56 protein-coding genes and 1 tRNA gene (1 of these 57 cut by a window edge) are annotated in these 56,803 nt (G+C 68.7%); 25 read left to right on the forward strand and 32 right to left on the reverse strand.

The features are described 5' to 3' along the window. Positions 1-480: 480 nt before the first annotated feature. From D457_RS0127205 to acs, 6 genes are all read right to left on the reverse strand, one after another. On the reverse strand, positions 481-972 hold the full coding sequence (locus D457_RS0127205; RefSeq protein WP_017583841.1) for a SixA phosphatase family protein: 492 nt from the start codon (positions 970-972) through the stop codon (positions 481-483). A gap of 341 nt (positions 973-1,313) precedes the next feature. Next, positions 1,314-3,752 (reverse strand): sodium-translocating pyrophosphatase, encoded by a 2,439-nt coding sequence (locus D457_RS0127215; protein ID WP_017583843.1) that lies wholly within the window; start codon positions 3,750-3,752, stop codon positions 1,314-1,316. 737 nt (positions 3,753-4,489) lie between these two features. Next, on the reverse strand, positions 4,490-4,999 hold the full coding sequence (locus D457_RS0127220; protein WP_026117079.1) for a DUF309 domain-containing protein: 510 nt from the start codon (positions 4,997-4,999) through the stop codon (positions 4,490-4,492). Between the two features lie 61 nt (positions 5,000-5,060). Beyond that, complete coding sequence (locus D457_RS0127225) at positions 5,061-5,993, reverse strand: alpha/beta fold hydrolase (protein WP_017583845.1); 933 nt, start codon at positions 5,991-5,993, stop codon at positions 5,061-5,063. Positions 5,994-5,999: 6 nt separating this feature from the next. Beyond that, positions 6,000-6,488 carry a phage holin family protein gene (locus tag D457_RS0127230; RefSeq protein ID WP_017583846.1) on the reverse strand — a complete coding sequence of 163 codons (489 nt, stop codon included), beginning with the start codon at positions 6,486-6,488 and terminating at the stop codon, positions 6,000-6,002. A 218-nt stretch (positions 6,489-6,706) separates the two neighbouring features. After that, positions 6,707-8,677, reverse strand: a complete 1,971-nt coding sequence (gene acs / locus D457_RS0127235; protein WP_017583847.1) for an acetate--CoA ligase — start codon at positions 8,675-8,677, stop codon at positions 6,707-6,709. 206 nt (positions 8,678-8,883) lie between these two features. Here acs and D457_RS0127240 point away from each other — a divergent pair, with 206 nt between their 5' ends. From D457_RS0127240 to D457_RS0127260, 5 genes are all read left to right on the forward strand, one after another. Next, positions 8,884-9,696 (forward strand): Fic family protein, encoded by an 813-nt coding sequence (locus tag D457_RS0127240; protein WP_026117080.1) that lies wholly within the window; start codon positions 8,884-8,886, stop codon positions 9,694-9,696. An 892-nt stretch (positions 9,697-10,588) separates the two neighbouring features. Further along, positions 10,589-11,761: a septum site-determining protein Ssd gene (gene ssd, locus D457_RS0127245; protein WP_017583849.1), complete on the forward strand. Its 1,173-nt coding sequence runs from the start codon at positions 10,589-10,591 to the stop codon at positions 11,759-11,761. A 131-nt stretch (positions 11,762-11,892) separates the two neighbouring features. After that, positions 11,893-13,035: a TadA family conjugal transfer-associated ATPase gene (locus D457_RS0127250; RefSeq protein ID WP_017583850.1), complete on the forward strand. Its 1,143-nt coding sequence runs from the start codon at positions 11,893-11,895 to the stop codon at positions 13,033-13,035. After that, entirely contained in the window at positions 13,023-13,724 is a 702-nt protein-coding gene (locus tag D457_RS0127255) for a type II secretion system F family protein (RefSeq protein WP_026117081.1), read from the forward strand. Before D457_RS0127250 ends, D457_RS0127255 begins: the two co-directional genes overlap by 13 nt. Before the next feature lie 9 nt (positions 13,725-13,733). After that, the gene (locus D457_RS0127260; RefSeq protein WP_017583852.1) at positions 13,734-14,465 is read left to right on the forward strand and encodes a type II secretion system F family protein; all 732 of its coding nucleotides are present in this window, start codon (positions 13,734-13,736) and stop codon (positions 14,463-14,465) included. Here D457_RS0127260 and D457_RS0127265 read toward each other — a convergent pair. From D457_RS0127265 to D457_RS0127285, 5 genes are all read right to left on the reverse strand, one after another. Continuing rightward, positions 14,462-14,683, reverse strand: a complete 222-nt coding sequence (locus tag D457_RS0127265) for a hypothetical protein (protein WP_017583853.1) — start codon at positions 14,681-14,683, stop codon at positions 14,462-14,464. The two genes, D457_RS0127260 and D457_RS0127265, sit on opposite strands and share 4 nt — an antisense overlap. Positions 14,684-15,141: 458 nt before the next feature. Further along, the gene (locus D457_RS33560) at positions 15,142-15,576 is read right to left on the reverse strand and encodes an Rv3654c family TadE-like protein (protein ID WP_017583854.1); all 435 of its coding nucleotides are present in this window, start codon (positions 15,574-15,576) and stop codon (positions 15,142-15,144) included. After that, positions 15,573-15,929 (reverse strand): TadE family type IV pilus minor pilin, encoded by a 357-nt coding sequence (locus D457_RS0127275; protein ID WP_017583855.1) that lies wholly within the window; start codon positions 15,927-15,929, stop codon positions 15,573-15,575. Before D457_RS0127275 ends, D457_RS33560 begins: the two co-directional genes overlap by 4 nt. Continuing rightward, positions 15,907-16,095 (reverse strand): DUF4244 domain-containing protein, encoded by a 189-nt coding sequence (locus D457_RS0127280; RefSeq protein WP_017583856.1) that lies wholly within the window; start codon positions 16,093-16,095, stop codon positions 15,907-15,909. The genes D457_RS0127275 and D457_RS0127280 overlap by 23 nt, the downstream gene beginning before the upstream one ends. Before the next feature lie 151 nt (positions 16,096-16,246). Next, on the reverse strand, positions 16,247-18,628 hold the full coding sequence (locus D457_RS0127285) for a DEAD/DEAH box helicase (protein ID WP_017583857.1): 2,382 nt from the start codon (positions 18,626-18,628) through the stop codon (positions 16,247-16,249). A 232-nt stretch (positions 18,629-18,860) separates the two neighbouring features. Here D457_RS0127285 and D457_RS0127290 point away from each other — a divergent pair, with 232 nt between their 5' ends. Both D457_RS0127290 and D457_RS0127295 read left to right on the forward strand, forming a co-directional pair. Beyond that, a complete protein-coding gene (locus D457_RS0127290; protein WP_026117083.1) occupies positions 18,861-19,208 on the forward strand; it encodes an STAS domain-containing protein in 348 nt (115 codons plus the stop codon). A gap of 13 nt (positions 19,209-19,221) precedes the next feature. Beyond that, positions 19,222-19,776, forward strand: a complete 555-nt coding sequence (locus D457_RS0127295) for an ATP-binding protein (RefSeq protein WP_017583858.1) — start codon at positions 19,222-19,224, stop codon at positions 19,774-19,776. A 128-nt stretch (positions 19,777-19,904) separates the two neighbouring features. Here D457_RS0127295 and D457_RS0127300 read toward each other — a convergent pair whose 3' ends face one another. From D457_RS0127300 to nth, 3 genes are all read right to left on the reverse strand, one after another. After that, the gene (locus D457_RS0127300; protein WP_017583859.1) at positions 19,905-21,083 is read right to left on the reverse strand and encodes a MarP family serine protease; all 1,179 of its coding nucleotides are present in this window, start codon (positions 21,081-21,083) and stop codon (positions 19,905-19,907) included. A 23-nt stretch (positions 21,084-21,106) separates the two neighbouring features. Continuing rightward, on the reverse strand, positions 21,107-21,760 hold the full coding sequence (locus D457_RS0127305; protein ID WP_017583860.1) for an NUDIX hydrolase: 654 nt from the start codon (positions 21,758-21,760) through the stop codon (positions 21,107-21,109). Between the two features lie 231 nt (positions 21,761-21,991). Beyond that, entirely contained in the window at positions 21,992-22,780 is a 789-nt protein-coding gene (gene nth / locus D457_RS0127310; RefSeq protein WP_394297051.1) for an endonuclease III, read from the reverse strand. 278 nt (positions 22,781-23,058) lie between these two features. Between nth and D457_RS0127315 the strand changes: the two genes are divergently transcribed. Continuing rightward, the gene (locus D457_RS0127315; RefSeq protein WP_017583862.1) at positions 23,059-23,742 is read left to right on the forward strand and encodes a Crp/Fnr family transcriptional regulator; all 684 of its coding nucleotides are present in this window, start codon (positions 23,059-23,061) and stop codon (positions 23,740-23,742) included. Positions 23,743-23,938: 196 nt separating this feature from the next. Here D457_RS0127315 and D457_RS0127320 read toward each other — a convergent pair whose 3' ends face one another. The 4 genes from D457_RS0127320 to D457_RS35120 all read right to left on the reverse strand — a co-directional run bounded on the left by D457_RS0127320 (position 23,939) and on the right by D457_RS35120 (position 26,466). Further along, entirely contained in the window at positions 23,939-24,745 is an 807-nt protein-coding gene (locus D457_RS0127320; protein ID WP_026117084.1) for an MBL fold metallo-hydrolase, read from the reverse strand. 108 nt (positions 24,746-24,853) lie between these two features. Continuing rightward, on the reverse strand, positions 24,854-25,771 hold the full coding sequence (locus tag D457_RS0127325) for an NUDIX hydrolase (protein WP_017583864.1): 918 nt from the start codon (positions 25,769-25,771) through the stop codon (positions 24,854-24,856). Positions 25,772-25,830: 59 nt separating this feature from the next. Next, on the reverse strand, positions 25,831-26,292 hold the full coding sequence (locus D457_RS0127330) for a RidA family protein (RefSeq protein WP_017583865.1): 462 nt from the start codon (positions 26,290-26,292) through the stop codon (positions 25,831-25,833). Then, entirely contained in the window at positions 26,293-26,466 is a 174-nt protein-coding gene (locus D457_RS35120; protein ID WP_017546677.1) for a DUF4177 domain-containing protein, read from the reverse strand. Positions 26,467-26,728: 262 nt separating this feature from the next. Here D457_RS35120 and D457_RS0127340 point away from each other — a divergent pair, with 262 nt between their 5' ends. Then, the gene (locus D457_RS0127340) at positions 26,729-27,796 is read left to right on the forward strand and encodes an ArsA-related P-loop ATPase (protein ID WP_017583866.1); all 1,068 of its coding nucleotides are present in this window, start codon (positions 26,729-26,731) and stop codon (positions 27,794-27,796) included. Between the two features lie 50 nt (positions 27,797-27,846). Next, complete coding sequence (locus D457_RS33565) at positions 27,847-29,052, forward strand: ArsA family ATPase (protein ID WP_051073050.1); 1,206 nt, start codon at positions 27,847-27,849, stop codon at positions 29,050-29,052. Between the two features lie 12 nt (positions 29,053-29,064). Here D457_RS33565 and D457_RS0127350 read toward each other — a convergent pair whose 3' ends face one another. After that, positions 29,065-29,382, reverse strand: coding sequence for a WhiB family transcriptional regulator (locus D457_RS0127350; RefSeq protein WP_017583868.1), 318 nt, complete (start codon positions 29,380-29,382; stop codon positions 29,065-29,067). Positions 29,383-29,819: 437 nt separating this feature from the next. On the opposite strand from D457_RS0127350, the gene D457_RS0127355 reads away from it, so the two are divergent. Then, positions 29,820-32,216 carry a penicillin-binding protein gene (locus D457_RS0127355; RefSeq protein ID WP_026117085.1) on the forward strand — a complete coding sequence of 799 codons (2,397 nt, stop codon included), beginning with the start codon at positions 29,820-29,822 and terminating at the stop codon, positions 32,214-32,216. A gap of 209 nt (positions 32,217-32,425) precedes the next feature. Here the strand turns inward: D457_RS0127355 and D457_RS0127360 are convergent, their stop codons facing one another. Further along, on the reverse strand, positions 32,426-32,878 hold the full coding sequence (locus D457_RS0127360; protein ID WP_017583870.1) for a GatB/YqeY domain-containing protein: 453 nt from the start codon (positions 32,876-32,878) through the stop codon (positions 32,426-32,428). Positions 32,879-32,977: 99 nt separating this feature from the next. Here D457_RS0127360 and D457_RS0127365 point away from each other — a divergent pair, with 99 nt between their 5' ends. Beyond that, positions 32,978-33,898, forward strand: coding sequence for a metallophosphoesterase (locus D457_RS0127365; protein ID WP_017583871.1), 921 nt, complete (start codon positions 32,978-32,980; stop codon positions 33,896-33,898). Between the two features lie 74 nt (positions 33,899-33,972). Further along, a tRNA-Pro gene (locus D457_RS0127370) sits at positions 33,973-34,049 on the forward strand. A 729-nt stretch (positions 34,050-34,778) separates the two neighbouring features. On the opposite strand, the gene D457_RS0127375 is transcribed toward D457_RS0127370, so the two are convergent. From D457_RS0127375 to D457_RS0127400, 6 genes are all read right to left on the reverse strand, one after another. Further along, a complete protein-coding gene (locus D457_RS0127375) occupies positions 34,779-35,933 on the reverse strand; it encodes a site-specific integrase (RefSeq protein ID WP_017583872.1) in 1,155 nt (384 codons plus the stop codon). Between the two features lie 73 nt (positions 35,934-36,006). Beyond that, positions 36,007-36,207: a MerR family transcriptional regulator gene (locus D457_RS0127380; protein WP_017583873.1), complete on the reverse strand. Its 201-nt coding sequence runs from the start codon at positions 36,205-36,207 to the stop codon at positions 36,007-36,009. 87 nt (positions 36,208-36,294) lie between these two features. Beyond that, positions 36,295-36,543: a hypothetical protein gene (locus tag D457_RS0127385; protein WP_017583874.1), complete on the reverse strand. Its 249-nt coding sequence runs from the start codon at positions 36,541-36,543 to the stop codon at positions 36,295-36,297. A gap of 136 nt (positions 36,544-36,679) precedes the next feature. Then, positions 36,680-38,137, reverse strand: coding sequence for a DUF3631 domain-containing protein (locus tag D457_RS33570; RefSeq protein WP_017583875.1), 1,458 nt, complete (start codon positions 38,135-38,137; stop codon positions 36,680-36,682). Then, a complete protein-coding gene (locus tag D457_RS0127395) occupies positions 38,137-38,514 on the reverse strand; it encodes a hypothetical protein (RefSeq protein WP_017583876.1) in 378 nt (125 codons plus the stop codon). The genes D457_RS33570 and D457_RS0127395 overlap by 1 nt, the downstream gene beginning before the upstream one ends. A 40-nt stretch (positions 38,515-38,554) precedes the next feature. After that, entirely contained in the window at positions 38,555-38,941 is a 387-nt protein-coding gene (locus tag D457_RS0127400) for a hypothetical protein (RefSeq protein ID WP_017583877.1), read from the reverse strand. A 217-nt stretch (positions 38,942-39,158) separates the two neighbouring features. Between D457_RS0127400 and D457_RS0127405 the strand changes: the two genes are divergently transcribed. From D457_RS0127405 to D457_RS33575, 3 genes are all read left to right on the forward strand, one after another. Next, positions 39,159-40,001 (forward strand): GntR family transcriptional regulator, encoded by an 843-nt coding sequence (locus D457_RS0127405; protein ID WP_017583878.1) that lies wholly within the window; start codon positions 39,159-39,161, stop codon positions 39,999-40,001. After that, positions 39,998-40,693, forward strand: coding sequence for an HAD family hydrolase (locus D457_RS0127410; RefSeq protein WP_017583879.1), 696 nt, complete (start codon positions 39,998-40,000; stop codon positions 40,691-40,693). Before D457_RS0127405 ends, D457_RS0127410 begins: the two co-directional genes overlap by 4 nt. Before the next feature lie 612 nt (positions 40,694-41,305). Further along, positions 41,306-41,659, forward strand: coding sequence for a hypothetical protein (locus D457_RS33575; RefSeq protein WP_017583880.1), 354 nt, complete (start codon positions 41,306-41,308; stop codon positions 41,657-41,659). A gap of 247 nt (positions 41,660-41,906) precedes the next feature. On the opposite strand, the gene D457_RS0127425 is transcribed toward D457_RS33575, so the two are convergent. Together D457_RS0127425 and D457_RS0127430 are read right to left on the reverse strand one after the other, a co-directional pair. Further along, positions 41,907-42,632, reverse strand: a complete 726-nt coding sequence (locus D457_RS0127425) for a hypothetical protein (RefSeq protein ID WP_017583882.1) — start codon at positions 42,630-42,632, stop codon at positions 41,907-41,909. 74 nt (positions 42,633-42,706) lie between these two features. After that, positions 42,707-43,486, reverse strand: a complete 780-nt coding sequence (locus D457_RS0127430; protein ID WP_017583883.1) for a hypothetical protein — start codon at positions 43,484-43,486, stop codon at positions 42,707-42,709. 9 nt (positions 43,487-43,495) lie between these two features. Between D457_RS0127430 and D457_RS37335 the strand changes: the two genes are divergently transcribed. Then, entirely contained in the window at positions 43,496-43,645 is a 150-nt protein-coding gene (locus D457_RS37335; RefSeq protein ID WP_239646244.1) for a hypothetical protein, read from the forward strand. Between the two features lie 256 nt (positions 43,646-43,901). Here the strand turns inward: D457_RS37335 and D457_RS0127440 are convergent, their stop codons facing one another. Then, on the reverse strand, positions 43,902-44,426 hold the full coding sequence (locus tag D457_RS0127440) for a lytic polysaccharide monooxygenase auxiliary activity family 9 protein (RefSeq protein ID WP_017583885.1): 525 nt from the start codon (positions 44,424-44,426) through the stop codon (positions 43,902-43,904). A 974-nt stretch (positions 44,427-45,400) separates the two neighbouring features. Between D457_RS0127440 and D457_RS33580 the strand changes: the two genes are divergently transcribed. Beyond that, the gene (locus D457_RS33580; protein WP_017583886.1) at positions 45,401-46,141 is read left to right on the forward strand and encodes a DUF4037 domain-containing protein; all 741 of its coding nucleotides are present in this window, start codon (positions 45,401-45,403) and stop codon (positions 46,139-46,141) included. A 119-nt stretch (positions 46,142-46,260) separates the two neighbouring features. Then, positions 46,261-47,064 (forward strand): oxygenase MpaB family protein, encoded by an 804-nt coding sequence (locus tag D457_RS0127450; protein ID WP_017583887.1) that lies wholly within the window; start codon positions 46,261-46,263, stop codon positions 47,062-47,064. A 24-nt stretch (positions 47,065-47,088) separates the two neighbouring features. Here D457_RS0127450 and D457_RS0127455 read toward each other — a convergent pair whose 3' ends face one another. Then, complete coding sequence (locus D457_RS0127455) at positions 47,089-49,956, reverse strand: AfsR/SARP family transcriptional regulator (RefSeq protein WP_239646245.1); 2,868 nt, start codon at positions 49,954-49,956, stop codon at positions 47,089-47,091. A 247-nt stretch (positions 49,957-50,203) separates the two neighbouring features. Then, entirely contained in the window at positions 50,204-50,344 is a 141-nt protein-coding gene (locus D457_RS36555) for a hypothetical protein (protein WP_169542752.1), read from the reverse strand. 674 nt (positions 50,345-51,018) lie between these two features. Between D457_RS36555 and D457_RS0127465 the strand changes: the two genes are divergently transcribed. The 3 genes from D457_RS0127465 to D457_RS0127475 all read left to right on the forward strand — a co-directional run bounded on the left by D457_RS0127465 (position 51,019) and on the right by D457_RS0127475 (position 53,222). Beyond that, positions 51,019-51,624, forward strand: coding sequence for a hypothetical protein (locus tag D457_RS0127465; protein ID WP_017583890.1), 606 nt, complete (start codon positions 51,019-51,021; stop codon positions 51,622-51,624). A 1-nt stretch (position 51,625) separates the two neighbouring features. Then, positions 51,626-52,240, forward strand: coding sequence for a hypothetical protein (locus D457_RS0127470; RefSeq protein WP_017583891.1), 615 nt, complete (start codon positions 51,626-51,628; stop codon positions 52,238-52,240). Between the two features lie 502 nt (positions 52,241-52,742). Further along, complete coding sequence (locus tag D457_RS0127475; protein ID WP_017583892.1) at positions 52,743-53,222, forward strand: hypothetical protein; 480 nt, start codon at positions 52,743-52,745, stop codon at positions 53,220-53,222. Between the two features lie 18 nt (positions 53,223-53,240). Here the strand turns inward: D457_RS0127475 and D457_RS0127480 are convergent, their stop codons facing one another. Then, on the reverse strand, positions 53,241-54,539 hold the full coding sequence (locus D457_RS0127480) for a hypothetical protein (RefSeq protein WP_017583893.1): 1,299 nt from the start codon (positions 54,537-54,539) through the stop codon (positions 53,241-53,243). Between the two features lie 121 nt (positions 54,540-54,660). On the opposite strand from D457_RS0127480, the gene D457_RS0127485 reads away from it, so the two are divergent. From D457_RS0127485 to D457_RS0127495, 3 genes are all read left to right on the forward strand, one after another. After that, positions 54,661-55,152 carry an NUDIX hydrolase gene (locus D457_RS0127485; RefSeq protein ID WP_026117086.1) on the forward strand — a complete coding sequence of 164 codons (492 nt, stop codon included), beginning with the start codon at positions 54,661-54,663 and terminating at the stop codon, positions 55,150-55,152. A gap of 293 nt (positions 55,153-55,445) precedes the next feature. Then, positions 55,446-55,883 (forward strand): membrane protein, encoded by a 438-nt coding sequence (locus D457_RS0127490; protein ID WP_026117087.1) that lies wholly within the window; start codon positions 55,446-55,448, stop codon positions 55,881-55,883. 147 nt (positions 55,884-56,030) lie between these two features. Beyond that, a protein-coding gene (locus D457_RS0127495; protein ID WP_026117088.1) for a DUF2786 domain-containing protein crosses the window boundary here: on the forward strand, positions 56,031-56,803 show its 5' portion. It continues 40 nt past the right edge of the window; the window shows 773 of its 813 coding nt (coding positions 1-773); it begins with the start codon at positions 56,031-56,033; its stop codon lies off the right edge, out of view.

Below are 56,803 nucleotides of genomic sequence, written 5' to 3' on the forward strand. Positions count from 1 at the left end.
ACCAGCTGGTTCCGTCTGCTCTTCCGTGGAAGGCTTTTTTCTTCTGCTTCCCGGTTGCTTTCGCGTCCGTTCTGCTTCGTTGTGTCTTTACTTTATCAGGTGTTCCGCGCCCCGCCAAATCGGCGGTTTGTGTGAACCAGATCGGGGTAAAGCCCGTTGTGCTTTTCCCAGTCTAGCGTTTCCTCGGCGGTGTTTTTACCGCGTTGTTTTCGCTGGGCTGTTTGAAGCAACTCTCTGAGTTTACATGGCCCGAGGAGTGCTCGAACCGCTGTGTTTCGGAGAGTGTCTGACTCGAAGATCCGATCACGCCCACGGAGAACCCGTGTTCGCTTCGACCGAGAAGATCGTGCTCCCCTAGCGGCCTTGGGCCGGTCGGAGGCGACTCGGAGAACATTACCCCCCACCCCGGGACGATGCAAACGATCGAGGACGTGTCCTGGGTCACATCCTGGGTCACATCCTGGATCACGCCCCGTTCGTTCAGTTGAGGATGCTGCCGGCACCGGTCCCGGGTGCGGCGTACAGCCACTCGACCTCGAGGTCCACGGCGGCCACGGTCGCCGGGGAGTAGGCCACCAGGGCTTCACTGCCCACGAAGGAAGCGGCCACCTGGGCGATGGTCGGGTTGTGGCCGACCACCAGGACCGTGCTCACGTCAGCGTCGACCAGGTTGACCAGTCCCAGGAGTTCGTCCGCTCCCGCGAGGTAGGCGGCCTCGGCGTAGTCGGTCTCCGGCCGGGAGGAGAGTCCCCCGGAGAGTTCCATGGCGCCCAGGACCCCGTCCAGGGTCTGGCGGGTCCGCTTGGCCGCAGAGCAGATCACGTGGTCCGGGGTGTACCCCCGCTCGGCGAGCAGCTGGCCGACGCGTTCGGCCTGGCCCCACCCCTTCGTGGTGAGGGCGCGGTCGTAGTCCGTGACCTCATAACTGTCCTCGGCCTTGGCGTGGCGCATCAGCAGGAGCGTCCGGTTCATGACGACAACACCGTCGCGACCACGGCGAGGAGGGCCATGAAGCCCACCATCGCCCCCACGATGACCAACAAACCCTTGAACCCCGACAACGCCACTCCCTTGACCATGTGGTCGGTCCGCCGTGACCTGCGCGGTCACGCTCACCCAGGTTAGGTGTGTCCTCACCACCCTGGACGGCGCCCCTCCCTTGGTGTCCCCTTCTCTCTCCCTGTCCGCTCTCTTGCTGACCGCACGCGGCGCGGCCGCCCGGGGGTCCCGGACGGCCGCGTGCTCAGACAGTCTTCAGAAGACACTGTTCAGACAGAATCACTGTCCAGACAGAAGAAGAGGAGTGGGAGGGGTTAGCCCTTGCCGGCATCCCCCGCGCGGGCTTCCTCCCTACGGTCGCCGTCCTTGTTCTCCGGACCGGTCTCGGTGCCGTCCCCGGAGACCTCGGTGTCGTCCCCTTCGGTGACGGCGCCACCGTCACCCGATTCGGGGGCGTCCTTGGGCGCGGAGGCACCACTGATCTCGGCGAGGTCGGTCTCGGTACCCGCGCCACGGTTCTTGGACCAGAGGATGGCGCCGACCAGCACACCGACCGCGACCACGGTCACGCCAACCCGCAGAGCGGTGTTGTCCGCGTAGAGCACCACGCTGGGCGCGACGATCAGGGCCACGAGGTTCATCACCTTGAGCAGCGGGTTGATGGCCGGGCCCGCGGTGTCCTTGAAGGGGTCGCCAACGGTGTCGCCGATGATCGTGGCCTCGTGGGCGGCGGAACCCTTGCCGCCGTGGTGACCGTCCTCCACAAGCTTCTTGGCGTTGTCCCAGGCGCCGCCGGAGTTGGACAGGAACACCGCCATGAGCACACCGGCGGCAATGGCACCGCCGAGGAACGCACCGAGCGGGGCGTACCCGAAGGCGAACCCGACCGCGATGGGGGCCAGGACCGCGAGGAGACCGGGGGTGACCAGCTCGCGCAGCGAATCCTTGGTGCAGATGTCGACCACCCGCGCGTACTCCGGCTTCTCCGTGCCGTCCATGATCCCCGGGCGGGTGCGGAATTGGTTGCGCACCTCCAGGACCACGCGCTGGGCGGCGCGGCCCACCGCCATGATCGCCAGGCCGGAGAAGAAGAACACGACGCTGGCACCGATGATGACGCCGACGAGCACGTCGGGCTGGTCCAGGGAAAGGGAGAAGGAGTCGGGGTCGAGCCCGGCGAGGCTGAGCTGTTCCTGTACCGAGGTACGGAACGCGCCGAACAGGGCGGTGGCGGCCAGGACCGCGGTGGCGATCGCGATGCCCTTGGTGATCGCCTTGGTGGTGTTGCCGACGGCGTCGAGACCGGTGAGGATCTCGGCTCCCTTGCCCTCGACGTCCCCGGACATCTCGGCGATGCCCTGGGCGTTGTCGGAGACCGGACCGAAGGTGTCCATCGCGACGATGATGCCGACGGTGGTGAGCAGGCCGGTTCCGGCGAGGGCCACAGCGAACAGGCTGAGGGTGATGGATCCGCCGCCCAGGAGGAACGCCGCGTACACGGCGCCCGCGATGAGCAGGGCCGAGTAGACCGCCGACTCCAGGCCGACGGAGATGCCGGACAGGATGACGGTGGCCGCGCCGGTCTGGGAGCTCTCGCCGATGTCCTTGACCGGGCGCTTGTCGGTCTCGGTGAAGTAGCCAGTGAGCAGCTGGATGGCGGCGGCGAGCACCAGACCGATGAGGACCGCGGCGACCGCGATGAACCTCGGGTCGGGGTTGGTGCCCGCTTCGGCGATCTCGGCCATGACGCTCTCGCTGACCCCGTTCATCTCCTCGAAGCTGCTGGGCAGGTACCAGAAGGCGGTGGCGGTGACCAGGACGGCGGAGATCGCGGCGGAGATGAAGAAGCCGCGGTTGATCGCGGTCATCGCGGTCTTGTCCTTGGCCTTAGGCGCCACGATGAAGATGCCGATGATGGCGGTGATGACACCAATCATCGGGACTAGCAGCGGGAAGACCAGGCCCTCGGTGCCGAACGCGACCCGGCCGAGGATGAGCGAGGCGACGAGGACCACGGCGTAGGACTCGAAGAGGTCGGCGGCCATGCCCGCGCAGTCGCCGACGTTGTCGCCGACGTTGTCCGCGATGGTGGCGGCGTTGCGCGGGTCGTCCTCGGGGATGCCCTGTTCGACCTTGCCGACGAGGTCGGCGCCGACGTCGGCGGCCTTGGTGAAGATGCCACCGCCCACACGCATGAACATCGCCAGGAGCGCGGCGCCGAAGCCGAAGCCCTCGAGGACGATGGGGGCATCGCCCCGGTAGAGGACGACGACGAGCGCGGCACCGAACAGGCCGAGGCCGACGGTGATCATGCCCGCGACTCCACCGGTGCGGAAGGCGATCCGCATGGCGCGGTGGTTGTCGCTCTCACCGCCGCCCCTCGCGGCCGCGGCGACCCGGACGTTGCCGCGGACCGCGAGCCACATGCCGATGAACCCGGTCGCCGCGGAGAGCAGCGCGCCGAGGGCGAAGAAGAGCGACCGCCCGATGGCGATCGCCCAGCTGTCCGCGGGCAGCAGGAGTAGTAGAAGGGGGATGGCGACGACGAACACCGCGAGGGTTCGGAACTGCCGTTTCAGGTAGGCCGCGGCTCCTTCCTGGACCGCGACCGCGATGTTGCGCATTCGCTCGGTGCCCTGACCGGCGGCGAGAACCTCACGAACCAGCATCCCCGCGACGGCGAGCGCGAGCAGCGCGACCACCATCACGACGATGACGAGGGTGAGGTCCTTCCCCTCCAGCGCTAGAGCCATGCCACTTCCAGTGGCGAGGTTGAGCCCAGACAATCCGTCCTCCTTGAGACGGGCACGTCCTTTTCGGCCCCTCCGCGAAGGCGTGCGGAACGTCGGCCTCGTGGGCTTCGGTGCCGCGCACCGCCGTGGACGTACCGCTGTCCGAAAGGCATCTGAACTGGCTCAACGGCACGCTTGTCGGGGTCGAAGCGGTGCCACCTTTCTGTGTGGTGCACGCCGTCCGCAGTTACTCACGCGCGGACGGTGATCCGGGGATTCTACGCACGGAAAGAAATAAATCAGAGAGCTGATTCGGCATTTGCCCAAGAGAGATTAAAGATGTGATCTCACGGTGATCTTGGGAATCGGATAAAGTGATTTATCGACCTGATTGATCGCGCATAGCTCCGCATAACGTGTTAACTCGATGTTAACGTTAAAGCACGCAGAAGCCCATGAAAGGGAAGATTGCCGCTTAGGGATCAGAAGCCACAGGGGCCTCGGGCGCACCGGACACACCAGGGAGAAGCGGGATTCCAGGCGGCTCCACGGCGATCGTCTGACAGTCGCCGGAAAACACTCGCCGTCCCTGCACCGCTTCTTGACATCCCCTGGGACGGGGTGTGATTTCGGCCTGGACGGAATCACGCTCCGGGCAACCGTATCCCGAAAAGGCCGCTGTCGCCCGGAAAACGAAAGACTCCGTCCCCTCGCCGCCCTCTCTATGGTCCCGCTCACCGGGCGAGACAGATCTACACCTAGCGCAAGCGCATCCCCGAGGGGTCGATACCGTCGCCGGAGGTCGCGCGGCCGGAATCAAGGTCGTCGGCCAGGGCCCGGGCGAACGCCGCCACGGCGGCCACGTCCACCCCGTGCGGAGCATCGGGGCCGAAGGGCTCCACCCGGTCCGCACCGCGCCGAAGCAGGCGGGCCGCACCGACCCGGTTGCCGCGCTGGGCGTGTGTGACACCCACGGCGGTCTGTGCGAGCCCCCGCCACAGTTCACGTTCCGGCTCTTCCACGGACTTCCACACCGCTTCGAGCACTTCGTGGGCGGTGAAGGCGAACCCGCTGTCGAGCAGGCGTTGCGCCTCGGCGATGCCCTCCTCCACGGTGAACACGGCGTCGTCGGGAACCCGCTCCACCTCGCCGACGCTGCCGTGCGGCATCGGGCGACCGTAACGGTCCCGCGGTCGCTGGTTCTGTGCCTGCCCGGTCTCGTTACGATCGCGGACTTCGTCCGCCCCGGGTCGAGGTCCCGTGCTCATGCGTGCCTCACCGCCGTTCGCCGCTGCATACCGCTGGTTACCGCTGTTCACCGCCGGACGTTCACCGCTGTCGGCTGTCGTCCGCTGTCGGTCGTTCGCCGTCGATCTCCCGCAACCACCCTACGAGAGCCCGCTCCACCTCGCGCGGGCGCTCCTCGTGGGGAAAGTGCCCGGCACCCGGCACCCGCACCCAAACGAAGGGGCCGAGAACATGCTTGCGGGAGGAGCGCGCGGTATCCGGCGGACACACGGGGTCCAGGGCCCCGTGCAGTTGGAGGACGGGGACCCGGACGGGGAGCCGCATCCGGTTGACGTACCTGAGCCCGTCCGTGCGCCACCGCGACCGGAAGATCCAGCGGTGGTACTCCAGGGAGCAGTGCGAGACCTTGGGGATCGAGAATGCGAGCCGGTAGCGCTCCTGCGCCTCCCGGTCCGGCCAACCCGGGGCGGACCACTCGTCGAGGAGCTCGCCCACGCGCACGCAGCCGTCGGCGAGGAGGCGGTGTTCGGGCAGGATCGGCAGCTGGGCGCGGAGCATGTGCCGGGTGCCCGGCCCACCGGAGAACAGGACGCGCGCCGCGCGCCGGGGATGGGGGGCCGAGATCGCGGCCAGGGCGCGGACCGCACCGGGGTGGTAGGCAGTCATGGTCCATCCGACGAGCCCACCGACTCCGTGGCCAACCACGGCGGCGTCGGCCGCGCCGAGCGCGCGGACCAGGCTCGCCATGTCCTGGGCCAGCCCCACGAGGTCGTAGCCGCGCGGAGTCTTGTCGCTGGCCCCGTAGCCGCGCAGGTCGACCGCAACAGCCCGGTACCCGGCCTCGGCCAGTGCGGGCAGCTGGTCGCGCCAGGCCCACCAGAACTGGGGGAACCCGTGCAGGAGGAGGACGAGTGGGCCCTCGCCGAGTTCGGCCACGTGGAACCGGGCCCCGGCTGCGCTGACCGTTCGGTGGGTCCAGGGACCGTCGACGTAGGCGGCAGAGTCGTCCAGCACCGTCGGCTAACGGCCGGCGGGAGCGGGGGTCTCGCTGTCCGCGGCGGTCTCGACGTCAGCGCTGCGGGGCGGTCGGATCTCACCGCGCAGGATCCCCATGAGGCGCGAGGTGGTGACCGCGGTGCGGGCCAGGCCCTGGCGGCGTTTCAGGTTGATCACCGCGACCAGGATGAGGAGGGCGGCGATCAGCAGGTAGAAGCCGGTGACGGTCAGGAAGGAGAGCCAGAAGGCCCACCCTGCCACTTCGGCGAGGAAGAGGCCCACGGTGACCGAGAACAGGATCAGGACCAGGTGGAGGACGAAGGCTGCGGCCCCGAACTCCCCGAGGCTCTTGCCGATCTTGACCGCGTCGGCCTTGGCTTCGAGCTTGGCGAGCTTGATCTCGAGCCGCACGATGCGGGAGAGATTGTCGGTGGCGTCGGAGACCAACTCACCGATGGAGCGGTCGGAATCGCTGGCAGCGCCAGGTTGGCCGGCACCCGGCTTGTCCACCATCGTGGGGGTTCCCTTCTCTCGGTGCGAACACGCGGATGATCCTCCGCATCCTCGCACATGCCCTCCCTCCCATGTCTCTCACGGCACGCAAAACCGGGGGCTTCGGTTTCGTCACGTGAGTGAGCGGGAACGGCGCCCCGCCCCTTCGTAAGGAAGGAACGGGGCGCCGGGGTCCCCCGGCTGGACGGTGGCCAGGAGACGGTGTGGCTGGGAGAGGGTCAGTCACCCTGCTTGGCGGAGGGCAGCTGCTTGGCGATCACGTCCATGATCGAGGAGTCGGTGAGGGTCGAGGTGTCACCGATGTCCCGGTTCTCGGCGATATCGCGCAGCAGTCGGCGCATGATCTTGCCGGAGCGGGTCTTGGGCAGCTCGGGAACGGCGAGGAGCCGGGCGGGCTTGGCGATCGGGCCGAGCGAGGTGCCGACGTGGTTGCGCAGTTCCTGGACCAGGTCCTCGGGGACCTCCTCCAGGCCGCCGCGCAGGATGACGAAGGCGACGATGGCCTGACCGGTCACCTTGTCGGCGGCGCCCACGACCGCGGCCTCGGCGACCTTCGGGTGGGAGACCAGCGCGGACTCCACCTCGGTGGTGGAGATGTTGTGGCCGGAGACAAGCATGACGTCGTCCACGCGGCCGAGCAGCCACAGGTCGCCGTCCTCGTCTTTCTTGGCGCCGTCGCCCGGAAAGTAGAGGCCCTCGAAACGCGACCAGTAGGTGTCCTTGTAGCGCTGGTCGTCGCCCCAGATGCCGCGGAGCATGGACGGCCACGGCTCGCGGATGACGATGAAGCCACCATCGCCGTCGGGGACGGAGTTGCCTTCCTCGTCCACCACGTCGGCGGCCACCCCCGGGATGGCGCGCATCGCGGCGCCCGGCTTGCCCGAGGTAACGCCCGGCAGGGGGCTGACCATGATCGCGCCGGTCTCGGTCTGCCACCAGGTGTCCACGACCGGTGTGTTCCCACCGCCGATGTTCTCCCGGTACCACATGTAGGCCTCGGGGTTGATCGGCTCACCGACCGAGCCGATGACGCGCAGGCTCGAGAGGTCGTACTTGGCGGGGATCTCGTCGCCCCACTTCATGAAGGTGCGGATCGCCGTGGGCGCCATGTAGGCGATGGTGACCTTGTACTTCTCGATGAGCTCCCAGAAGCGGCCCTTGTGCGGGGTGTCCGGGGTGCCCTCGTACATGACGACGGTCGCCGCGTTGGAGAGCGGGCCGTAGACGATGTAGGAGTGGCCGGTCACCCAGCCGATGTCGGCGGCGCACCAGTAGACGTCGGTCTCAGGCTTGAGGTCGAAGACCGCCCAGTGGGTGTAGGAGGCCTGCGTGAGGTAGCCGCCAGTGGTGTGCAGGATGCCCTTGGGCTTGGCCGTGGTGCCGCTGGTGTACATGATGTACAGCGGGTCCTCGGCGTCGTGGGCCTCGGGGGTGTGCTCGGTACTGGCGGAGTCGACGACGTCGTGCCACCACACGTCGCGCTCGTTCCACTCGACGTCCTGGCCGGTGCGGCGGACGACGAGGACGTTCTCGACCGCGGGGCGGCCCGCGACGGCGCCGTCGACGGCGGGCTTGAGGGCGCTGGGCTTGCCGCGCCGGTAGCCGCCGTCCGCGGTGATAACGAGCTTGGCCTGGCTGTCGTCCAGGCGCTGGCCGAGGGCGTCTACGGAGAAGCCGCCGAAGACGACCATGTGCACGGCGCCGATGCGAGCGCAGGCAAGCATGGCGACGACGGTCTCGGGGATCATCGGCATGTAGATGGCGACGCGGTCGCCCTTGGCCACGCCCAGCGAGGTGAGGGCGTTGGCCGCCTGGGAGACCTGGTCCTTGAGCTCGGCGTAGGTGATGGCGCGGCTGTCGCCGGGCTCTCCCTCCCACTGGAGGGCGACGCGGTCGCCGATGCCCGCTTCGACGTGCCGGTCCACGCAGTTGACGGAGGCGTTCAGCTTGCCGCCGACGAACCATTTGGCGTAGGGCGGGTTCCAGTCCAGGACCGTGTCCCAGGGCTGCTCCCACTGGAGCCTCCGGGCCTGCTCCTCCCAGAAACCGAGGCGGTCCTGCGCCGCGGTGTCATAGGCATCCGCCTTGACGTTGGCGTTCGCTGCGAGGTCCGCGGGAGGCGGGAAGCTGCGGGTCTCGTGGAGAAGGTTGGACAGTGTCTCCTGGCTCGGGGGAGTGCTGTCGGCCACTGTGATTCTCCTTACGTTGGCGGTTAACACCCAATTAATCATGTGGTCCATACCGCGTGAACAGCTGGGGCGCCATCCAGCGGCAGCGGGGGCCGGGCACGCGACGAACGGTCGGTGAACGGTCACCGGTCCGCGACGAGCGGTTCCGTGGTGCCCGGTCCGGGAGTGGGAGCACACGGTGTTACCGCCGCGTAGTGTTGTTTTTCGTGAGCGAATCGACTTCTGCCTCCGTGCCCGACCCGCTGTCCCGAATCGCCGAACTGCCGGGGGTGAGCGACGCGGTCGAAGAGACGCGGACCCTGGTCGACCGGCTGCTGGGACACCGCATCCTGCGCCGCCGGAGCAGCGACGTGTCCATGGAGTCCTCCCTGCGCGGCGCGTGTGCGTCGGCCGCGCTGGAGGGCGCCGAGGTCTCGATGGACGAGATCCGGGACGGCCACGTGTACGACACCCGGATCAAGGGTGCACTGCGGATCGGCGGTGAGCTGGGCACCCTGGTGGAGACCTGGCCCCAGGCGCCCCGCCAGGCGTTGGCGCGGCTGCACACGCTGGCCGCGGCCGACGCCGTGTCCGAGGACGCGCTGGGCCGCCCCCGGCTGGAGGGTGAGCGGATCGAGGACCCCCTCGAACTCGGCCCGGCGCCGAGCGCCGCCGGTGCCGCCGCCCGCCTGGAGGGCCTGTACACGCTGCTGGGCTCGCGGACGAAGGTGCCCGCACTGGTGACCTCCGCGCTGGTGCACGGCGAGCTGATGGCGATCCGGCCGTTCGGCTGGGGGGACGGTCTGGTGGCGCGCGCCGCCGAGCGGCTCACTCTCGTCGAGCGCGGCCTGGACCCCAAGTCGCTGGTCACGTCGGAGCTCGGACACCAGACCCTGAAGGACGAGTACGGTCCGGCTCTGCGCGGATACATGGCTGGCACTCCCGAGGGCGTCGCTGAGTGGGTCGTGTACTGCTGCCGTGCGGTGCGGGCGGGTGCACAGGACTCGCTGGCCACATGTGAGGCGCTCAAGCGCGGCTGATGTCGCTGGTCGGGCGATCCAGTGAAAAACCCTCAAGTTCGCGAAACTAGTTCATTTACCAACAAGTAGTAACTCGGATGCATATCAGTTCGGTCACGCTTGAACGTGAGCGCATGTTTCCGGATTGCTTCGAGTCGGTTCACATGCATGTTGAACGGCGCCCCGGACCGTTGGTCCGGGGCGCCGTTTCCGGCTCGCAGGCGCGGGTTAGCAAGCGTCACTATCTCTAGTCCGACCTGGTGGAACCCAGTTCCACCAAACCTGGACACGCCCTACGGGGCCCAGCGGAGCGTGGGTTCCCGCCCTCCGTGTCGGGGTGGGTCTTCGCCACCAGCTGCTTTCTTTCTACGCCGGTGACCCTTCTTCCAAAAGGTGGTTGACTGAAGTTTTTATGTTGGATTCCCGAACCCATACACACCATTGCGTGGTAGCGTCTGTTCTGGAGTTGAGCGAAGCACCGACAGCGCAGGGCTAAAGTCCCGGGTTCCCGGCTTTTATGGGTGCAGACCGCCAATGCGGACATTGCGCCCTGGAACGGAACCGCCGTCGTTCTTTGCGGGAAGTGCGAACTCGGATACCCCGCTCCAGGTGGTACCGGTTCGCGCGGCCACTCCCGATGGACCCTTCCCAAGAGAGCGGAGTCCGGCCTATCCCCCCAAGGCCGGAACCGGTCGGCCCCAGTTCCCCCTGTGGGGACCGCCCGATGCGCTCCGTCTCGCCTGACGGGCCGGGACACACGACAGCCCCCGTACGTGTGTCCCGCCCGCCGGGTGAGGACGTTTCCCTCCCGGGCCCGCGGAGTTATCCACAGATCAGAACTGGTCTCTTCCGCAGCGACCGCCGTTCGGCGAAGGTCGAAAGTGCAGGTTCTCCGCACTTCCCGGAAGGTCCGATGGACGTCCCGCAGCGCACCCTGATCGCCACCTCCGACCCCGACCTCCTCGACGATCTCCTCCGGCTCGCCGCCGCGGCTGCCACCGAGGTCTCCATCTCCTCCAGTCCCGAACAGGCACTGCGCGCCTGGGGCCGCGCCCCGCTCGTCGTGGTCGGGCAGGACCTGGAGCGCGCCCTCCGCGCCGCCGAACCCCCGCCCCACCCGCGGGTCGCGGTCGTCTCCCGCTCCGGGGTTCCCCCGTCCGCCGCCAACGGGGGCCGTGGCACCGGTGGAGCCGATGAGGTCCGGGTAGCCGATGCCCTGGACGACAGAGACGGCAGAGACGGCAGAAACGACAGGAACGGCAGGGAGCTCCGGGACGGGGGTACCGCCTATCTGCTGCCCCGGGACGAGTCGGCCCTCGTCGACCTCTTCGCCTCCGTCTCCGACCGTCCTCCCGCACCCGTGGTGTCCGTCGTCGGCGGCCGGGGCGGTGCCGGGGCGAGCCTGCTCGCGGTCGCGCTCTCCCTGGCCGGTGAGCGGGCCGGGCGGTCCACCGCCCTGCTCGACGCCGACCCCCTCGGCTGTGGCCCCGACATCTACCTGGGTTGCGACCACACCCGTGCGGACGCACGGACCGGCTGGGACGACCTGCTGCGCCAGCGCGGCCGGATGCCCTGGCGGACCCTGCGGGACGGCCTGCCCAAGGCCGGTCGGGTGGACGTGCTGACCTGGTCCCGGGGTGGCGGCAGCGACCGGGGACACCCTCTACCGGTCGGCGCGGTCCGGTCCGCGCTGGCCTCCGCACGACGCGGCACCGACCTGGTCGTGGTAGATCTGCCCCGCTCCTTCGACCCCGCCACCACCGTCTTCCTCAACCATTCCGCACTGGTGCTCGTGGTGGTCCCCGCCGACGTGTACTCGGTGGTCTCCGCGGCCCGCATGACCCACCGCCTCCAACAGGAGTCCGACCGAGTCCGAGTGGTGGTCCGCGGGGCCAGGGGCGGCCTGTCCACCGAGGTCATCGCCAAGAGCCTCGGGGTACAACTCGGGGCCGACCTGCCGGCCGAGCCCGGGCTGTCCCGGCTGCTGCGGGCCGGTGACGTGCCCGCACAGCACCCCAGGTCCCCGATGGCCAGGTACGCCGACCGCGTGGTGGACACCCTCGTCAGCACGGAGGAGGCCCGGTGAGCAGAGCACCGAGAAGAAGCGACCGGGGCGGGTCGACCGCGTGGGGAGGGTGGGCGGGGGTCGCTTCCCGTCGGGGCGGGGACGCCCGGCCCGGGGCCGCTCCCCCGGCTGCGGGCCGGGACGAGAGCGCTGTGCTGGAGCGGGTCCGCGACCGATTCGTGGCCGCCGGAACGGCGGTGACCCCGGCCAATGTCGCGGCCGCGATCCGCGCCGAGGGCGGCGCCCTGGGTGACCGGGAGCTGCTCGCCATGACCCGCAGACTGGCCGCCGAACTCTCCGGGGCCGGACCGCTGGAGGATCTGTTGGCCGCGGACGTCACCGACATCCTGGTTAACGGTCCGGACCAGGTCTGGGTGGATGCCGGGGACGGGTTGCGCCGGGCGCGCGACGTGCGTTTCGGTTCCGCCGACGAGGTGCGCAGACTCGCCCAGCGGCTGGCCTTCCAGGCCGGGCGGCGGCTCGACGCAGCCGCGCCCTACGTGGACGCGCGGCTGCCGAGCGGGATCAGGCTGCACGCCGTACTGCCGCCGATCTCCCCCGAGGGCGCCTGCTTGTCCCTGCGGATCCCACCCCGGAAGGTGTTCGGGCTGGACCGGCTGACCGCCTGCGGAAGCCTGACCCCCTCCGGGGCGGAGCTGCTGCGCTCCCTGATCGCCCAGCGCGTTCCTTTCCTGGTCAGTGGCGGTACCGGCACCGGAAAGACCACCCTGCTCTCCTCACTGTTGTCGCTGGTGCATCCGAAGGAACGGATCGTGCTCGCCGAGGACTCCCCCGAGTTGCGCCCCGAGCACCCGCACGTCGTTCGGCTACAGACCCGCCCGGCCAATATCGAGGGCAGCGGGGAGGTCTCCCTGGAGACGCTGGTCCGGCAGGGACTGCGGATGCGCCCGGACCGGCTGGTGGTCGGCGAGGCGCGGGGGCCGGAGATCGTGTCGTTGCTGGGCGCTCTCAATACCGGGCACCAGGGCGGTGCCGGGACCCTCCACGCCAACGGGGCCGAGGACGTGCCCGCCCGGGTGGAGGCGATGGGGTGCGCCGCCGGGCTCGACCGGGGCGCGGTGCACAGCCAGCTCGCCGCGACCAGGGTCATGGTGATCCACCTCGTCCGAGACGCTCGTGGGCGCCGCCTGTCCGAGATCCGGGTACTGCGCCAGGGGTCCTCCGGGCTGGTTCGGGCGGAACCGGCGGTGGCCTTCACCCCGGACGGACGCCGATACGAGTACCCGGGCGTGGCCGAGGTCGTCTCCCGCCTGGGCGAGGAGTGGCGGCGGTGACGCTCCTGGTGGTTTTCACCCTGGCGGCGGCTCTGCTATGGGCACTACCGGGCGACAGCCGCCATCGACTGGTCAGGCTGTTCCCCGACCGGTTCCGGTCGGCTCCGGCCGTGACCGGGAGGCTGGTCCGAGCGGCCCCCGTGCCGTCGTTGCGAAGTGCCCTCGCCCGTCGGAGCGCGGGAGAGGCGAGACGGCGGGCCGTGATCCTGCTGTGCCGGGTGATGGCGGCCGAGCTCAGGGCCGGGCAACCCCCGGAGACGGCCCTGCGGGTCGCGGCGTTGGAGGCGGGGCCGATGGTCGGTGAGGTGTCGGATGCTGCCTCACTACGCCGGGTAGCCGAGCGGGACGAGGACCTGTGGGCGCTGGTCTATCTGGCGGCGTGCTGGGAGGTGGCAGCGGAGACCGGTGCGGGGCTGGCCGGGGTGGTGGACGCGCTGGCAGTCAGCCTGACCGAACGGGAGGAGCAGCGGGCCGAGGTCAGCGCCAGGGCGGCCGGGCCGCGCACCACCGCGCTGGTTCTGGTCGGTCTGCCCGTGGTCGGGGTGGCGATGTCGGCGGCGCTCGGCGGATCGCCCTTGGTGTTCCTGTTCACCACACCGTTGGGTCTGCTGTGCCTGGTCCTGGGTGTGCTGCTCGACGTACTGGGCGCCTGGTGGACCCTGCGGATGGTCCGGGGCGCGGTGTCCTGAGGGGTGGGGATGGTTTTCGAAGTGGCGGCAGTGCTGTGCGCGGTGGCCGCCGTGTGGGTCCTGTTCGGTTCGAACCAACGACGAGTGCTGAGGCTGGTGGCCGCTGCCCCGGAACCGGACGCGGGCAGAAGGACGTCTGCCCGGCGGCCGCTCGGCCCGTGGCTCCGGCTGTTCGCCGGGATGGGTGCCGCGACCCTGTTGGTGGCCCTGCTCGGTGCGGTGGGCGGGCTGGCTGCGGCCGGTGGCGGTGCCTTCCTGTGGTTACGGGCCCGGGAACGGCGTAAGCGCCCCGAACGGCTGCCGGTCACCGACGACCTGCCGGTGCTGATCGGGCTGATCGCCTCGGGCATCCGGGCCGGGGTGACGCTTCCGGCCTGCCTGACCGCAGTGTCCGGTGCCGCCCGCGGCGGTCTGGGGGAAGAGATCGCGGCCGTTTCCGAACAGTTGAGACTGGGCGCCGAACCTGCCCTGGCCTGGCGGAGGCCGGCGCTGCCCGAGCCCCTGGCCGAGGTCGGCCGGGACCTGGTCCGCGCCACCGAGACCGGAGCGCCGGTGGCCGACCAGCTCGACCGGCACGTCGCCGACCTGCGCAGGCAGCTGAAGGCCCAGACCACCGCCCGGATCGAACGCATGGGGGTCCTGGTGGTCGCTCCCCTGGGCCTGTGTTTCCTGCCCGCCTTCATCCTGATCGGCGTGGTCCCCATGGCCGCCGACCTCCTCACCACGGCCCTGTCGTACTAAGGCGTGTTCGGTGATCTGGTTCGGCGGCGGCCCTGGTAGCGGGTCGGGAAGCGGGGCCAGCCGACGGTCAGGCGCAGGGCGAGGGTGGTGATCAGCAGAAGGATCAGCACGGTGGTGGAGACGGTTCCGACCAGGCGGGAGAGCGTGCTCAACCGGGCGGGGTCCTCGTAGGCGAAGTGGCCGACCGGGTTCGGGGCGGCTTCTGATTCGGGAGGCACCGGTGCCCGGACCGTGGCGGTGGCCCTGCGCGGGTCCCGCTCCGGGGTCGGCTCTGGCGTGCTGCTCTCCGAAGACGCGGTGCCCTCCGAAGGTGCCAGGCCTTCCGAGAACCCGGTGCCCCCTGAAGGCTTGGAGTCTTCCGAAGGCTGCGGCCGGGTGGGGCGGGAGGGTGGCGGCGCCAGCCCTTGATGGGGTGCGGGGGAACTGTCCGGTGTTGGTTCGGGGCCCGGCGGCCCCGGTGTCGATCTCGTGGACGGGGTCCGCGCTGGTGCGCCCAGGAGGTGGTGATCGGGTGGGCAGGGGCCGGACGAGGTACTCGGAGCGGGCGAGGGTGCGGAGTCGTGCAGGAGCGTAGGGGCAGGCAGGGGCGTTGTGGCGGAGCCCCCGGAGCAGGGTTCGGGTTCGGCGAGGACCAGACCGCACAGCAGGAGGGCGCAGGCCAGGACCGGGTGGACGGTCATTCCACCTCCTCGCTGGGGTTGTGGACGGGTCCGGCTCTTGCGCGGGCGCTGACCTCCCGGGGCAGGGCTGACGCGGGGAGCGAGACCGTCACCGTGACGGTGAGGCCGCTCAGCTCGCAGGTGCCGAGGGTGGCGCCGTTGGCCTCGGCGGTGCGCCGGGCCGCCGCGCAGACCGTCCCCGTCCCCTCGTGGGCCCGCGCCGCTGCCGCGAGGGCGGCGAGGTCGGCGGCGGCCGAGGCGCGGTCCCGGTCCAGGCGGGCCGCGGCGGTGAGGAGCAGCGCGTAGGTGAGGAACCACAGCAGGACGCACAGGGAGATCCACCAGACGGTGGCCGAACCGGTATCCGGCGTCCGAGGTCCGGACTGACAGGGTCCGAGCTGCCAGGGGCCTGGCTCTCTGAGACTGAGCTCTCCTGGTCCGGCCGGCCTCATCCGCCCGGTTCCAAGGGGACCGCCGCGCTGCCACCGACCCCCAGGGGCGGGGCCCGGAGCGGCCCGAGGCCGAGCTCCGCGCGGACGGTGACCCTGGCCATGCCCGCGCTCTCGGTCAGCTCGACCCTTGCCTGTTCCGGGGCCGCGGACAGGGCCAGGGCTCGGGCGTGTTCGGGTGGCTCTCCCCGGGCCAGGGCCCGAGCCCCGATCCGGGCGGCGTCGGCGCAAGAGAGTTGTGCGGCCGCCGCGGCCAGCGCGCTGAACGCGATGGCCAGCATGAGCAGCAGCGAGGGGAGCACCATCGCGGTCTCCATCGTCACGGAGCCGCGGTCAGGGGCGGGCTTGGAGGGCATCGGTGATAATCGTTCGAAGAGCCGAGCTGACGGGTTCGCCGCCGAGGATGAGGATGAGGGCGCCGGCGAAGGTGACCGCGGCGACGGTGCACATCGCGTACTCGGCGGTGCTCATGCCCCGGTCAGAGGCGAACGAGGGCAGGATCAGGCACGGGAAAGAGAACATGGGACCTCCCGGGTGGTCCGGACGGAGAGGGTTCCGTCCGGCCATTCCAGGTTGCGTCGTTGCGGTCCGGAGCGAAAGCCGCTGTCCCCAGCCTGTGGATAACTTCCCCGCCCGCACACCCCGCCATCCGCTCCTGGGGAACGCCTCCCGGTCAGCCGTTGTCCGTCGCGGGGGTCCCGGTCTCCTCGGCCTTCTCGGCGGAATTCCTGTCTTCTGTGTGCCCGGGGCCCACTGCGGGATCCGGGGCGCCGGTTCCCAGGACCTCGTCGAGGAGGCGGAGGGCTCCCGGTTTACTCAGGGGTTCGTTGCCGGTTCCGCACTTGGGTGACTGGATGCACGAGGGGCAGCCCTGTTCGCACTCGCAGTCGGCGATCGCCGCCCGGGTGGCGCCCAGCCACTCGCGGGCCCGGGCGTAGCCGCGTTCGGCGAATCCGGCGCCGCCGTCGTAGCCGTCGTAGACGAACACCGTCAGCTTCCCGGTATCCCCGTGTACGGCGGTGGAGACACCGCCGATGTCCCAGCGGTCGCAGGTGGCCAGCAGCGGGAGCAGGCCGATGGCCGCGTGCTCGGCGGCGTGGGCGGCGCCCAGGAGCGCCACGTCCTCCTTACGGAGCCGGTTCTCTCCCTCGTGCGGCAGGGTCCACCAGACCGCGCGGGTCTGGAGGGTGCGCTCGGGCATGTCCAACGGCTGTTCTCCGAGCACCGAACCGGTGCGCACGTCGCGTTTGAGGAAGCCCACCACCTGGCGGGTGACCTCCACCTCGCCGAAGTAGACCGTGGCGCCGCTCGGCCAGGCCTCCTCGCGCAGCACGGACTTCACGGTGATGTCCGTGGTGTCCCTGGCCCAGGTGCTGTAGGGCGGTTCGGCGGTGTGCACCAGGGCCACGCCCTCGTCCAGGTCGAGGTCGTCGACCAGGTAGGTGGCGCCCTGGTGGAGGTAGACCGCCCCCGCGTGGACGGTGCCGTGCGCGGCCGCCTCGTCGATCTCGCCGAGCAGCTGGCCGCTGGCGGTGTCGACGATCTGGACCGGTGGGCCACCCGCCCCGCGAATATCGGCTAGGTCACTTGCCCGTTCATGGCTTGTCCAGAACCAACCCCGTGGGCGCTTTCTGAGCAGTCCCCGGGCCACGAGTCCGGCCAGTTGCCCCTCGGTCGTCTCGCCGAAGAGGTCGAAGTCGGCACGGGTGATCGGTAGTTCCTGGGCCGCCGCGCACAGGTGCGGACCGAGGATGTGCGGGTTTTCCGGATCGAGGACGGTGGCCTCGACCGAACGCCCGAAAATAGCCTCCGGGTGGTGCGCAAGGTAGGTGTCCAGGGGGTCGTCCCGGGCGATGAAGACCGCCAGGGCGTCCTCCCCGCGTCGCCCCGCCCGGCCCGCCTGCTGCCAGAGCGACGCCAGCGTGCCCGGCCAGCCGGCAATGAGCACGGCGTCCAGGCCGCTGATGTCCACCCCGAGCTCCAGGGCGTTGGTGCTGGCCAGGCCCAGGAGCTCACCCGAGCGCAGGGCCTCCTCCAGTTCCCGGCGCTCACCCGCCAGATAGCCGCCGCGGTAGGCGGCCACCCGGCGGGCGAGGTCGTGCTCGCCGTTCTCGGTGAGCATCCGCTGGGCGTTCAGCGCGACCACCTCCGCGCCCTGGCGCGAACGCACGAACACCAGCGTTCTGACCCCGTCTCGGACCAGGTCAACGAGCATTTCAGCGGCCTGGGAGGGCGCGGTCCGGCGCACCGGGGCGCCGTGCTCACCGGTGAGATCGGTCATCTCCGGCTCGACCAGGGCGACGGACATCCCCGGCCGGGGCGAGCCGTCCTCGCTCACCGCGGTGACCGGGACCCCGGTCAGCCGGGTGGCGCTCTCGGCCGGTGAGCCCGAGGTCGCCGAGGCCAGGACGAACACCGGCTCCGAGCGGTAGCGGGCGCACACCCTGCGCAGACGCCGCAGGATCTGCGCGACGTGCGAGCCGAAGACCCCCCGGTACCGGTGCGCCTCGTCGATCACCACGTAGCGGAGCCGCCGCAGGAACCTGGACCACGCCCCGTGCCTGGGCAGGATCCCGTGGTGCAGCATGTCCGGGTTGGTCAGGACGTAGTTGCCGTGCTCGCGCACCCAGGAGCGCTCCTCGGCGGTGGTGTCCCCGTCATAGACCGCCGCCCGCATGCCCGAAAGTCCCAGGTCCGTAATTCCTCTGAGTTGGTCCTGGGCGAGCGCTTTGGTCGGTGAGAGGTACAGAACCGTTTCACCGGAGTCAACCGCCTCCGCCGCGGGCATAAGGAAGGCAAGCGACTTCCCCGAGGCGGTACCCGTGGCTATGATCACATCACGGCCCGAGCGTGCGAGGTCGGCGGCGGCTGCCTGGTGGGACCACGGACCCGTGATCCCCCGTTCGGCCAGTCGTTCGACCAGGTGGGGGGCTGTCCACTCCGGCCAGTCCCCGCTCACACCCGCGTTCCGGGCCACATGCTCGATATGGGTGACCTGCGGGTACCGGTTGTCGTCACGCCACACACCGGGGAGCACGGGCTCCGATCGCCTCATCGAGTCCCTTCCTCACTGGACACGTTCACGAGCTGCTGGCCCTCGCCCCGAGGCCGGGTCAACGGTCGACATCGGTTTCAGTGTGACATCCGGGGTAGGAGTGGCGCGGGGTGACTGTTTTCCTGTACATAGCGGGAAGACACTCACGAGACCCGTGGTTGAATGCGTGCTGGTGGGGTAACGCCCGGCAGAGATACTTCGCGATATTTCGCGGTTCGGCGCTGGAGGACTTGTGGATTTGAAGCTTGATCATTACACCGAGGGCGACACCGAGATCGTCGTCGTTGAGGGTGAGATCGATGTCTATACCGCGCCCCGGCTCCGTGAGCTGTTGATCGACCTGGTCAACAAGGGCAACTTCCACCTCGTGGTCAACATGGAGAAGGTGGAGTTCCTGGACTCGACGGGCCTCGGTGTGCTTGTGGGCGGCCTGAAGCGGGTCCGTGCTCACGACGGGACCCTGGACCTGGTCTGCACCCAGGAGCGGATCCTGAAGATCTTCCGGATCACCGGCCTGACCAAGGTGTTCGGCATCCACGGTTCGGTGCAGGAAGCCATCGACAAGCGCTCCTCGAAGTAACCCAGAGCGAGCGATGGCAACCATCACGCTCACGATCAGTGCGCTTCCCGCCCACGTGCGCACGGCGCGGCTCATGGCCGCGACCGTCGCACGCCGGGCGGGCATCGCGGCCTCCGCGATCGACGAGATCAGGCTGGCGGTCGGAGAGGCCTGCTCCCGGGCGGTGGCGGCCCACAAGCTGCACTGCCCCACACAGCCGATCCTGCTCCAGCTGATCGACGGAAGCGGACCTGATCCGGTGTCGGACCCCCGCACCGACACCTCGAGCCGAACGCTGCGCGCCAACGGGAGCGCTACACGACGTTTCGAGGTCGTCGTCTCGGACCGTGCCCCCGCCAAGGACACCGACGAGATGGCCAACCACCTGGAGCCCTTGCTCGACGGCCTCTTCCTGGACGGCGAGGACACCCCTCCCGGCGGAATCTCCGGGTTCTCCCCCGGCCTCGGCCTGGCGGTGATCACCGGTCTCGCCGATGAGGTGTCCATCGAGCCCAAGGACTCGGGCACGGTGGTTCGGATGAGCTGGCCGCTCCAGGCGGACCAGACCCAGAACCCGAGCTCGAACTAGCTCGAAACAGACAGCACGTAACGAAGGGGCGCCTCCCGGTGTGGGAGGTGCCCCTTCGTCATGCGTTCGGCGCCCGGACTGTTCGGTGTCCGGGGCAGAGAGCACGGCTCCCGGCCCCGGGGCCCGGCTCAGTCGCAGGTCTGGGAGGAGACCTCCGAGGTGGCCGTCAGACCTGCCTCGGCGTTCTCGGCGACCTCGTCCGCGGTCAGCACGTAACCGGTCTCGTCCTCGTTGGTGGCCGCGGCGAACACGACGCCGTACACCGTGCCGTCCGGGGCCAGCAGCGGGCCGCCGGAGTTGCCCGGGCGCACCACGGCGCGGACCTGGTAGATCTCCCGGCTCACCTGCTGCGAGTGGTAGAAGTCCGAGCCCTGCGCGGTCTGCTTGGCACGGATCCGAGCGGGAACGGCGGTGAAGCCGCTGTTGCGCGGGAAACCCGCCACGACCGCGTCATCGCCCTGGGCGGCCTCACCGTTGAACTCCAGCGGCGACAGCTCCATCCCCGGCACGTGCAGTACGGCCAGGTCCTGCTGGGCGTCGAACAGCACCAGGGTGGCCTCCAGCTGGTACCCGTCCCTGGTGACCACGCGCAGGTCCTCGGTGACCCCGGCGACCACGTGGGCGTTGGTCATGATGCGGTCATCGCCGTAGGCGAAGCCGGTGCCCTCGACCCGCCGCTGGCAGCTGGGCGCGGTGCCCAGGACCTTGACCACGCTGCGGCTGGACTCGATGAGCTCGGGGGTGGTGAGCACGTCCGGGTCGGGCGGCTCCACCTCGGCCAGTTCACCGGTGCCCAGACCGCTGAACACCTGCGGGAACGCGCTCTGGTCCACGACCCGGCGGAAGGTCGAGAAACCCTGATGGGCGGCGGGCGGCATCAGCGAATCCACCGACTGGAGGATCCGCGAGTCCTTGACCTGGTTGGAAACGTACGGCAGGGCCGAGTTAGCCACCGTACTGCCGATGAACCAGGCCACCAGGAGCACCGAGAGCCCGCTGACCACGGCCCCGCCCAGCGCGTCCACGACCCGAGCCGAGTCCCAGGTGACCCTGTTGCGGACCAGCGTGCCCAGGTAGGAGGAGATGAACTGGCCCAGCGCGGCGGACAGGAACACCACGGCGATGGCCAGCAGTGCCTGGCGCCCCGGGTCGGCCACCCACTCCTGAATGAGTCCCGGCGCGGTGACCGCCGCGAGGATCCCTCCTCCGATGAAGCCGACGAAGCTGAACACGCCGACGATGAAACCCTGCCGGTAGCCGGTCACCGCGAACAGCAGCAACAGGACGACCAAAACCGCGTCGAGCACGGATGCCCTCCAAGAAGTGAGCGTTACCCGACCGGACGGAGGCCCTGCGGGGTGGCTTCGAACACGTCTGTTAGAGCCGCGTCACGCCAGGGAAGTTCCCATCCCCCGAGAGTGAGCAGGCTGTCGATGATCGCGCCCGTGAAGCCCCACACGAGCATGTTGTCGACCCGGAAGCCCGGTCCCCACATCGGGCCGCCCCCGTAGCGGACCTTGACCCGGTTGGCCGGGTCGGCCAGGTCGGCGACGGGCACCCGGGAGACCGCGGCGACCTCACCGGTGTCGGCGGCCCGCACCTCGGAGGGCTCGCGCCACCAGCCGAGGATGGGGGCGACCCGGAAGTCGCTGAAGCTCAGGTAGAGCTCGGGCAGGCGGCCGACCACGTCGATCCCGGTGGGGACGGCGCCGGTCTCTTCCTCGGCCTCGCGCAGCGCGGCGGCCTCCGGGGAGGGGTCAGTGAGCTCGATCCGCCCGCCGGGGAAGGCGGGCTGGCCCGCGTGGCGGCGCAGTCCGTCGTTGCGCTGGATGAGCAACAGGTCGGGGCCCCGCTCGGTCTCGCCGAAGAGGATGAGTACGGCCGACTCACGGCCTCCCTGTGCGGGCGGGCGCATCGGAGGGGGTACCGGCATCACCTGAGCGGCGTCCGCGAGCGCGGACAGCCAGAGCGGGGTCGAGTTCATACGCAGAACCTGTTCCGGGGGTTGTCGCGCCGACGGGTGTACGGGTGAGTTCGCAGGGGGGCCGATGTGTGCGCTCTCACGTGATCAGGGTACAAACTGCCGCCCCCTGAACCCGCCCGCGGTGAGCCCGGGCCGAGGACGGGGCTGAGGGCAGGCCAGGGGGACAGGGCAGATCCCGGACAGGAGGCGACCGGTCCCCTGGCCAGGACACGAGCGCGAAGTGCGTCCGGGTCAGGCGAACGAGCGCATGCGGAGGAGCTTCGTGGCGGTGGTCTCGTCCGTGGGGCCCTCGCCGAAGGAGGGGCACCAGTGGGCCAGGACGCAGGCGCCGCAGGCGGGCCTGCGGGCGTGGCAGACGCGGCGGCCGTGCCACACCACGCGGTGGGACAACATCGTCCAGTCCTTGGGCGGGAAGAGCTCGCCGATCGCGTGCTCGACCTTGACCGGATCCTGCTCGTCGGTCCACCCGAAACGGCGGACGAGACGCCCGAAGTGGGTGTCCACGGTGATCCCTGGCACATCAAAGGCGTTACCGAGCAGTACGTTTGCGGTCTTTCGTCCTACACCGGGTAGTTTGACCAGGTCGGCGAGGTTTCCAGGAACCTCGCCACCGTGTCGTTCGCACAGGGCCTGACCAAGCCCCAGCAGGCTGTTGGCCTTGGCCCGGAAGAACCCCGTCGAACGAATCATCTCCTCCAGATCCTCGCGCCTGGCCGAGGCGTAGGCCTCGGCGTCGGGATAGCGCGCGAAGAGCGCCGGAGTGACCTGGTTAACCCGCTTGTCCGTGCACTGCGCGGACAGGATCGTCGCGACCAGGAGCTCCAGCGGGGTGGTGAAGTTCAGTTCGGCATGGGCGTCCGGATACAGCTCCGAGAGCTCCCGGTACATCTTCCGGGCGCGTCGGACCAGCGCGAGTCGGCTCTCGCCGGTGGGCGTGGTCTTCTCCGCGGGCACGGCCGCATCGGATGTCGCGGTGTCACGGGGCGCGGAGTCACCGGGCTCTGGGGTGTCACGAGGCATCGTCACAGGGTAGGCGTCAGGGTGCGGGGGCACACCCGGGTCGTCGGAATTCGGCGGCGCGCCGTCGTTTCGCCTGGTGACCGAGATTATGTAACCAATGTCCGGTCACACGGCGCGGACAAGCCCTGACACAGACCGATTACGACTAGGATCGCATGGGCTGACGTCGGCTGTTGTGGGCACGTTGTCTCCCGGCGGACAAGCCGAGGTAACGACCTGGTTTCACACCCGGTTGCGATATACGTCACACTGTTGACGGTCAGGTTTTAGGAGGACGTGTGGACGAGATCAACGAGGTGCTCCGGAAGGCCCCTCTGTTCGAGCCGTTGGACGAGGAGGACACTGCCGCGCTCCGCTCCTCGGTGAACGAGGTGCGCCTCGGTCGCGGTCAGACCCTGTTCAACGAAGGTGACGAGGGTGACCGCCTGTACGTCATCCTCAGCGGGAAGGTGAAGCTGACCCGCACGGCCGTCGACGGCCGCGAGAATCTGCTGGGTGTGCTCGGCCCCAGCGAGATGTTCGGTGAACTGTCCCTGTTCGACCCGCGCCCGCGCACCGCGAGCGCCGTGGCCGTCACCGATTCCGTGCTTGCCGGGCTCGGCCACGACGACCTGCGGCCGTTCCTGTCCAGCCGCCCCCAGGTGGGTCTGCAACTGCTGAAGTCGCTGGCCGCTCGTCTGCGCCGGACCAACGACGTGATGGCCGACCTGGTCTTCACCGACGTGCCCGGCCGTGTGGCCAAGGCCCTGCTCGAGCTCGCCGACAAGTTCGGCAAGGAGGGCGACGACGGCCTGCACGTGCACCACGACCTCACCCAGGAGGAGCTGGCCCAGCTGGTGGGCGCCTCCCGTGAGACGGTCAACAAGGCCCTCGCCGAGTTCGCCCTGCGCGGCTGGCTGCGGATCGAGGCCAAGGCCGTGGTGCTGCTGGACGTCGAGCGCATGCGCCGCCGCGCCCGCTAACGGATTCCAGCGGGCTCCGGCTGGCTCTGATCGGCTCTGGCACACGCCAGAACGCCTCAGCGGAACCCAAGACGCTGTGCGGCCGTCGCCCTTCGGGGTGACGGCCGCAGCGCTGTCAGGGGGCATCCAGGGCCGTGTAGGGCCTGCTCTGGCCGGCAGGCCCGCCGGTTCACGTCTTACTTCTTCGTGTCTCGCGTCAGTTCTCGACGCCCTCGGGGAGTTCCCCCTTGGTCGCCAGGTAGCGCAGCTGCGCCCGGACCGAGGAGGCGGCCGCCGGACGGACGCTCTCCACGACGTCCGGGTAGACCCGGTCGATGACCTCGTCCACCCTGGTCGCGCCGGCCTCCACCGCGTCGCGGACCTGCGCCAGGCGCGCCTCGCGGTGGTCGATGTAGGAGTTCAGCGCCGCCAGCGGCGACGTCAGGATCGGGCCGTGGCCCGGCAGCAGGGTCCGCACCTGGTGTTCCCTGGTGAGGTCCCGGAGCCGGTACAGCGAGTCCATGTAGGGGGCCAGGCCGTCGTCACCGTCGATCACCGTGGTGCCGTGGCCCAGGATCGTGTCGCCGGTCAGGATGGCGCTGTCGGCCTCCAAGAACAGGCAGATCGAGTCGTCCGTGTGGCCGGGGGTCGCGAGGACCCGCAGCTCCAGACCGTCCGCGCGGATCAGCTGGTCGTCCTCCAGTCCCGAACCGCTCACCCGCATCTGCGGGTCGACCGCGTGCACCGGGGCGCCGGTCAGCTCCGAGAAATACCGAGAGCCCTCGCCGTGGTCGAAGTGCCGGTGGGTCACCAGCGTCATCAGGACCTGGGCGCCCTGCTCCTGCACGGTCCGCGCCACCCGTTCCAGGTGCCGTTCGTCGTGCGGCCCGGGGTCGACCACCACGACCCCGCGCGCACCCGGTTCCCGCAGGATCCAGGTGTTGGTTCCCTCCAACGTCATCGGGCCTGGGTTAGGGCACAGTACGCAGCCGGCGCGCAGTGTCCCGGAACCGTCGATCCTCATCGCACCTCGCTTCGCTCGCCGAAACCGGACTGGTCTGAAGGACGGCCAAGAGGACATGCTGGGAAACCTTTCCGCGACAGAGCACTCCACACCAACGGGTGCGGACACTCACGGATTCGCGTTGGGCTTCGGTAGGGGGAAGTCGCTGCCGTCCGGGGCAACGACACGGATCTGACCGTCGATTTCCCGAACGTCCGGTTCGATGGGAACGATATCCCGTAGAGCTTCCCTCACACCTCGGAGGGTCCTCCGCTCCGCCAGCTCAGCGCAGGCAATGACGGTCGGCGGCAGCATCGGCATCCGCCCCGCCTCCCACTCGGCGGCGACCACGGACGGATCCGTCCACTGCGTGAGGTCGGCCTCCCCGCCGACATCGCGCGGGGCCTGCCCGGGCGGGAGTTCGGCGGTGAAGAACCAGGTGTCGAAGCGGCGCGGCTGGTTCTTGGGGGTGATCCACCGGGACCACGCGCGCAGCCACTCCGAACGCAGCACGAGCCCGCGCCGGTTCAGCACCTCGGTGAAGGAGTGGGTGTGGTCGATGAGGCCGAGCCGGTCCCGTTCCCAGTCGTCGGTGGCGGTATCGAGGGTGATGGCCTCCTCCCCCGCCCGCTCCGGTTCGCTGGCCAGCAGGACGCCGGTCTCCTCGAAGGTCTCCCGGACGGCGGCGCACACCAGGGCCCGGGCCATCGGCACGTCGGTGCCCAGGACCTCGGCCCACTCCTCGGGCTTGGGGCCGGTCCACGGGAGGTCGCCGTCGGCGTCGCGTTCGTCCACCCGGCCGCCGGGGAAGACGAAGGCGCCCGGGGCGAAGCCCATGGAGGGGACCCTGCGCATGAGCAGGACCTCCATGGGGCGCTCCGCCCGGGCGCCCGTGACGGTCTCCGTGACGGCACCGGCCGTGTCCGCGGCGCCTTCGGCGTCCGCGGCCGTCGAGGTGTCCGCCGCCGGACGCAACAACATCACGGTGGCGGCGGGACGGGGCCGGACCACACTGTCCTTCCGGGCCACACCGTCGTTCTCGGTCATCGACGTACTCCTGTCGTTCACGAAAGCCGCGCTGTGGCCCGGGAGGTCCTCGGGTCCGGTCAGCGGACCTCGACGATCATGTCAACCTCGACCGGGGCGTCCAACGGCAGGGCCGCGACACCGACGGCGGCGCGGGCGTGCACCCCGGCCTCGCCGAACACGCTGCCGAGCAGCTCGCTGGCCCCGTTGATCACACCGGGCTGACCGGTGAAGTCGGGGGTGCTGGCGACGAAGCCGCCCACCTTGACGATCCGCACCACGTGGGCCAGCTCGCCGACCTCGGCGCGCACCGCGGCGATGGCGTTCAGCGCGCACAGGGCGGCCAGATCCTTGGCGGTATCGGCGTCGACCTCGGCGCCGACCTTGCCGGTCGCGGGCAGCTTGCCGTCGACGAACGGCAGCTGGCCGGAGACATAGACGTGGTCACCGCTGCGGACGGCCGGCTGGTAGGCAGCGACCGGGGGAACCACCTCGGGCAGGGTCAGCCCCAGCTCGGCGATGCGCTCCTCGGGGGTCGCCATCTACTTGGCCCGCTTCATGTAGGCCACGTACTGCTGGTTGCGCGGGTCGGTGCCCTCGGGCAGCGGCGCGGGCACGACGGAGACGAGCTCCCAGCCGTCCTCGCCCCAGTTGTCCAGGATCTGCTTGGTGGCGTGCGACAGCAGAGCCACGCTCTGGTACTCCCACTTGGTCATCGTCTACCCCTCTCGGTCACCGGCGGCCCGTGGGACCGCACCTCAACGCCGCTCACCTTACTCACCCGCACACACCCGGCAGGCCAGGCGTACCGGGTCACGCCTGGGCCGGGAGCCGACTTCACAGCGCACTTCCGACGGGTCTCGGGTAGGGCGCGCCGCACGCGCCCTACGCCTTCGGTACGTCTCCGGTACGGCCGCGGGCAGGGCGCGCCCTGCCCGCGGCCACCCCCGACGAGGGCCCGCGCATAGACTTCGTGGGGTGAACGATCGTGAACAGGGACCGCGGGAAGGCGATCCAGCGGCGGCGTTCGCCGGTGCCCGGCTGCACATCGTGACGGGCAAGGGCGGTACGGGGAAGACGACGGCCGCCACGGCGCTGGCACTGTCCCTGGCGTCCCGGGGCGGGCGAGTGCTCCTGGTCGAGGTGGAGGGCCGCCAGGGGGTGGCCACCCTGCTCGGCAGCCCCTCGCTGCCCTACGAGGAACGCGAGATGATCTCCGCGCCGAACGGCGGTTCCGTGCACGTGCTGGCGGCGGACGCCGAGGCGGCCCTGCTGGAATACCTCGAGATGTTCTACGGGATGCGGCGGGCCGGTCAGGCGCTCACCAAGCTGGGCGCCGTGGACTTCGCCACCACGATCGCCCCCGGGCTGCGGGACGTCCTGCTCACCGGCAAGGCGACCGAGGCGGTCCGGCGGCGCGCGGGAGCGCGGCGCCGCGCCACGGACACCCGTTCCGACGCGCCCTTCCACTACGACGCCGTGGTGATGGACGCCCCGCCCACCGGGCGGATCGGGCGGTTCCTGAACGTCAACTCCGAGGTGGCCGGGCTGGCGAAGGTCGGCCCGATCCGCAACCACGCCGACCGGGTCATGGAGGTCATCCGCTCCGCGCAGACCCGGGTGCACTTCGTGACGGCGCTGGAGGAGATGCCCGCCCAGGAGACCCGGGACGGGATCGCCGAGATCGGGGAACTGGGCCTCAACCTGGGCGCGGTCGTGGTGAACATGGTCGCCGCGCCGCTGCTCGACGAGACCGACCTGGCCGCCGCGGCCGCCGCGGACCTGGACACCGCCGAGCTCGCCTCAGGGCTGAAGGCCGCGCGGTTGGACCCCGCCTTGTTGGAACACCACGAGGAGCTGGTCGCGGACCTGGCCGGGGAGGTGCGGGCCTACGCCCTGCGCCATCGCCTGGAGGAGCGGGTCCGGGGTGAGCTCGAAGCGCTGGGCCGACCGCTGGTGGAGCTGCCCCGACTGGAGGGCGGGGTGGACCGCGCCGCGCTGGCCGACCTGGCACGGCGGCTGACCGAGCAGGGGGTGGGACGGTGACCGAGCAGACGAGCAACCGGCAGGACGTCGACGCGGGGGAGGGTAACCGTCTGGACCCGGACGCGGGAGAAGGCGACCGTCTGGACGTGGACGCGCTCCTGGACGACCCGCGGACCCGGATCGTCGTGTGCTGCGGGGCGGGCGGGGTCGGCAAAACCACCACCGCCGCGGCGCTGGGTCTGCGGGCCGCCGAACGCGGCAGGCGGACCGTGGTGATCACCGTGGACCCGGCCCGGCGGCTGGCGCAGTCGATGGGGCTGGCGGAGCTGGACAACACCCCACGCCCGGTACCGCTGCCCGGGACGGGCGAGCCGGGCGAGGGCAGCCTGCACGCCATGATGCTCGACATGAAGCGGACCTTCGACGAGGTGGTCAGGGAGCACGCCGACCCCGAGCGGGCCCGCCAGATCCTGGCCAACCCCTTCTACCAGACCCTCTCCACGAGCTTCTCCGGCACGCAGGAGTACATGGCGATGGAGAAGCTGGGACAGCTGCGCCAGTCCGGCGAGTGGGACCTGATCGTGGTGGACACCCCGCCCAGCCGATCAGCGCTGGACTTCCTCGACGCCCCCAAGCGGCTCGGCCGGTTCCTGGACGGCAAGCTCATCCGCTTCCTGAGCACCCCCGCCACCGGAGCGTTCCGGCTGTTGGGGGCCGGGTTCAACGTGGTGAGCTCGGTGGTGGGCAAGATCGTCGGCACCCAGTTCCTGACCGACCTACGCGCCTTCGTCTCGGCCTTCGACACGGTGTTCGGCGGTTTCCAGGAGCGCGCCGAGCGCACCTACCGGCTGCTCCAGACGCCCGGGACGGCGTTCGTGGTGGTGGCGATCCCGGACACGGACGCGATGCGCGAGGCCTCCTATTTCATGGACCGGCTGGCGAAGGATTCCATGCCGCTGGCCGGGCTGGTGATCAACCGGACGCACCCGCTGCCGACCGGCCCCGGGGGACGTCTGGGCGCGGTCGAGGCGTCGGCCGCGGCGAAGGCCCTCGCGGAGGCGGGCACCCACCCGTTGGCGGAGGCGGCGCTGCGGCTGCACGCGGAGCGGGTGCGCACACACGAACGCGAGGCACGGCTGCGGTCCCGGTTGCTGTCCGCGCACCGAGGGGTCCGGGTGACCGAGGTCTCGGCGCGGCCCGAGGACGTGCACGACCTGGCTGGGTTGCGCGGGGTGGGATCCGCACTCGCCGGGGAGCCGGAGGATGCGGTGGAGGGACCGGAGGAGACCGCGGAGGAAACCCCGGACACCCGCTGAGTCCCGCCGGGCTCAGGCGAGTGCCTCCCCCAGAACCCGCACGAACCGGGACAGGTCGTCCGCGCCCTGCCCCCGTGCCCCTTCCAGCAGGGGCCCCCAGTCGGTGACCTCCGGGTGCTTGCGCAGCAGGGAGCGACGCTCACGTTCGGTCATGCCGCCCCAGACCCCGAACTCGACCCGGTGGTCCAGCGCGTCCGCCAGGCACTCCGTGCGTACGGGACAGCCCTGGCAGAAGAGCTTGGCCCGGTTCTGCGCGGCCCCCTGAACGAACAGTGCGTCGGGATCGATTTGTCGGCACAGTGCCTTCGTCGTCCACTGGTTGGTCCACATGTGGCCCACTTCCCAGACGTATGGTTGCGCTCGCGGTCCCAGGTGGTTGTTGTGCTCTGGTTGAGTGGAGGTGAACACGGTGGCCTCCCGCTACCGCGTGGGGTGCTACGTGCACGTGTTGTCACGACACCCCCGTATCTCGAAAGTACGGTTCGGATCGCCGCGCCAACAGAACCCACTCGACCCACTTTCCGTCTCATGGATATGGCCCGAGCGGGCCATTGCGCGACCGGCCCTCCCCTCCCCGAGTAGGGGAAGGGGCACAGGTCGGACGAACCGGACAGAGGCCGGTCAGCGTTAACCGTGGAAAGATGGTCCGGGGGCACGGCTCGTGCGTCGGCATGGGCGATTCAGCGCCAAAGCGCACCGTCCGTTACCGATCGCACCGCTTTTGAGCGTTCGTGGTCACTTAGTCTGATGGGGTGGGTCAGGGGACATTGCTTCAAAGAATCAGCCAGCTGGTGGTCGTCGGCGTGATCGCCGGTCTCCTCGTCGCCGCGCTCGCCCTCCCGGCAGTCGGCGGCATGGGGATCACCGCCCGCAACGTCGCCAGCGGCTTCCTGGACATGCCCAGTCAACTGGAGACACCGCCGCCCCCGCAGCGGTCCACCATCTATGACAGCGAAGGCGGCGTGATCGCCGAGATCTTCGACCAGAACCGCGAGCTCGTCGACATCGACGACATCTCCCCGGTGATGGTCGACGCGATCCTGGCGGTCGAGGACTCCCGCTTCTACGAGCACAGCGGCCTGGACGTGTCCGGCACGCTGCGCGCCGCCATCCGAACCGCGGGCGGCAACACCGAGGGGGCCTCCTCCATCACCCAGCAGTACGTGAAGAACGTCCAGATCGAGGCCGCCACCTCGCAGGAGGAACTGGACGAGGCCCGCGAGGAGACGATTGCCCGCAAGATCCGGGAGCTGCGCTACGCGGTCGCCCTGGAACAGCGGATGTCCAAGGACGAGATCCTCGAGGGCTACCTCAACATCGCCTACTTCAGTGACGGCGCCTACGGCGTCGAGTCCGCCGCGCAGCACTTCTTCCAGGTGCCCGCGAGCGAGCTGGAGCTGCACCAGGCCGCGACCATCGCCGGCCTGGTCCGCTACCCGTACCTGTACAACCCGCGTTTCTTCCCCGAGCAGACCACCGAACGACGCAACGTCGTCCTGGACCGCATGGTCGCCACCGAGGCCATCACCGAGGCGGAGGCCGAGGAGGCCAAGGCCGAGGAGATGGAGCTGGACCTGGACACCCCGCCCAACGGGTGCGTCCCCAGCGACCAGCCCTTCTTCTGCGACTACGTGGTGCAGGAGATCGAGCAGGACGAGCGCTTCGGCCCCAACGAGACCGAACGGGCGCGCTGGCTGCGCACGGCGGGCCTGGAGATCCACACCACCCTGGACCCGCAGACGCAGGAGGCGGGTCAGAAGGCCGTGGACAAGTGGGTGCCCCGTAAGAACGACTCCCGCAAGGTGGCCGCGCAGGCGGTCATCGAGCCGGGCACCGGCCACATCCTCGGCATGATGCAGAGCCGCAACTACGGGCCCGACGAGAGCAAGCTCGGCGAGACCTCCATCAACTTCGTGACCGACGCCGACCGCGGCGGCAGCAACGGCTTCCAGGCCGGGTCGACCTTCAAGGCGATCACCCTCGCCGCGGCGCTGAACCAGGGCATGCCCTTCGGCACCTCGTTCAACTCGCCGAGCTCCACCACGGTGACCGGACAGGTCTCCTGCAAGGGCGGGCGGCTGGAGCCGTGGCAGCTGAGCAACGCCGGTGACAGCAACGCCGGCAACCACAACATGGTGTCCGGCACCAAGTCCTCCTCCAACACCTACTTCGCCCAGCTCCAGGCCCGCGCCGGACTGTGCAACACGATGGAGATGGCCGAGAAGCTCGGACTGCAGCGCGCCGACGGCACCGTGTTCACCGAGAACGACAACTCCCTCGCCAACAACAGCTTCACCCTCGGCAGCGAGGAGGTCTCCCCGATGCGGGTGGCCAACGCCTACGCGACCTTCGCCTCCGGCGGCGTGTACTGCGAGCCGCAGGCCATCACCCAGATCGAGGACCGCCAGGCGGGCACCACCATCGACATCGAGCCGCAGTGCGAGCGCGTGATCGACGAGGACGTCGCCGACGGCACCAGCTACCTGCTGGCGCAGACCTTCAACGGCGGCACCTCCTCCAGCCTGGGCATCGGCCGTCCGGCCGCGGGCAAGACCGGCACCACCGACGGTTCCGCGGCGGCATGGTTCGCCGGGTTCACCCCGCAGATGGCCAGCAGCGTGTTCGTCGGGGATCCCCGCGGCCCCCAGCAGCACCCGCTGCGCAACGTCCAGATCGGCGACCGCTACTTCGGGGTCGTGTACGGGGCGACGATCCCCGGCCCGATCTGGCAGGAGACCATGCGCGGCGCCCATGAGGGCCTGGCAACCGAGCAGCTGGCGTCCGCGCCCGGCAAGTTCGGCTCGACCTCCGAGCCCGCCCCGCCCCGCAACGACGACGATGATGACGACGAGGACGAGGCCAGCCCCGCCAGTGACGACGGCGGTGTGCCGAACGTCGTGGGTATGAGTGAGTCGGACGCCGTGTCCGCACTGGAGGCCGCCGGTTACGTGGTGAACGTGTCCGGAACGACCGTCCGGTCAGCGGAGTCCGAGGGTTCGGTGGCCGCGGTCAACCCGAACCCTGGCACCCGGCTCCCCGAGGGGGCCACGGTCAACGTGTTCCTGAGCAGCGGCGGCGGCCGGGCCAGCACCGACGACGCTCCCGGCGGCGACTGGTACCCGGTGACCCCGGCGGGCCCGATCACCCGGGGCGACGGGGACTGATCCCCTGAAACCCTGAGAGACGGGGCCCGGTGAGGTAGCGCCGAAGAGCATACGGAAGGGGGCGGTGGTGACCTGGTCACCACCGCCCCCTTCACGTTGCCACGGCACCTCGGGAGGGCCCGGAAGGCCTGGTCGGGGGAGCCGCACGGGAGAAGCCGGGCTCTGAGGACCCGGAAAGCCCGGGAGATCCCTGAGAGCCCCGGGAACAGCTACGCCAGCTGGCCCTTGACCTCGGCGGCCACGCGGGCGCCGTCGGCCCGGCCCGCGACCCGGGCGTTGACGACCTTCATGACCTTGCCCATCTCCTTCATCCCGGAGGCGCCGGTCTCGGTAATCGCCGTGGCCACCAGCTGGGAGAGCTCGTCGTCGGTGAGGGGCTTGGGCAGGTAATCCGAAAGGACCTCGCTCTCGGCCCGCTCGTTGGCGGCGGCCTCGGGGCGGTCGCCCTTGTCGAAGGCCTCGGCGGCCTCGCGACGCTTCTTGGCCTCACGGATGAGGAGCTTGGTGACCTCGTCGTCGTCGAGGGACCGCTGGGAGGAGCCCGCGGACTCCTCGGTGGCGATGGTGGTGAGCACCATGCGCAGGGTGGCGGTGCGGACCTTGTCCTTCGCCTTCATGGCGGTGGTGAGGTCGGACTTGAGGCGGGCTTTGAGTTCGGACATGGCTCGATCCTACGGCTGCCCGCCCCGACCGGCCCAACGGTTTGCGTACAGGGCGGCCCCGGCATCTGAGACGATCAGTCGACGACGAAGGAGGGCCGGATGAGCGCCGACAACAGACCACTCCTGCGCCGGCTCGGGCGCGCGGCCGCGATCACCGGCGCGGTCGGTGTGGCCGGGCTGGGGTACGCCTCGGTCATCGAACGAAACTGGTTCCGGCTGCGCCGGTACGAACTCCCCCTGCTGCCCCCCGGGAGCCCGCGCCTGCGGATCCTGCACCTGTCCGACGCGCACCTGACGCCCGGCCGGAAGATGCTCATCGACTGGATCCGAGGGCTGGAGGAGTACGAGCCGGACCTGGTGATCAACACCGGCGACTCGCTGGCGCACCCGGAGGCGGTCGGGCCCTTCATGGACGCCCTGGGTCCGCTCCTGGACCGCCCGGGCGCGTTCGTGTACGGGTCCAACGATCTGTTCTCCCCGCAGCTGAAGAACCCGGCGCGCTACCTGTGGCGGACCAGCAAGACGGACTACAACAAGCGCCGGGTGCCGGACCTTCCCTGGCGTGAGCTGGGCGCGTCGATGTCGGCCTCGGGCTGGCTGGACCTGAACAACCACAAGGGTGCACTGAAGGCCAACGGCCTGGACGTGGCCCTGGCCGGTGTGCACGACTCGCACATCAAACTGGACCGCTACGAGGACGTCGCCGGCCCGGCCGACCCGGCAGCCGACATCCGGCTGGGCGTGCTGCACTCGCCGGAGCCCGCCAACCTGGACCGCTTCGAGGCCGACGGCTACCAGCTCCTGCTGGCCGGTCACACGCACGGCGGCCAGCTGTGCCTGCCGTTCTACGGGACACTGGTCACCAACTGCGGGATCGACCGCAAACGGGCCTGGGGGCTCAACGGGTACGGCGACGCGTGGCTGCACGTGTCCGGCGGCCTGGGCACGTCCCCGTACGCCCCGGTGCGCTTCTGCTGCCGCCCCGAGGCCTCGCTCCTGGACCTGGTCGCACCCTCCTGAGCTGCTGATTCCGCCCCGAAGAAATTGACGTGCACAAGCACTCCCTGAGTCCGCTAGACTTGGGGACGTTGCTTCGGGGTGTAGCGCAGCTTGGCAGCGCGCTTCGTTCGGGACGAAGAGGTCGTGGGTTCAAATCCCGCCACCCCGACCAGCACGAAGGCCGGTCCTACGGGACCGGCCTTCGTCGTGTTGGGGCCAAATAGGGGGCCTAGCGCCCCCAGGGTGGCACTAGCTCCAGTCAGCAACGAGCGCCAGGACAACCCTCTGCGCTTGGCGCGATGACTTCTCATGCCAGAAGAGATCCCATAATCCCATGAAGCATGTAGAGGTCGAAGGCGTCCGCCTCAACAGAAAAACGGGTTAAACTGTATATAGAGTGGCCCTGGACCGCAGAGCTCAGTTTCACTCAGAAGGCCAGATAGAGCCCCGACCAGCCCACTAAAGCAATAGCCGGGACTCTACCTGACAGACGGTCGACCTCTTCCTTTAGGAAGGGGTCGACCTAGCTGCTCTTAATGATCTCCACCAAGAGACGAAGCAGGACTTCAAGTAGGCGCCAGGGCCCTGGCTCCCACCGGTATCGGTACCTGCGCGTTGGCTCCATGATCTCCTTCCCTCTATCCGCAATCTGCGATAGAAAATGGCGACCGTCGTCGCTAGCGTCCGGCGGTCACAAAGAAGGCGGGCTTCCGCATGTACAAATCTAACTCGTCCTCAGAGCACCTGGATATTGTGTAGCTACAAATCCCCTGGTCAAGACAGCATTGACTCTGACTAAGTGAATGCGCGGCCACTTGTTGACCTGCGAAGACCCGCACCATTCTCGACCGGCCTATCTGCCATGAACCGCAAATTTAGTGATGCAAGTCACAGTCAGCTCCTACTTGAAGAGGTCCCCCATCACCTCCGCGCCCTCAGTGATGACCGGCCGGAGCTCCTTCCGGTACACGATCTCCGTGGTCGCGGTGCTGCTGTGACCCACCAGTCGCGCAATGGCTTCGAGGGGCACGCCCTTCTCCGACATGAGCGACACGAAGCTGTGGCGTAGCTCGCGCGGTGTCCAGCTACCTCCGATCCCCGACTCCTTGACGATCGCGCGGAAGGCGCGCCGGACATTGGCCGCGTCCAACTCGGTTCCGACCACTGTGGCGAACACGAGGCGGTTGTCCTGCCACGCGCCACCCGCGACCTTCCTGTCGTCCTCCTGCGCGGCATGGTGTGCCCTGAGAGCTTCCACGACGGGTTCTGGCACGGCCAGCGTGCGGCGGCTCTTCTTCGTCTTCGTGTCGCCGTGCTCACGGACGGACCGCCACACCTCCACATGGGGAGGGACCCCAGCGAGCGGAGACAGGTGGACGTGCTCCCAGCGGAGCGCACGGGCCTCCTCGGTCCGGACACCGACCATCAGCGACAGCACTACGTAGGCGAACAGGCGGGTTCCTTCAGCCGCCTTGAGCACGTCGCGTGCCTGCGAGAGGGTGAGCGCCTTGCTCGGGCGGCCCTCCTTCCCCTGCGGGGTGTCAACCAGCTCAGCGACGTTCCGGAGCACCTTGTCCCGACGCTGCGCGAACTGGATCGCTCGCCGCAGCACGGCGTGGAGCTCCCGGAGCGTGCGGGTCGCAAGCTCTCCCGCCTTGCTGTCGAGCCAGTCGTCCACGTCGTCGGCGGTCAGATCCTTGAGCTTGGCCCTGCCCAGTTCGGGGATGACGTGCTTGTTCGCGAGGTTCCGGCACTTGTCCAGGGTCGCTTTCGAGCACCCCTTGAGCCCTCGCTTGAGCCAGTCGGTCACGGCGTCCGTGACCGTGTACGTCGCGGACGGCTTCACACCGGACTTGGCCTCCTTGACCAGCTCCCGCAGCTTCTCCCGGACTTCGGTCTTGGTGCGCCCGTACACCTTCGGGCGGCGCCGCTTCCCCGAGGGCGTGTAGCCCAAGGAGATCTCCCCACGGAAACACCCCTTGGCCTCGTCCCAGTAGACCGTCCCCTGTCCGGCCTGACCCCTGGTCTTCTTCGGCTTGGGTTCCTTGCTCCCCATGTGCTGTCTGCTCTCCTGTTCTGGTTCAGAGGGTGGGGTGGCCGCTCCCGTTCGGGAGCGGCCAGGGGAAGTGTCAGGCGGCGTTGGCCTCGGTCGTGAGCAGGTCGATATAGGCGTCGATGGCGTGGGCGGTCACGCGCCGGTTCTTGCCGGTGCCCACGGTGGCGAGTCGACCGGTGCGGATCTCAGCGAACAGGCGGGTGCGTCCCATCGACAGCACGTGTGCGGCCTCGGTGAGGGTGAATAGTCGCTTGGGCAGGTCCTGAACGGTCATGATGGGTGGTGCTCCTTTCGAGGGGTGCGGCCTCGGGGGTTAGCTGGCAGGCGGTCCCGGGGCCGTCTTGCGTGCGGTTCTTCTCGTTCAGTTGAAAAGCGTGCTCAGGCGGGCGTAGAGGATCGTGGCTGTGTCGTCGCCGTCCACTCCCCGGTCGAATGCGGCTTCTTCCAAGGGGTCGGTGATCTGGTCCTCGGTGAGCTGTCCGCACAGCAGCAGCGGCGCCAGGGTTGTGGCGGCTTCGCGTAGGGCCTGTTCGGGGTCGGGGGCGGTCAGCACCAGCAAGGTCTGGGTGGCCAGGACCTGTCCGGGCGGGTGGGTGTGCTCGGTGTACACGGGGCTCCTTCGGTCCGATCGCTCAGGGGTGCGCTCACACGGGCGCTCAGGGGCGCTCACACGGGATGACCTGCGACCTCTCTGCAAGGTCCGGGGTTGGCCACCCCGTGTGAGCGGGTGCGCTCGCACGGGGTGCTCACACGGGCTGGTGTGAGCGCTCAGACGGGGCCACGTGGGCGCTCGCACGGCTGAACTGGGGTTGTGCCGGGGTGCGGCCCTGGGTGTGGCACGTGGTGCAGGTGCCCGGGTGAGCGGTGGCCTCGAAGCGCTGGAAGCTGGCCCCGCACACCAGGCACGGACCCCGCTCCACCGCGCGTGTATCGGCTTGCGGGAAGTCCGCCACATCCGCCACAACCGACACGGTCGGGTGCTGTGCCTGCTCAGTAAGGGTGTTGGGTGTGGCGGCTTCGTGGCGTGTGGCGGATGCGGGTCCGCCACCCTGCCCCGGGGCGGGGGCAGCGGCGGGCAGGTAGCGCGCCCAGGCGTCGGCCAGATCAGCGGCGTGGTAGCCCTTGGGGGTGCCGGTGGGGGTGCGCACCGTGCGGGGCTTGATGGGCTCCCCTTCGGCGGTGGTGTAGGGCTTGAGCAGCCGCGCCAGACCCCGGGAGTCCAACCCCTTGCCGCCCAGTTCAGCCCAGGGGGCGTCATCGAGTTCGGCCAACTGCTCGATGATCACCCCCGAAGGAAGCTTGTCCTGCCCGGCCCGGGTGAACACGGCGCGCAGGTCATCCAGCAGGCGCACGCCCAACGACACCTTGGTGGGGTCGGTGGACCCCGCCACCAGCTCCACACACGCCGCGCGTGCCCGCTCGGGCCACTGGCCCCCGGCAGCGTCGGCGACGGCCAGCAGCGGTTCCCACACGTCGGCGGGGCGGTCGTTGATGCCTTCGGGCATGTCGGGGAAGGTCTCCCGCACGACGTCGGCCACGGTCTTGGCCCAGGAAGTCAGGCGCGCCCGCAGGGCGTGTCCTTCGGGTTCATTGAGTCGTGCCCGGTAGGGGGCCACCTTCTCGTGCGGGGCACGGCGTCGCATGCGGATGATGACCGACCGGGTGAGCACGGTGTCGGGCAGCTCCCCGAGTCCTCCCAGGGCGATAGCGGCGTAGCACTTGAACGCCACCACGGCTTGGGAGGAGCCATCCCCCACGCACCGGTAGGCCACCCCGGAGCGGCGGTGTCCGGCGTTGATCAGCCCGCGCAGGTCCTCGTTGTCCTTGGCCTTGGGGCCGAACACGGTGTCGATCTCATCGAAGAGGACGGTGGGTGCGTGCTCGGTGTCACCGATGGCGCGGAACAGCGCGGCCGGGGTGGCGTTGACGGCCAGCATGGGGTTGGGGACCAGGGTTTCGATGATCTCCAACGCGCGGGTCTTGCCTGATCCGGGTTCGGGGGACAGGAACGCCAGGCGGGGTGTGGAGTCGAAGCCGTCGAGCAGGTGGGCGTGGGCGGCCCACAGGGTGGTGGCCACGGCGGCGGCCTCGGAGGGAAAGGCCACGAAGCGGCGTAGGAACGCCTCGACTTCGTCGAGGAGCTGCGCGCCTTCTTGGATGGTTCCCATGCCGGTGTCCCAGACGTTGGTGGTGGTCGCGGGCATCAGGTGCCCTCTCGCCCGTCGACCGCGCGCAGGTGCGGCGCCTGGTCTGCCTCGCTCACGTCCTGGGGGTGGTCGTGGTGCAGGGCGTGGTTCCAGTCCCAGCACAGGGGACCCTGGAGTTCCTCGGCATCCCCGGGGACGGGGTGGCGGGCGTTCTTGACGCGGTCGCGTGCGGCCAGAACGTCGTTGCCCCAGGCCCAGGACTCAGCGGCCAGCACCACGGCCGCGATCTTGGCGGGGTGGGAGTCGGGCAGGTTGCACCACTCCTCGGACCCGTAGCGGGGCGGCGGAGCGGTGGGGGCGTTGCCGCGGCTGATGAGGCGACGGGCCCATTCACGGCGGTAGGAGCGCACACGGCGGTGTTCGGGGGTGTTCATCTCAGGTGGGTTCCTTCCTCGCTGGCCAGGGCTTGGGGACTCAGGCGTGGTCCAAGCTCGAATCAGCGGGGAAGGCACCGTGTGCCCAGCAAGCCAGGGTCAGCCCGTCCGCGAACGGAGTCAGGTCCTGCCGGTGGGCGTTGGCGAAGTCGCGCGCTTGGGCGCGGGTGACCTGGACTCCGTGCATGGCGTCGCTGAACGGGGCGGCTTTGTAGAGGGTGACCAGCTCGTGAGCGTCGGCTTCGACCAGACGGCCGGCGGGGGCGAAGGAGCGCAGGGCCCAGTCCAGTTCAGCGGAGAGTTCACGGACCATCTTCCGCAATTCCTCGGTCGGGGCGTTGACCAGGAGGGTTTCCAGGTCGCGTCCCTGGTGGGGAAGCATGATCGGGGTGGTGGCGGGGGCTTGGGGGTTCGTGGTCTGGGGCATGATGGGGGTTCCTCCAGTTCGGGGCTTGCTTCGTTCTGGTGGTGCGCCCCGGCACGACCGCTCTCGCCAAAGAAACAGGTCGTGTCGGGGTTTCTGCGTCCGGATCAGTTCAGAACCGTTCGCTTACTTGGCCATCATTGCTAGCTTGGCTAGCCAAGTCAAGCCATCCATGGAGTTTTTTCTAGGTTGCCTAGCCAACCTGCGGTAACGTGTTCGCATGGCACTCGATCCAGATGACCCGCGCCCGCCCTACGTCCAGGTCGCCAACTCCCTGCGAGCGGCGATCCTCACCCGGAAGTTCGAGCCCGGCGAGAAACTGCCCTCAGGGCCCCAGCTGGCCAAGACCTACGGGGTTGCCCGCATGACGGTCCAGCAAGCCGTCCGCACCCTTCGCGAGGAAGGCCTGGTGGTCTCCCGCCAGGGGAGCGGTGTCTTTGTGCGCGAACGGACCTCCCGCCCGGTCGGGCTGCGCCCTCACATCGAACGATGCTTCGAGGAAGAAGCTGTCACCATCGACTTCGCAGGCTTCGGCGGCGAGACCCTTCACGGCGCGCTACAGGAGCCGCTGGACAAGGTCCGACATGGGCGCCTGACTCCACAGCGCATCCACATCCGGTTGCTCGTGCCCGACACCACGCAGCCCATGACGGTCCCCCGAAGGGTTGACCTATCGGGAGACGACCCCGAAGCGCGAAAGCGAATGGCGCGCATCATGATGCGTCACACCCAGGGCATCGAGGACGCTGTTCACGAACTGGGAATGCTGGGGCTGGTCGAAAAAGCCACTGTTGAAACGCGCGTGCATGCCGCGATACCGCAGTTCAAGCTATACATCCTGAACAGCGCTGAAACCTTCTTCGGCTACTATCCGGTGGCCCCCAACACCGTCCTGCTGGGTAAGGAGAAAGCCGAAATCTACGACCTGCTGGGAAGAGACACCGTTCTCTTCCACCAGGCCAAGGATGAAGACCCCGAGTCGACCGGCTCCCAGTACGTCGCGCAGTCTCAGATGTGGTTCGACAGTGTCTGGTCAACGATCGCGAAGGACCGAGAAGAATGAGTCCCGAACAGGCCAGCCTCATGCGTGGAGCAGCAGCATTCCTCTTGGACTTCGACGGGCCCGTGTGTAGTGCCTTCGCTGGATACCCGGCGCTTGAGGTCGCGAGAGACCTCTTGGATGACGGGGTCAAGGCAGGGACTCCAGCCACGCCTGAGATGAAGGCCGAGACCGACCCCATGAAAGTCCTTGAACTTCTCTACGAAGCCGGACCAAAGAATCACGGGCGGGCGGAATCTTTCCTGACTTCCGCAGAGGTCCGCTCGGTACAGCAGGCGGCACCCACCAGTGGTGCTGTCGAGTTCCTCGAAGCCGCTCGCGAGTTCGACACCCCTGTCGCTGTCGTCAGCAACAACTCTCCCGAAGCAGTACAAGCCTTCCTGGAAAACCAGAAGCTCGACGGGTTAGTGGTGTCTGTCGTCGGCCGTGACAAGACCTCTCCCCACCTCATGAAGCCAAACCCCTATTTGCTGAAGAAGGCTTTGAGAGACCTCTCTGTGAGCCCAGCGCAGGCTCTGATGATTGGGGACTCAGTGACCGACATCGAGGTGTCGCAGTCGGTCGGGGTGGCGTCGGTGGGGTACGCGAACCGCCCTGGAAAGGCTCAGAGGTTCAGCGAACTCGGTGCTGACATCGTGGTGACCGACATGGCGGTTCTCGCCCGAGTGCTCTTGAGCCCTCCTCACCCTGGCTAGCCAGTGGGGGAGTGTGGCGGGCACGTATCCGCCACACGCCACGATGCCGCCACACAGAACACGCCGCTGGCCTGCGCGGTGTCGGCTGTGGCGGATGTGGCGGACTTCCCGGGAGCCGGTCACGTCCGGGCTGGAACGGGTCTGGACACCCCGGCGTGGTGTTACAGGTCAGCGGGTGTCCAAACCGGGTTTGGACAGGGTTTGGACACCCGGCTTGGACAGGGTTTGGACACCCTGTTTGGACACCAGCAGACGTCCGAGTGCTCCCAGAGGATCGACTCTCTCAGGCGTCCCCAGATGGCCGCGTAGAGCCCGCCGAAGGGATTCCATCCCGCCTGGAAGCGGTCCGCTTGGAAGGCAACTGAGGGGGCCAAGCAGGGGGCCACGGGAGCCGTACTCATGCGAACCATGCCGAACCCTACTAGCGCCAAAAGTGCTGTTCAGCTAGGGTTCGATACTGGCAGGTGACTTGCCGCATAGGCTTCGGGACGAAGAGGTCGTGGGTTCAAATCCCGCCACCCCGACAGAGGCCAAAGGCCCGGTAAGGTTCACACCTTGCCGGGCCTTTGGCGTTGATACGGCTCGGGCATTGACGCGAATCGGGAGATGCAGATGACTTTTCCGATCATCGACGACACGGACGCGATCATCCCGCAACCCGCGCAGAGACTTCCCGAACTCCGGCAGGCTGTGGCGACGGTCGCGCCCTCCCTGCTGAGTGAGTTCTTCGAGGAGATGCAGAACGCGTTCACCCGAGCAGGTGAAGAGGACAGCGTCGTTCCGATCCGCATGTTCTATCGCAAGTGGGCGGTCACGGTCGCCATCGAGCGCTGCCCCGCCACCGCCCACCAGCTACGCGAAGCCGAGCAAGCCGTCAATGACAAGGACCCCCGTGTCCGCGACGAGGCGATCCACACCGCCGGAGAGATCGTGCGAGCCGCGCACCGCGAGGTCGAGGGTGTCTGACTGGCACTGGAAACACGACCCCGACGGCCTCCTCGACGGCCTCACGGACGTCCGAGGCGAGCGGGTCGTGGTCATCCAGGTCACTTGGATGGGCTGATCCGGCGTTGAGTCGCTTCACCGGGCATCCGGTAGGCCGGACCGAACAGCCGGTTCGTCCCGACGGTCCGGTTCGCCGGGGCGAACCGGACGACCGGCACGGAACTGACCCTGAGGGAGCTGGAGGCTCTGAAGAGCCCCGCGGCGGCGGTCACCCCAGGTGGTTGACGGCGCGTTCGGCGATGGCGATCAGGGTGTCCTCGTCATCGGTGAAGTCGGGGCGGCCAGGGTTCTCGTCCCAGACCTCGCTGGCCCAGACATCGATCAGCACGCCGTCCGCCAGGACCAGCACCTCGGCCTTGCCGCGAAGGTCTTCATAGCCCTCCCGTACGTGCGCCACCACCGCCTGTTCGCCCACGTCCAGTTCGCGTGACTCCTGGACCTCCACCGTCCAGTAGTCTTCCACCTCGCCTTCGGTCAGCTGCTCGAACCGCTCCTCGTACTCATTCTCGACGTCCGACGCGCGTCGCTGAGGCTCGTTGTCGCTGTCCACGGGGAAGCGGTACCTGACGTTCAAGCTTCCCTGGGAACCGTCCGACCACTCGACGTGCCACACGCAGCGGGAGCTGCTCGGGGTCAGGTGCGCGCTCGCCAGCCTCGCGGAGACGGAGTTGAGTTGGGAGCCGTTCGGTACAGAGCAGGGGTCGGTGGGCAGACCCTCGAACTCGGGTCCTGCCACGGCGGCGCCGGGGGAGGAGACCAGCCAGAAACCCCCGGCGATCAGGGCGTAGACACCGATCGTGGCCGCCAGGGTGATCCCGATGGTGCGTCCGGTACCGCCCCGACGCGGAGACGGCGCGGGTTGGCCCTGGTGGGGATGGGATTGGGGCTGCTGCTGAGGTTGCTGCGGGAACTGCTGGGATGGGCCGTTGTACACGGCGATCTCCTGTTCTGGACGTCGTCCATGCACGTTTCAGGGGAAGCGGAGTCGAGGAGGGAGAGCGCTGTCCGTCATCCGAACAGGTCGACGGTGATGTCTCGGATCAGGTCCTCGGCCTCGTCCAGATCGATGGGTTCGATGCTCCAGACGCTCAGGCTGTAGCTGAGCTGACTGACGACCCGGCCCTCACGGACGATGACGTTGACGCGCTGGCTGCTGATTTCGTCATCCGAGTAGGAGATGTCGGCCAGGACGATCACGCTCTCGTCCCCGAAGTCGAGCTGCCGGTCCTGGCTGTCGAAGATCCTGATGGAGTCCGACTCGTACGAGAGCTCGGAGGCATTCTCGACCATCAGCTCGTAGAGGCTGTCGACGTCGCGGGGCACCTCGCCCTCATCGTCCAGTTCCTCCGCGAAGTCGGCGTCGGCCCCCGACATCGGCACGGAACGACTGTAGGAGAGGATGGTGCTCTCGTGGTCCCCCAGAGTGACGACCCAGCTGCACCCGTTGTTGTAGGTGTCCGCCTGCCAGGAGAAGATCTCGCCGTCCATCCTGGAGAGCGTGACCTCGTCGACGCCCGCGCAGGGGTCGTCGGTCGGCAGGCCGCCCGCGGCGCTCACCCCGGTGGAGGAACCGTAGGAGGAGGCGAACGCCCAGGTGAGGGAGCCGAGGACGGCGAGGGTGAGACCGGCGGTGAGGGCGACGGTCAGCGCGGTCCTGGGGCGGCGTCCGGCGGTCGGGGGCTGATGACCGGGCGCCCCGGGGTAGCCGGGCTGCTGCGGAGGCTGGTTCTGGAACGGCGGCTGGGGCTGGCCCGGCTGCTGGGGTTGGGGCTGCTGAGGCTGCCCCAAGTACTGGGGTTGCCCCGGCTGTTGGGGGTGCTGCTGGGGATGCTGGGGCTGGCCCGGCGGCTGCTGCGGAAACTGGTTCTGCTGTCCCTGGTGGCCGGAATGGCCAGGTGGAGGCGGCGGGAAGGGCTGTCCCATACGAGAGGGTCCGTCCAGGAGTAGTCGTGACCTGACCCCAGGCATGATCCCACGCGGCTGCCGACAAACCGGGTACCGGTCGCCGTCGTACTGTTCACAGTCGATCGCTGCCGCATCCCGTGACGGGAGGACGGTCGCGGACCCGGTGAGCGGACGGAACACTCCGTACGCGGAAGCGCCCCGGACCGGCTGCGGGGCCGGACCGGGGCTGGTGTCACAACGCGTTGGCGCGGGGTGTCACGACGTAGGAGAGGCTCCCCGCGAAGCCTGGGCCCGGGCCCTACAGGGCGCCGACGTTGACGTCGACGCAGACGTAGAAGGCCATCGGGGTGTCCGCGACGTTCCAGCGGGCCAGCACGGTCTGCTCGCCGCTGTAGCCGGACAGGTCGACGTCGTGGGAGAAGTTCCACGGCGGCTGCGCGCCACCGTCGTCGAAGCTCTCGATGAGGTTGCCGTCGATGAAGTACTCCCACGTGGCGGTGGAGTGGGCGGCGGTGATGGTCCAGTCGAAGGTGGCCGTGGTGCCGACCGGGGTGACGTCCCAGCCGTAACTGTCGTCGTCCAGCTCGGAGAAGGCCTCGTTGCCTCCGGAGCAGCTCATCAGGCCCTTGGGGCCCTCGACGCTCTGCGGCTCCCACTGGATCGGTCCGCATTCCACGACCCCCGCGGCACACTGGGCCTGCCGGCTGGCTGGGGTGTCGATGTAGCCGTGGGCGTTGGCGGCGCCCGCGGGCATCAGGGTGAAGGCCAGGGCCGTCGCGGCGCCGACGGCCGCGGTGGAGCGGAACTTGCTGCTGATGCTCATGAAGAGAGCCCTTCTTCTGGGTCACGACCTCGGGGGCCGTAGCGGGGTGACCCGGACCGTTTCCGGCCCAGGGCGGGTGGGAGGTGCTCACGGCCGGTTATTTCCGTGAGTCCCGGACTGGGTGCCGGGGAGCGTTCCCGTGGGTTTCGGGAATGTCCGTCCACCCGGTGCCGAAGACGGTAAGGAGGCTGTCATGAGGCGTCAAGACCCCTGTTACCAGCGGGAAAGGTGTGGCTCCCGTACCACGGGAAGAGCCCAGTGAACAGGCTGCGGACACTGGTACTGGTGGGCGCGCTCGGGCTGGTGCGCTTCCGAACTGGTCCGATGGCCAACCCCGCTCGGCACCGGCCTGCCCAGGAAAGGACTAGACCAATAGGTCGATCCTTCGCGTGTCCGGCCAGACCTCACCTGGAGGTAATAATTTCCTTCCCCCTGCGGGTTGCGGGGTTCTGCCGGGGACCTGGCGAAGGCTGGCGACGCGTCAACGGTGGGGCATCGAAGGGTCGGCCGCCCGGACGGGTGGAAAACCCGTGGACGGAAACGGCCGGAAGGTGACAGAGCGAAGCGGAGAGCCGCAGCCGTAGGGCCGGAGAGCCACGACCGGAGATTCGAGAGCGGAGAGCGCCGATGCCCGACGAACGTCCCCCGTTCCTGCCCGGTGTGGAGCTGTCCCGCATCCTCTACGAAGAGTGCGTCGCCCCTCAACTGGCCAGTACACCGCACGCGGCGGCACGGGTGGGTGCGGGTTCGGAGGTACTCGGGTTGGACACCGGGCGCTCCACCGACCACGACTGGGGACCGCGGCTCCAGCTGTTCCTTCCCGAGGGTTTCGAGCCCGAGGCCCTCGAACGGCTCGCAGGCAGATCGCGGCGGCCCTGCCCCGGCGGCTGCGCGGTTGGCCCACCCGGTACGCACCCGCCCCCGGAGATCCCGGAGTCTGGCAGCTCACCGACGCACCGGAGGGGCGCCACCTCGTGGAGGTCGTCCACTTCGGAGACTGGTTCGTCGAGTGGTTGGGGTTCGACCCGCGCGCCGGGGTGACCACCGCCGACTGGCTGGCCACCCCGACCCAACGGCTGGCCGGGTTGGTCGGCGGGGCGGTGTTCAACGACGGCACCGAAGAACTCATCGGCGTGCGCGAGGCCCTGGCCTGGTATCCGACCGACGTCTGGCGGTACGTACTGGCCTGCCAGTGGCAGCGGATCGCCCAGGAGGAGGCGTTCGCGGGCCGCTGCGCGGAGGTCGACGACGACCTGGGAGAGCGGGTGGTCACCGCCCGGCTGGTCCGCGACCTCATGCGGCTGTGCCTGCTGCTGGCCCGTCGCTACCCGCCCTACTCCAAGTGGCTCGGGTCGGCCTTCGCCCGACTGCCCGAGGCCGCCGAGGTAGGCCCGGTCCTGCACCGGGCTCTCGTGTCGTCCGATCCCCAGCGGGACCTGGCCGAGGCCTACCGTCTCGTCGCGGAGTGGCAGAATCGGACCGGGCTGGCCGAAGCCCTCTCCCCCGCACCCCGGCCCTTCCACTCGCGTCCCTACCCGGTGCTGGACGCCGGACGGTTCACCGAAGCGCTCCTGGCGAGGGTCGAGGACCCCGAGCTCGTCGGTCGACCGCCGGTGGGAGCCGTCGACCAGTACCTGGACAGCACCGACGCACTGGAGAACGTCACCCTGGCCCGGGAGGTGTCCTCGGCGGTGGACCGGCTACGGCCTGGATAGGGGCGCCAGGGCCCGTGGAGAAGGAGAGCCGGGGCCGGGAAGAAAGCAGGAGGAAGCACCGCAAACCCGGGTGGGCGCGTCACGGGCGGCGGCCGCGGGCGTTGTCATACGATCCAAACATGGCCCGATCGTCCGACCAATCCGTCCTACGACGGCTCAACTCCGAGGCCAGCCTCCTCGCCGGGGCCGGTTACGCGGTCCTGCTCCAGATCGCGCACCCCGCCGTTGCCCGAGGCGTGGCTGAACACAGCGACTTCGCCGCCCGCCCCCTGGACCGCCTACGCGGCACGCTGTACTTCATCTACGCGACCGCCCAGGGCACCCCGGAGGAGCGCGATCGCGTGCACGCGATCGTGCGCGCCATGCACCGCAAGGTGCGCGGGCCCGGTTACAACGCCCTCGACCCCGAGCTCCTGCTGTGGGTGGCCGCGACCCTGTACCGGTCGGCGGTGCGCCTGTACGAGCTGACCGTCACCGAACTGACCGAGCAGGAGCATACCGAGTTCCTGGGCGAGGCCGCGGTGTACGCCACGGCTCTCGGCCTACCCCCGGAAAAGTGGCCGCGAAACCCGGAGCAGTTCGCGGATTACTGGGAGCGCGCCTACGCGCGTCTGGAAGTCGGAGACGAGGCCAGGCGCCTGACCCGGGGCCTCTTCCGCCCGAAGAACCGGCTGCTGTGGCCGCTGACCCTGACCCAGCGCTTCCTCACCGGAGGGCTGCTGGAACCGGAGCTGCGGGAGGCGTTCGGGATCCCGTGGTCGGAGGCGCACCAGCGCAGGTTCGATCGGCTGATGCGGCTCACCCGGGCGGTCTATCCGCGCCTGCCGAAGGGGGTTCGGGGGCTGCCCACAACGTTGTACATGCGCTCGCTGCGGAAGAACGGCGGCTGGAAGCCGAGCAGACCGACGAAGGTCACCGGCTGAACCGGACCGCGGTGAGGCGAGGGCTCACAGGTTCTTCAGTGCTTCCCGCGCCTGGTCAGCCTCGGGCAACCCTAGCTCCTCGAAGATCCAAAGAGCATCCGTGAGCAATTCCCGAGCACGGTCAGCGTCCACGATTGCTTCGGGGAGTTTCCCCAACGCGAGCGAGGCCCGGGCGACCACGAACCGCTCATCCCGCTCGGTCGCGGTCGTCAGGGCCTTCTCCAGGGTCTCGGCAGCCTCCTCGTACTGTTCCGCGACAGCATAGGTAATCCCCAGCTCAGCCAGGATCTCGGAGTCCGCGCTGTGGCTGGTTGCCTCGTTCTTCAGCGCGAGCGCTGTGATGTGCTGATCCATGGCTTCGGGCAGTCTCCCCGACACCCTGTATGCCACTCCCAACGCGTTTCGAACATAGATCTCGTTGGCCTTGATCTGGAACCGCTGGGACAGTTCCAGTGCCTCTTGAAGGTCCTCGACCGCCCGCTCCAATTGACCAAGGCCCGTCCGAGCCTCACCCATGACCCTTTTCGTATAGGCCTGGTTCGGCTCCAGATCCACCTGCTCGGCGGCCCGGGCGGAATTCTCAGCGCACCGAAGCGCGTCATCGTACTCGCCAAGGGTCTGATGCAGAACAGCAAGGTTTCCCCATTGGAGAGCCGCGATCTTCTCATCGCCCTTGCTCGTCGCATAAACCAAGGCGCCTTTGATGCACTCGGCGGAGTCACGAAACCGACCGACTCGCTCGTACACCATCCCCAAGTTGGCGAGGGCACGGCTCTCACCGTGCTGGTCTCCTATTTCATGGAGGATATCCCGGGCCTCACTGAACAGGGCGATCGAGCTCCCGAATCGACCAGATATATACTGAGCGACCCCCAAGCCGATGATCGTGACCGCTCTCCCACGCCGGTTCCCCTGTTTGTCGCTCGCTTGAAGGGCTTTTTCATGCGAGGTGAGCAAGAGCCCCATTCGTCCACGCTGCGCGTAGAACCGCCACACGGAGTCGGCCATTCGCCAAGCCTCGTCCCCGTCGTCGCGTGCAGCATAGAAGTCAACCACCTCAGCGATGTTGTCCTGGTGACGATCAAACCAGGCCTCAGCGCCAGACCTGGTTCTTATCTCGATCTGGTATCGGGAAACGTTCTGTTTCTCCTCTTGGTCACCGTGTCCGCTCGGCCCGAGTAGCTCCGCGGCGTGATTGGCCCCAACCCGGTAGTAATTCGCGAGTCGCAGGCGCGCGCCCTCCGTCTCCTCGGTACCGAGTTCCATCGCACCTCGGTACCGCGAGAAATCTCCTACGAGGTCGTGGAACCTGTATACGTCACCGCTGAGTTCGTCCAGCAGGCAGACCCCTACTAATTCTTGCAAGAGATCATCAGCGTCCCCTGGCTCCAAGTTCAGGAGGGCCGCAGCGCCGTGAAGGTCCACGGTGGCGCCGATCATCGCGCCAAGTAGGAGAAATGCCTGCCGTTGCAGAGGGTTCAGGCTCTGGTAGGAAAGGTCGATCGCCACTTCGACGTTCTGGCCGTCGACTTGGAGTTCACGAAAACGCCGACTCCGCTCGCTCAGCCGACGCTCCACATGCTCGAACGACCACTTGGGGCGGCTGAGCATACGTCCGGCGATTACCCGAAGCGCCAAAGGCAGACCACCGCAGATCCGCGCGACCCTGAGCGCCTGCTCGCGTTCACGCATGACACGTTCAGGGCCCAGCACGTTGGAGAACAGTTCCAGCGCGGAGTCCTCGCTGAGCATGCCCAGCGAGAGGTAGTCCGTACTGCTGATCCCGGCCAAGTCATTCCGGGTGGTGATGATGGTGAAGGTTTCCGGAGCCGAGGGGAGGATCGGGTTCGCCTGCGCGAAGGTGGCCACGTTGTCCAGGATCAAGAGGACACGACGGCCACGCAGCGCGGCTCGCCACAGAGCAGAGCGCTCGTCCACGGTGTCCGGAAGCGATTCGGATGGCACCCCGACAGCGCGCAGCAAGGCCCCAAGGGCCGCCCCCGCGTCCAACGGATCCTTCTCGGCTGTGTATCCGTACAGGTCGATGAAGAGCTGGCCGTCAGGGAAGGAGGGCATCAGGTGATGTCCGGCCCTCACAGCAAGGGTGGTCTTACCTGAGCCTCCGCTCCCGGACACCACACAGACCTTGGCCTTTTCACCATCGAGCTCGTTCATCCCCAGAAGACTTTCCAAGGACTCGCGCCGACCAGCGAAATCAGGGATGTTCCTCGGTAGATCGTTGCGGACGACGAAAGTGTCCTCCTGCGGCGGAGTGGAAACCCTGCTCGCCTGGACCTTGGTCTGTGTGGGGGCGCCCGCGCGGAGGATCTGAGTGTGCAGGGCCGTAAGCTCCGGGTCGGGGTCCACCCCGAGTTCCTCGGCCAGACGGGAACGGATCTCCTCGAAGGCGGACAACGCTGCAGCTCGTTCACCTGTCCGCCAAAGCGCCTCGATGAACAGGTGGTGGATGCGCTCACGGAGCGTTTCCTCGCGGACGATCGGCGTCAAATACGAGGCGGCTTCGTTGGCCCGCCCCAGCTCAATAGCGCATGAGGCCCAATCAGCCACCACCGACCAGCGCTCCTCCAGCAGGGGAGATACCACGGAGTAGTAGAGATGCTCCGACCCGACACCGGAGAAGGGGATACCTCTCCAGCATTCTAGCGCCTCGGACAACTTTCGTTCGGCCACCTCGAGTGGCTCGGACCCGGCCTCGTTCCTTAAGCGCCGGAAGCGATGCAGGTCGACCTCGTCAAAATCAGCGTCTGCGAGATACCCGCCCGAGGTGGTGCTGATCAACCCGGGGAAGGCCCGGCGCAGGTGGGAGATCTGCACCTGAATCACCGATCGCGCGGTCCTCGGCGGATCGTCGCTCCACAGGTAGTTGATCAACTGGTCGAAGGTAACTTCCCGCCCGAGCTGAACCAGGAGAACACCCAGCACGCATCGCTGCCGCGGCCCTCCTACGGGAAGGGGCTGCCCGTCGGACCACGCGGCAATGGGTCCAAGCACGCCGAATTTCACAGTCAGCAACCCTAGCAAGGTCCAGGGCGGACACAGATAACGGAATGCATGCCGACAGCTCCGAGCACCCCCGTCTCATCGGTACTCGGAGCTGTCAGTTCTGAAAACCCAGGCCTTACTTGTCCTCGGGCTTCTCCGCCTGCTTGGGCTCACCCTCCGTGGAGGGCTCCCCCTCCTTGGGCTGAGGCTCCTGCCAGGGCTGCATCTTGTTGACGATCGCATCGAACTGCTCGTCCACGGTCAGCATCTTCGGCACTCGAACTCCTTTGCGCACAGCACTCGTGTAGAGCCGCAATGTAGCCCTACGTCGTCTACGAAGCATCATGGGGGACTCACCGCCTTCCGGCGGAACGGCCATCCGCGGCGCTTCCGTCATGGGTACACCACGGATGGCATGTGTCCGACAGACGCCGGACCCTCTTGGGAGCTGCGAGCCGTCCTCACGCAGCTACCGGTCCGGCGGACGTGCTTCACACTAGAGAGATCTTCTTCCGCCGCGCTTTCAACCGGCTTTCAACGGAAGCAGAAAACCCAAGGTCACGCCACTGCTACCCATTGTTCACCCAATCCTGCCCTGGGAGCTTTCCCGTGAACCGATGAACACTTCGAGTTATCGCGTGAACACGATTCGCCGCGTTCTCGCCCCGCGGTCGAGTTCCGCGAAAGCGGAAGCGGCGGTTTTACGCGAAACCTTGAAACCGGGGAAACCACGCGGCCCGATCACCCCACCTACCCCGCTGGCAGCGGGTTGAACACCCCTGCTTTCCCACCACCCCGCAGAAGGCACTGCCGGAAGCCTCTCGGGGCACCAGCGAACCGGGCGCCAAAACACCCCGTACACTGCGCTTTCGCTGGCCTCTTCCGGCCACCTTCGAACATAAGGTGTGACATCGGGGTGATTGATCCCATTTACCTCTAGAATCTCACCTCGTGGTCCACCATGCCCTCCCTGAAGAGGCCCCCAGCCGGCCCTGGTTCCCCCGGGACCCGTACGCGCGCTTCGCACTCGTGTCGTGCGCCGCGGCGGCGGCTGCGGTCGCCCTCCTCGGAGTGACCCTGCTCGGCGGGCTCGAACCCGCGGACGCCCGGACCGGTTCCCAGCCGCCGGAGACCGAATTGGACAACGGTCGCTACAAGATCACACCGATCGGGGCCGCGGTGGCCGAGGGGGACTTCGCCACCGAGGTCCAGGTCCGGGTCGACATCGAGAACAGCGACTCCGACCCGATCCCCTTCTTCGACATCGGGAGCACCTCCCAACTGACCCTCCAGCCCGGCGGCACCGAACTGACATCCCCCTCACTCCGCTTCCTGCGGTACCCGTCCCGCGACGTGATCGACCTCCAGCCGCACATGCCCGAGGAGGCCCTCCTGGCCTGGGCCGTGGAGAACCCCGGCGACCTCGACGGCGCGGCCGAGGTGCTCCTGACGGTGCACAAGGCGGAGAAGATCCAGGGCAGCGGCGGCACCGAGCCCCTGTGGGTCCGAGGCGACAAGGTGGTCGGCTCCGTGCTGATGCCCCTGGGAGAGGGCTGACGTGCCCCCTCGCACCCGCAACACCCCGCTCCGGTTCGCGCTCTGCCTGGCCCTGGTCGTGGCGACCCTCGCCCTCCATCGGTTCCAGGTCGCCGACCACGACATCGTCGGACCCATTACCACGTCCGGTGAGCGCGACGAGGCCGTGGCCACGGACGACTTCACCGTCGAGGTGACCGACGTACGACTGGCCGACACCGTCGTCGACACCGCACGCCTGGACCCCGAACCGGTCGAGGCCAACGGGGTGTGGGTCGTCGTGGAGGCGCGCGTCACCGCGACGCACTCCCCCATCAACGCCACCCGGGTCGCGTTGGAGACGGCCGACGGCACGACCTACTCGGCGTCGAGCTGGTTCCAGAGCGCCTTGAGCGGCTCAACCCGGTTCCCCACGGCCATGACCACGCAAGGCGTGTTCGTCTTCGAGGCCCCCGAGGACCGCTTGGACTCCCCCGCCCTGGTGCTCACCAACACGAACGGGTCCGGGTCGCGCCTGGCCGCGCAGGCCTCCGTCGCCCTCGGAATCGACGCCGACGACCTGAAGGGGGAACGCGGTGAGGTCGAGCTGACCGAACCCGAGACCCGGATGGGGGAGAGCTCCGTTGCACCCGCCTGACCCCCGTGACCCGCGGCGCCGCCCGCCTCGACCCGGACCGCACCAGGACCCGCGGTGGCCGACCCCCGGCAGCCCCGCGCAGCAGCCGGGCCGGCCGTGGCCGGGGTACCGGCAGCCGCCCGCCCCCCAGCAGGGGCCGGTCCCCCCGAACCGTGCGTTCCCACCGAACGGCCCCGGAACCCCGGGCCGCCGTGATCCGGCGCCTCCCCGCACGCGGAGACCGACCCCACCCCCGGAGCAGGGGCCGGCCCCGCAACACGCTCAGGGTCCCGTTCCGCCGCCCGGACAGGGACCGTGGCCCGCCGGACGGCCGGGCCCGCCCGAACCGCGACCACCAGCTGTTCCGCCGCCCGCCCCCGACAGGGGCAGACCCCGGCACGCGCGCCCCCTGTGGAAGGACCTCAAGCTCCCCTACGCGGCGGCGCTGCTGGTCCTGCTCCCCCTCGCGCTCGGCGTCCCGTACTGGACCGAGGCCGCGCTCACTGCCGAGCGCGGATGGATCGTGCCCGATCCGCAGCCGGTCGCGGCGGGCGAGACCGTCGAACTCGCCGGAAGCGAGTGGTACGTGACCGGGTACGGCCTGAGCACCTTCGCTGAGGACTCCGACCTGGCGGGCATGGCCGCGATCGACGTCGGTTTCCACGTCATCCCCGGCGACGACCGGGCGAGCGAACTGCTGGAGAACCAGTGCCGGTTCCGCGCGGTGGACGGGCAGGGACGGTCCTGGGAGCCTACCACCGAGTTCTCGTCGCGTGACACCGGAGACCTCGACCCCGGAAACATCATGTCCGGTTGCAGGAACGCCGACTCCGAACCGATCGCCCCCGGAGAGGACCAGCTGCTGATCGTGACGTTCAAGGTCCCCGCCGACGTGGTGGAGGAGCTGCGCTACGAGGTGCGTGTCGCCACCCGGCCGGAACCGGACGCGCCCAGCCCAGCGGCACTACTGTTCTCCGCCGACGAGTTGGGCGGAGGGGACTGATCCGGCGGAGAAGTCGGCTCAGTGGCGGCGTGCCGAACGGCTGAGCACGTGCGTGACGGCTGTGCGCGCCCGTCGCCCGCCAGAACCCTCGTCGACCTTGCGCAGGGCGATCTCGAAGGCCGCCGCGAGCAGGCAGACGCGCAGCAGCTCCCGGGCGGCCTCGACGAGGAAGTCGATCGGCCCCAGCCACATCCACCAGTCGGCCAGGAAGTCCCCCGGGCCGCCGATCACGAACACCAGCCGGTGCAGCTGGCTGAACCCGACCTCGACGAGCGTGTAGAGGAAGGCGAAGGTCAGGTAGAAGACCGGCCCGACCGTGAGGACGAACCGGAAGGCGTTCAGGAACGGTGTGTACTTGTCCATCAGGTCCTGCCCGCCCGCCCGGCCGAAGCCGCGGCTGAACCGGCTGAACCGGCTGAGCGCCTGGCCGAGCTGGGACCTGCGGTGCCGCTCGAACAGCACCGCGTCCTCGTCGATCTCGGCGCGGTAGACGACCGCGGCGATGGTCAGCCACAGCAGCGGGGCCAGCAGGCTCGCCTTGACCGCCGCCCACAGGGACGCCAGCATTCCGATCAGCGCCACGTACACGTCGACGTCCGTGAATCCGACGAGGCCCCCTGCCCAGTTGAACGTGAGGCTGAGGGCTTCTTGGGCCTGGACCCAGGCCTCCCGCCCCTTCACCCACACCTCCACGCGGTTCAGCGCGACACCGATGGAGAACACCAACATGAACATCCACACGGCTTCGAACAGCGCCGTGAGCACGCCCAGCACACCGTTTTTGCTCTTGCGGTAGTAGAACTCGCACACCCGGCGCAGCAGCCACGCGACCAGCGCGACCACCAGCGGCAGCCCCACCGCGTTCACCTCGTGCGGTGCCGCGAAGGATTCGAGGCCGCCGTCGTTGAGCAGTCCGACGCTGTAGGTCTCGAACTCCTCGCCGATCAGGCCCCAGGCGCTGTAGAAGATCAGGAACGGCAGGATCGCCAGGACCACCCCGTCCACCACGCGCCGTTCCCGCTGCGCCATCGTGGTGCGGCCCTTCGAGCCGGGATCGTTGCTCAGTTCCGCGTCGACCAGCTGGAGGCTGGGCCTGACCAGGTGGAACATGACGATGGTGGTGGCGAGGGTGACCAGCAGGGTCAGGCCGAGCCCGGCCAGGCCGATCGCCTGGTGCACACCGGCGACCTGGACCAGCCCGCGCATGAGCCACCAGTGCACCATGTACCCGATGCTGTAGGCGCACAGCAGAGGAGCCCAGTACCGTCCGAGGAGGACGAGGGTGTACGCGGGCAGGATCGCCGTGGAAGAGGTCATGCGAGCCATAGGTTCAAGAGATTAGCGGGAATGATTTCCACGCATTCCCGTTGTCCACAGGCTGTGGACGGGCGAAGGTGTGATCGTCGGACACGAGCGACCGCTCTGGTTGGAGGGCTTGATGCAGGAGGGCGACGGAAACGGCTGGGTGGAACTGCCCGACGGCTCCCGGAGGTGGGGGCTGTACGGTGCTGCCGGGTTGCTGTTGTACGCCACCGACATGGCCGGTTCCGGTCACGTGCTGCTCCAGCACCGCGCGGGCTGGACGCACATGGGCGACACCTGGGGCATCCCCGGCGGGGCCCGCAACCGGGACGAGACCCCGCTGGAGGCCGCCGTGCGCGAGTTCCGCGAGGAGGTCTCCGGCGACCTCGACGACTACACGGTCCTGGGCAGCCACGAACAGGACCTGACAGTGTGGCGCTACGACACGTTCCTGCTGCGCGTGCCGACCCTGACCCCGTTCCGTCCCGGGAACTCCGAGAGCGAGGAGATCCGGTGGGTCGGGGTGGAGCAGGCCGAGGCCCTTCCCCTGCTGCCCGCCTTCCGCACCGCCTGGCCCCACCTGCGGGACGGCCTGGGTTCGGCGACGGTCAGCGGCGATCTGCTGTGATCGGCTGCGGGTCGGGGGTTCTCAGCCCGTAGGGGGCCGACGGCGCGGGCTTTCATGAGCCCCGCCGTACGGGCACTTCCGGATCGGGATGAGCGTTGGTACCGGCAGGGGCAGCACTCGCACCCGTCTGAGATGATTGGTGTCGGCTTCGCCCGCTGGGTGAGGTGCCAGGGCACCGTCTCAGGGGTAAAACCAGGGACGGGCCCTGATGTGCTGGCTGCCCCAGCCCTGCATGCTGTAGGGAACGGCCCTGCGAAGAGCGGGAGCCACGCGATTCGACTGGAGCTGTGAACATGACGCTGGAGCGCGGTAACGCATTCACTCCCGTCGCCTCGGCGGCGATGATCTGGCCGTGGGGGCCGTCCGTGGTCGGCGGCACCGTAGCCGGTGCGCTCTCCTTCCTGGCCAACTTCGGCCTGGCCGGTGTACCCGTCGCGGTCACCACCGGCATCTTCTTCTTCGCCCTGATCGGCGGAATCGGCGGCGTGATCAGCAAGAAGAGCGACCGCCGCGGCCGCCGCTGGGCGGCCACCTACCCGTTCCGCTACGCGGCCGCCCCGGCCATGATCGGCGGCGGGGCCGCCGCTATCGTGAGCTACATCGTGAGCGTTGTCACCAGCTTCGCGATCTTCAGCGGGATTTTCGGCGGTCTCTGGACGGGACTCGGTGTGGGCCTGACCCTGTGGGTCATCATCGGTGTCGTGGCCGCGGTCGCCGGAAACAAGAAGTAGGGGCTTTCGGGTGGTGGTTCTGCGCCACCGTGATGAAGGTGGGGAACAGAAGGGCCTAGGCTCGATGTTTTCCGCCAAGGAGCGGATGGACCACACCTCACCTACGGGAGACAACCGGCGCCGATGACTGAAGCTGCTCGTCAGAAGATGGTCGAGCGGGTCCGAGGGCTCCTTCGCATGGCGGAGGACCCCTCGGTCACTGATGCCGAGAGCCAGGCGTTCACCGCCAAGGCCGCCGAGCTGATGACCCGCCACGCGATCGCCGAGGCCGAGGCCCGCGCCGAAAGGGGCGAGGAACCGGACGCGATCAGCCGCATGGACTACACCGTCGCGGGTGTGGGCGGCCACGGCAAGGCCCGGGTCAAGGCCCTGGCCGACATCGCCGCCGCCTACGGCTGCCAGTCGGCGGTGCGCGGAAACAACTCCGAGAACACCGAACGCACCATCATCCTGGTGGGGACTGTCAGCGCCCTGGAGGCGCTGCGGATGCTCATGCCGTCGATCTCCATGCAGATGGAGGCCTCGGCCAAGTTCATGAGTTCGGCGCACGTCACCGATATCCGGGAACTGCGCAACTACACGCGGTCCGAACTGGAGACCGAGCGCAAGCGCTACTACCGGTCGTTCGTGCGCGCCTACGGGCAGGCGGTGGCCGAACGCATTCGTGAGTTCCGGGCACGGCTCCAGGAAATGGCCACCCATGACGGAGAGTCAGGGGTCACTGAGGGTAGCGATCAGAACGGTTCGGTACGTGGTGCGGAGTTGGTTCTCCGGGACGACGTGAACCGGGTGAACGAAGAGTTCCACAAGCAATTCCCACAGTTGCGTAAACACCGCCCCGAGCGCACCCACAGCGCCGCCGGGTACCGCGCCGGATACCGCCGCGGACGCCAGGCTGAGCTGGGTCTGGAGACCCCGGT

Source organism: Nocardiopsis valliformis DSM 45023 (assembly GCF_000340985.1).
Taxonomy (GTDB): Bacteria; Actinomycetota; Actinomycetes; order Streptosporangiales; family Streptosporangiaceae; genus Nocardiopsis; species Nocardiopsis exhalans.

Coding starts and splice junctions, on each gene's coding strand:
- D457_RS0127205 (WP_017583841.1), bottom strand. CDS start 972: ATGAACCGGACGCTCCTGCTGATGCGCCACGCCAAGGCCGAGGACAGT.
- D457_RS0127215 (WP_017583843.1), bottom strand. CDS start 3,752: ATGGCTCTAGCGCTGGAGGGGAAGGACCTCACCCTCGTCATCGTCGTG.
- D457_RS0127220 (WP_026117079.1), bottom strand. CDS start 4,999: ATGAGCACGGGACCTCGACCCGGGGCGGACGAAGTCCGCGATCGTAAC.
- D457_RS0127230 (WP_017583846.1), bottom strand. CDS start 6,488: ATGGTGGACAAGCCGGGTGCCGGCCAACCTGGCGCTGCCAGCGATTCC.
- ssd (WP_017583849.1), top strand. CDS start 10,589: ATGGACGTCCCGCAGCGCACCCTGATCGCCACCTCCGACCCCGACCTC.
- D457_RS0127260 (WP_017583852.1), top strand. CDS start 13,734: ATGGTTTTCGAAGTGGCGGCAGTGCTGTGCGCGGTGGCCGCCGTGTGG.
- D457_RS33560 (WP_017583854.1), bottom strand. CDS start 15,576: ATGAGGCCGGCCGGACCAGGAGAGCTCAGTCTCAGAGAGCCAGGCCCC.
- D457_RS0127275 (WP_017583855.1), bottom strand. CDS start 15,929: ATGCCCTCCAAGCCCGCCCCTGACCGCGGCTCCGTGACGATGGAGACC.
- D457_RS0127280 (WP_017583856.1), bottom strand. CDS start 16,095: ATGTTCTCTTTCCCGTGCCTGATCCTGCCCTCGTTCGCCTCTGACCGG.
- D457_RS0127285 (WP_017583857.1), bottom strand. CDS start 18,628: ATGAGGCGATCGGAGCCCGTGCTCCCCGGTGTGTGGCGTGACGACAAC.
- D457_RS0127295 (WP_017583858.1), top strand. CDS start 19,222: ATGGCAACCATCACGCTCACGATCAGTGCGCTTCCCGCCCACGTGCGC.
- D457_RS0127305 (WP_017583860.1), bottom strand. CDS start 21,760: ATGAACTCGACCCCGCTCTGGCTGTCCGCGCTCGCGGACGCCGCTCAG.
- nth (WP_394297051.1), bottom strand. CDS start 22,780: ATGCCTCGTGACACCCCAGAGCCCGGTGACTCCGCGCCCCGTGACACC.
- D457_RS0127320 (WP_026117084.1), bottom strand. CDS start 24,745: ATGAGGATCGACGGTTCCGGGACACTGCGCGCCGGCTGCGTACTGTGC.
- D457_RS0127325 (WP_017583864.1), bottom strand. CDS start 25,771: ATGACCGAGAACGACGGTGTGGCCCGGAAGGACAGTGTGGTCCGGCCC.
- D457_RS0127330 (WP_017583865.1), bottom strand. CDS start 26,292: ATGGCGACCCCCGAGGAGCGCATCGCCGAGCTGGGGCTGACCCTGCCC.
- D457_RS35120 (WP_017546677.1), bottom strand. CDS start 26,466: ATGACCAAGTGGGAGTACCAGAGCGTGGCTCTGCTGTCGCACGCCACC.
- D457_RS0127350 (WP_017583868.1), bottom strand. CDS start 29,382: ATGTGGACCAACCAGTGGACGACGAAGGCACTGTGCCGACAAATCGAT.
- D457_RS0127360 (WP_017583870.1), bottom strand. CDS start 32,878: ATGTCCGAACTCAAAGCCCGCCTCAAGTCCGACCTCACCACCGCCATG.
- D457_RS0127365 (WP_017583871.1), top strand. CDS start 32,978: ATGAGCGCCGACAACAGACCACTCCTGCGCCGGCTCGGGCGCGCGGCC.
- D457_RS0127375 (WP_017583872.1), bottom strand. CDS start 35,933: ATGGGGAGCAAGGAACCCAAGCCGAAGAAGACCAGGGGTCAGGCCGGA.
- D457_RS0127380 (WP_017583873.1), bottom strand. CDS start 36,207: ATGACCGTTCAGGACCTGCCCAAGCGACTATTCACCCTCACCGAGGCC.
- D457_RS33570 (WP_017583875.1), bottom strand. CDS start 38,137: ATGCCCGCGACCACCACCAACGTCTGGGACACCGGCATGGGAACCATC.
- D457_RS0127395 (WP_017583876.1), bottom strand. CDS start 38,514: ATGAACACCCCCGAACACCGCCGTGTGCGCTCCTACCGCCGTGAATGG.
- D457_RS0127400 (WP_017583877.1), bottom strand. CDS start 38,941: ATGCCCCAGACCACGAACCCCCAAGCCCCCGCCACCACCCCGATCATG.
- D457_RS0127405 (WP_017583878.1), top strand. CDS start 39,159: ATGGCACTCGATCCAGATGACCCGCGCCCGCCCTACGTCCAGGTCGCC.
- D457_RS0127410 (WP_017583879.1), top strand. CDS start 39,998: ATGAGTCCCGAACAGGCCAGCCTCATGCGTGGAGCAGCAGCATTCCTC.
- D457_RS33575 (WP_017583880.1), top strand. CDS start 41,306: ATGACTTTTCCGATCATCGACGACACGGACGCGATCATCCCGCAACCC.
- D457_RS0127440 (WP_017583885.1), bottom strand. CDS start 44,426: ATGAGCATCAGCAGCAAGTTCCGCTCCACCGCGGCCGTCGGCGCCGCG.
- D457_RS0127450 (WP_017583887.1), top strand. CDS start 46,261: ATGGCCCGATCGTCCGACCAATCCGTCCTACGACGGCTCAACTCCGAG.
- D457_RS0127480 (WP_017583893.1), bottom strand. CDS start 54,539: ATGACCTCTTCCACGGCGATCCTGCCCGCGTACACCCTCGTCCTCCTC.
- D457_RS0127485 (WP_026117086.1), top strand. CDS start 54,661: ATGCAGGAGGGCGACGGAAACGGCTGGGTGGAACTGCCCGACGGCTCC.
- D457_RS0127490 (WP_026117087.1), top strand. CDS start 55,446: ATGACGCTGGAGCGCGGTAACGCATTCACTCCCGTCGCCTCGGCGGCG.